Source organism: Bradyrhizobium sp. (assembly GCF_035652035.1).
Lineage (GTDB): Bacteria > Pseudomonadota > Alphaproteobacteria > Rhizobiales > Xanthobacteraceae > Bradyrhizobium.
Map to the genome: position 1 here is coordinate 55,299 of NZ_DASREO010000112.1, position 57,671 is coordinate 112,969.

Sequence of the window (57,671 nt, forward strand, 5' to 3'; positions counted from 1 at the left end):
TGATGCGGCGAACGCGAGGGGTCTCCTGCGTATGACCGGGCTCGAGGTCGTAGACGTCGGTGTGCTCGGTGACGGTGGCAGCGCCGGCCACCAGCTCCGCGATCACGCCGCGCACCTTTTCAAGCGTGCCGGTGTCCAGCACCTCGGGCACGACAATGACGCCGTCGCGCTTGTAGGCCTCGACCAAGCTCTCAGGAATCATTCGCCTCGCTCCATACTATTAGTCATGTTAGCGCTAACATGGGATGATGGTAGCGCTGTCATGCTATATGGGCAAGGCAAAATCGTGCATGGATGGCCATGACCCAGCAATTGCCGCCTGAGACCAGGGACAACCTCCCGGACGTTCCACCGACCTTGTCGGCGGTCGCGAAGCTTGCCGGCGTTTCCTCGATCACCGTGAGCCGGGTGGTGCGGCTACCGGCGCAGGTCGCGCCGGAGACCCGCGCGCGGGTCGAGCGCGCGATGCGCGAATTGGGATATGTGCCCAATCTCGTCGCGGGCGCGCTGGCGAGCGCGCGCACCAATTCGGTCGGCGTGCTGGTGCCGACCATCGACAATTCGATCTTCGCCGATACCGTTCAGGGATTGTCGGACAAGCTCGAGCCCGCGGGCTTTTCGGTCATCCTCGCACAGTCACGCTACGACGCCGAGCGCGAGGACCGCATGCTGGCGGCGCTTTTGTCGCGACGGCCGGAAGCGATCATCATGGTCGGATCGCCCGCGACGGAGGAGGGCGTGCGGCTGCTGCGCAACGCACGGATTCCGGTGGTTGAAACCTGGGACCTGCCGGCAACTCCGATCGATGCGGTCGCCGGCTTCGACAATTTCAAGGCAGGCGTCGCAGTCGCAAAGCACCTGATCGCGCAGGGAAGGCGGCGTCTCGCGTTCATCGGCAGCAACGATCCGCGCGGCACCCGCCGCTGGTTCGGCTTTCGCGAGGAAGCGCTGGCGCATGGGCTGGCCGAGCCGCGGCGGCTCATCCTCGATCGCAATGCGCCCGGCAGCGTGGCGGCTAACGTCGAGTTGCCGGGCGTGGACGCCGTCTTTGCCGCCAACGACGCCTATGCCATCGGCTTCATGGCAGGCTTGCGCAAAGCCGGCGTCTTGCGCCATGGCCCGGCGTCGGAGCAGCCGGTCGCGGTCATCGGCCTCGGCAATCTTGAAATGGGCCAGCTCATCTCACCGAGCCTGAGCACCATCAGCGTGCACGGGCATAGCATCGGCCGCACGGCGGCAACGCTGACGCTCGAGCGCGACGGCGAGCGTCGCATCGACCTCGGGTTCGAACTGGTGCTGCGCGACAGCGGCTGACGGTTCCCCGACCGTCACTTTGCATTCACCACCGCCCTCAGCTGATCGACGTAAGCCACCTTCGCTGAAGCCATGAAGGATTCGTTTTCCTCCAGGATCATCACCTTCGCATTCCGCCAGGCATTGAGATCACCCTCGGGAAGGTTTCGCTGCAATTCGCGATAAGGCTCGCCGCCGAAGCGGCCGAGCGTGGCGTAGTAGTAGAATTGAAGCCGGGCAAGGCAATTTGCTTCGATCATGATGCGCGACGGCAGATTGCCGAAGCTGGAGCCGACCATCTCGACATCGAGCTGCCGCGCCGGGCTCTCCGCACAGGGCACTTCCGGCTGGAAGCTGACCTTCGGCGTTTGATAGCCGAGCGGCGGGAAGAACACGTTCAGGAGATCGGCGAGCTCACGATCGGCGCCCTTCGCCGGCTGCGACATCGTATAGGTGAACTTGAACGGCGGAATGATTTCGCGCCCGGCGAGGCGATTGATCTCGTCGACGACGGCCGATACGGCGACCGCGCCGCCGACATCGTTCCAGTGCACGCCGCCTTGCGGGAAGAGGTCAAAGGGGTATTTGCCCTTCAGCCCGTGAATCAGGCTTGCGGTATCGATCACGTTGATGCCCTCGCGCTTCAGCGCGCTGACGTAATCAGGAACAAGCTGCGTGCGGGCCGCTGGCGTAGAGGGGCAGGGCAGGCGATCGACAAAATATTCCGGAAGATGCGCCGCCTTCGATGGCGTGATCACGTAGACGAAAACCGCGCCACGCGCAGAATAGAAGTTCTGGATGTCCTTCAGCTTCGGGATGGCGACTGCGGCGAGCTTCGCGCCCATGCCTTCGGTGCGCGAGCAATAATCGTCGAGATAGGTTTGCTCGATCAGGTGGCCGTTCGCGCCGCGGAAGACATTGGGTGCGGTGAGCTCGCCGAACAAATGAAAGCGGATTTCGTTGTTGATGCGGATGAGAAGTGGCCGGATCGGCATCGCATCGGTGACCCGGCTCACCACCGCCTTCTGGAATTTGCCGTCGCGGATCTCGGCCCATGAGAAATTGACTGCGGCGTCGTAGGTAACGCCGCCGAGCGTCGGTCCGATCTTGATCGCGCGCTTGGGAAAGTACTGCGCGGCGATCAGATTCCAGGCGGTACCGAGCGGCAACAGCGCCAGAAAGAGGCAGAATGCGGCGCGGATGATGGGGCGGGAGAGGCTCAAGCTGCCCATCACTGGTGGTCCGATTCTAACATTCGCATCCCTTCTCAGCGATCACCTTTGCGAATGTTAGAATCAAAAGCACCACCGGCAAATATGTTTTGCTAGTGGAGTTTTCGGATTTGACATTCGCGTTCCGAGTTTGCGGCTAGGTCCATAACGAATGTCAAATCCACTCCACTAGAACCTGAAATAGATGAAGGGCTGGAACGGCGCGGTCACCGCCCGCGCAATGGCAAGCACATAGATCACCACGAGTGCTGCGATCGTCGCCGTTCGCAGCCACGCATTGACGTCGTAGGCGCGGATCAGCGCGGGGTAAAGGCGCGTTGCCGGCAACAGCGAAATGATCGCGCCAAGCACCAGCGTAAACGGCACCTCAGCGGGAATCTCGGTGGTGTTGGTGGCGTGTGTCTGGCCGGCCAGCGCCGAGAGGAAGGTGAAGAGATGCGAGGGCGTATCGGAGCGGAAGATCGCCCAGCCGATCATCACGATAAGCAGCGTGGCGATCGTTGCCACCACCGCGCCGCATCGTTCCAGCGCCTTGCTCAGGAAGATGCGGTCGAGCGTGAGGAACAAGCCGTTATAGGCGCCCCACAGCACGAAGTTCCAGCTTGCGCCGTGCCATAGCCCGGACAGCAGGAAGCAGATCCAGAGATTGAGATAGGTGCGAGCTTCGCCTTCGCGATTTCCGCCGAGCGGCTTGTAGAGATAGTCGCGGATCCATGTTGTCAGGGATATGTGCCAGCGCCGCCAGAATTCCGTCAGCGACCTTGCGATGTAGGGCTTGTCGAAATTCTCCTTCAGGCCAAAGCCGAGCATGCGGGCGAGGCCAATCGCCATGTCGGAATAGCCGGCGAAATCGAAATAGATTTGCAAGGTGAAACTTGCGAGCGCGAGCCATGCGCGCCCCGTATCGAGACTGGCGGGGTCGGCGGCGAAGATCGTGTTGACGAAGGCGCCGAGCGGATCGGCGATCAGGAGCTTGCGGCCGATGCCGCGCGAAAAGCGCAGGAAGCCGACGCCGAAATCGCTCCATTCCACCGCTCGTGGCGAGGCGATCTGGTCGCGCATCTCGTGATATTTGAGGATGGGTCCCGCGAGCAGTTTCGGGAAGAACAGAACGAACAGGCAGTAGTCCCAAAACGTCGCCGCCGGCTTGGAGACGCCGCGATAGGTGTCGACGAGATAGGTGATCTTCTCGAACACCACGAAGGAGACGCCGATCGGCAGCGCCAGATGCAACAGCGGCAATCGGTGCGCGCCGAACGGCGATAGCGCCAGATTGAGATTGTCCGCGATGAAGTCCGCATATTTGTAGACGAAGAGGATCGCAAGGTTGCCGCCGATGCCGGCTGCCAATGCGAGTGTGCGGATGGAACGCGGGTTCGGCTCCCCTAAGCGGAACGACAGCGCGTAGTCGAACGCGGTCGAGACCAGCAGGATCAGAACGAAGACCGGTTCGCCCCAGAGATAGAACAGCGCGCTCGCGACGAGCAGCGTCCATTTCTTGGTCGGGGTTCCCCGGGCGAGCAGATAGAGCGCGTAGAAGGCGGGAAAAACCGTGAGGAACAGCGGCTCGTAAAAAAGCATCTGATGTCGTCGTTTGTTCCGTCAAAGTCGGTTGCTGCGAACATCGATGAAGCAGAATTCGTATCCCCCGTCCAGATGAGCGGTCCGCGCCTTGAGGCGGCGATGTCTGTTTCGTCCCGGTGCAGCGGTGAAACACGCCTGAAATACGATAATTCGCCGATCGACTCGAACGGCCCTCGCGCAGGGGGCGACTGATGAGGCGAAACGCCAATCAGCGGAGGCAGTCATGACAGGCCATCCAGTCAGAATCATCTGCGACCAGGTGCGTTTTCCGCCATCGAATGAAGGGAGCGATTGGCACGACGAAGTCGGCCACCACCGCTACTACGGCAGCTCAGTCTTGAATGGCGGTGAGAGACTGGCCGAAACCCGCCGCCGATCGCAGGCGCCCTCGAGCGATCTCCGCCGCCTTTGAAACGAAGGCTGTTCGGTTCCACGAAGCGCGACAAATGACAAAGGGCGCGGCGGGTGACCCCGTCGCGCCCCGTTCCTGAAACTCGCTGGTCCAGGCGCCGGCATCGCGACGCCAAGCTCGTTGCTTAGCGGGCGATCCCAGCGAGGTGACAGCGCTTGGTATAAGACACTGGATCACCTCCTTTCGTTGTTGACGGAGCCTTTAATATAAGCGGCGACTGCCGGCCTGTTAAGGCTCGGGGAACGGTGCAAGGAGGTTGAGACCGCTGATCCGGCGTGATAGGGGATCGACCGGCGCGCGGGTGTAGCTCAATGGTAGAGCAGCAGCCTTCCAAGCTGAATACGAGGGTTCGATTCCCTTCACCCGCTCCAACAGCAATTTCAATGGCTTAGCTGGAAGTTTTGAGTTTCCCGTTTGAGCGCCATTCCCACATTTTTGGCCCGTCGCGGCTGAAGCTCGTGCAAATTCGCAAGTCGTTTCCGCCTCGACTTGAAGTCGTTGTCCTCGCGGTGAACGTTTCAAAATGGGCGTAGCTCGCGGCGGCCAGAGATCAGTCTGGTTGTCCAGTGACGGACTGCATTGGCCACGCGAAGCAGCGCGCTCTTGGCCAGCCCTTTGCGCGGCTCGCATACATTGCGACTGCTTCAAGGAGCCGCTTCGAGATTTCTGAAAGCCGCTCCACAACGAAATGACGGATACCTTGGATCCACTCAAGGTCGTTCGACGAAAATGCCTTGTATTGATCTAGGTCAACCACCTCCTTTGACCGCGCCCGATAGGGTTGCCTCCAGTCATGCATGGGAGCGTTTCAATTGGTGAAGAATGGCCAAAGAAAGCACCTGACCGACGCGACCGGTGTCTTGGACAAGATGGGTCGCAAGGAATTCGAGAAGGAGCTTGCGAAGCTCCAACTGGAATTGGTCCGCCTGCAGACCTGGGTCCGAGCCAAGAGTGCGCGGGTCATGGTGGTTTTCGAGGGCCGCGACACGGCAGGCAAGGGCGGTGTGATCAGCCGCATTACCGCTCGCACCAGCCCCCGCGTCTACAGGCACGTGGCATTGCCTGCACCCTCCGACCGGGAGAAAACGCAGCTCTACATTCAGCGTTACGTCGCGCATTTTCCGGCGGCGGGTGAAATCATCCTGTTCGACCGTTCGTGGTACAACCGCGCAGGCGTCGAGCGGGTGATGGGCTTTTGCAGCGACGACGAGTACGAGCGCTTCTTGAAGCTGGCTCCTGCGGTCGAACGGGAGTTGGCCGTCAACAACGGCATCATTCTGCGCAAGTACTTTCTCGATGTCAGCCAGGACGAACAGCGGCGCCGTTTCGAGGCCCGGATCAATAACCCGGCCAAGCATTGGAAGCTGAGCCCGATGGACGTCGAATCCGTGCGGCGGTGGTGGGATTATACGGAAGCCTACCAGCGCATGATCAAGGCCACGCACACGCCGGAGGCGCCGTGGCACATCGTGCCGGCGGACGACAAGCGTCGCGCGCGGTTGAACCTCATTCGGCATCTGCTCGACAGCATTCCTTACAAGAAGGTCAAGGTAGACTTGCCGAAGATTCCAAAAGCGCAGTCGCGGCCCAAAGGTGCAACCGCAGATCTGGGCGCAGGCCAGCCGATCGGCAGCCATTACTGAAAAGGCAGGAACGGCAGGGCCGGCGTCGCCGATCGGATTTCCTCGCCGGCGATACGATCGATATCGACGGCGGGCACCACGTGGCGGCCGGCTGATTATGCCGGGCGCTCGTCAACCGCGTTGCCATGGGGCGCTTCCAGCGCCTTCAGCTCGTCGGCAGCGGTAATGATCGCATCGCGAATTTTCAGAAAATACTCGGCGTCAATTCGCGAGGCGAGCCAGTCGAGGTCACCGCGATAGCCGCGTGGCCCCTCCTTGCGGACGACGCCTTCGGAAATCAGAACGTCGAGACAGCGGCGCACATTGGAGCGCGGCAATCCGAGGTATTTGGAAAGGTCGGAAGCAGTCAATGACGGCCCGCCGAAACTGTCTGAAATCCGGATCGTCAGTGCCACTAAAAGTTCTTCGAACACCGCCCCGAGGTGCTTTCGGCCGTAGCCGCTGCGCATCGCCATGAAGCACGCGATTGTCAAGCGGCTGACGATCGCAGACTGCTTGTGGCGCTTCGCCAATGCTGCATCTGAATTGTTTGGCGTTTCCCCGGCCATTTTCGCCATCCCTGTTTTTGCTTGTCATCGTATTTAGCGGATGCATTCTTCAGCTGCAAAATGAGACTGTCTTAGCTCCGTAGCCATCGCCAATGCGTCGCCGTCTGATACGTATTTTCGAAAATGAAACGGCGTTTGCGATTGCTGTGATCTGTCTGGGGCTTTTTCCGGTCGCGATGGTGCTGGCCGTTTTCTTCTTGAAGTAATCAGCAGATCAATGATCGGCGTTGGAGAAGGCCGTCTCGAGGACATCGCCGATCGATTGCCACGTCTGGCCGTCGAATTGAACCAGTCGCATATGTCTGATCGGCCTGAAGTTGAAGGGTCCTGTGCTGATTTTGACCCCGGGTAGCAAAGCGGAGTTTTGGTAGTCCTTCAGCGTCGCAGCCTGCTTCATGACGTTCTCGCGCGACAAGTCGTTGCCGCACTGTCTGAGCACCTGCACGAGGGTCTCGGCGGCCGCATAGCCGAAGACAGCCGCGCCGTCGTCCTTGCCTCCCGCCCGACTGTATTTGTCGATAAATGCCTGCCAATTCTTTGCGTCGGCGTTCCAGGCGGGATCACTGGCATCTTTCAAGAAGGCGGCTGTAATCACCCCAACGGAATTTTCCGGGCCGGCAGGCTTTAGCGCCGTCGCAATGGAAGAGGCCATGTGGTCGAGGATGAACACAGGGTGCCAATTCAGCTTCGCGGCGTCCTGGATGACTTTCGCTGCGTTCGCCGGCAGTCCTGCAAATACGAAGATCTCGGCTCCCGATTGCTTCAAGATCGAAATATGCGTGTCCAGATGCTCGTCAGCAGCATCGTAGGCGATATCGGCTCTGATCGCGCGTGCGGTGTCTCCCAGCCCGTCTTCCAACCCCTTGAAGATCTCCCGGCCGACTTGATCGTTCTGCCAAAGAGCGACGATCCGGCGGTTAGGGTAGGTCGCTTGTATGTAGTTGGCGTAGATGCGTCCTTCTTCCCGAAATGAGGGCTGCCAACCCATCGTCCACGGAAACAACGATGGATCGAATAGATGATCGTCTCCGGACGCCACAAACAACTGAGGAATTTGTCTTTCGTTCAGATATTTGCGCACGGCCAGATTGCCCGGAGTTCCGAAGGAGCCGAACATCAGCAGGACGTTGTCGTTTTCGACAAGAGCACTGGTAAGCTTCAGGGCGGTTACTGGATCGGATTTATCGTCATAGGAGATAAAGCGGATCTTGCGGCCGTTGATTCCGCCGCGCTCGTTCAGCAGATCAAAGTATGCCGCTTCGGCTTTCCCGATCGCGCCGAAGGCCTGCAGGCTTCCGCTGTAGGGCATCAGATTGCCGATGCGAATTTCAGTGTCGGTCACGGCCTCGTCGCGGACGCGCTCGGAGATCGCGCTTAAGCTCGCAAGCGCCAGGACGACGGCAACGAGCATTCGTGTCCATGTTTGCATTCGAACAAGCTCAACGACAAACCGCATGGCGAGACTTCGATTCGTATTTGAAGGAAGTCAGCTTGACCTAAATCAAGCTCCGGAAATTGGCCCATCTGAGGGCGAAGGGGCCGCAATCCGGCTACGCGATCTGCAGCGCACTTATTGTCCGACAGGAGTTCGACCCGGCGAACAGATCGAGCTGTTCGGTGAGAGGCCCGCTGACCTCCATCGTCATTTCTTTTCCAGCGCCTCAGGATCCACTTTCTTCCACGTGTGGTCAGGTTCGAACAGGCGCATGCGCTCAGCGATGACGTCAGTCCGCCAGCCCAGGTCTTTCTGGTAGACGGTGCCGTCGTGATTGACCATGAAAGTCATGACGCCGGAATTGCCGTAATCCGCCGGGTACGCAACCAGCGCGAAGCCTCCGATCATTTTGCTGTTCACGAGGTAGCTCGCCGCGCCCCCAGGGGCGTCAGGTCCTTGCGCCTTCAGGGTTCGATAGTAGTAGCCGTGATAGGGCGCGCCTTGGCCATCGACATTGTATCCTTCGCGTGAGGCTTCCGCCGCAAGCTCACCGAGCGGGCTCGGGTCACCGTCGTCTTGCCAGAACAGCCCATCCTTCTTGCCAGGGCTGCTGACGATGCGTTGCGCATAGACGCCGACGCCGAGACCGTGATCCTTCGCAGCATATTCGTTCTGGGCATCTACGTAGGCGAGGCAGGTCTGGATCGCATCGAGTTCATTGCGACCGATGCGGCGATAGAGAATTTCGCGACGGCCGGCCTTTGTATCGAATTCCCAGCCGCGACTGGTGGCGTAGAGCGGGATCGGAAACGGAAAATCGTCGTCGCCGACGATAAGCGTCGCCGTCTTGTTTCCTTCGGCCTTGATCGAATGCTTCGCATCGTAAGCGGTGGTGAAGCGTTGCCACATCTCTCGGTCCGCAACCTCGTCGCCGGAATCGACGATCTCCCTGGCCGGAGGGCCGAGCACCTTCACGACAGCGCGGTTGCTGTTACTCTTGACGGCGTCAGCCAGCGCGGCTGCAGCCTGCTCAGGCGAAGGAAATGCCTTCTGCGCCTGCGACGCTGCGGTCGATGCAACAAGTACGATGACGGCTGACAAGCCGGTCCCGCAAAGCCTCAGCACTGCCGTGATCGATTTGCGCATCGCATGCTCCCGCTGGCGACCTCACCTCGGGGTCACTCTTCGGCCGGCCCGTTCGATTGCCGATTGACCTAGATCAAGCCGGGTCGATCCGCCTGCGGGAACGTCGGAATTGGCAAAAGTCCGCTCGACGCCGCGAGACCGGCGGAAGCGGACCGACTGTCTCAACAACGCAGGAACGGGAGGAATTAACATGCCCAGGAGCAGGATTGCCGTACTGGTTTCGGTCGCCGGCACAATGTTGCTCGCATCCGCCATACCTTCTCGAGGCGCGCCTCTAATGCCGACCTCGCCGCTGGCGAAGTCCGCGAGCGCCAACACCGACGTCGTGCAAGTTCGCTACGGCGGATGGGGCGGATGGCGCGGCGGTTGGGGTGGATGGCGTGGTGGAGGCTGGCGCGGCGGGTGGGGAGGCTGGGGCTTGGGTGCAGGAGTACTTGCAGGAGCCGCGATTGGAGCAGCGATCGCTGCGCCTTACTATTACGGCGGATATTATCCGTACGATTCCTACTATGGGGCCTATGCGGAGCCGTATCCTTCCTACTACGAGGCCTATGCGGGGCCGTATCCTTCCTACTCCTATGGATATCCGGGTTATTACGTCGGCTATTATCGTCCCTACGGCGGTTATCCGGGGTACCCGTATCGTCGCTATGGATGGTAGGGCGCGCGCTATCGGTAGGCGATGAAGCAAGAAGGTCCGACAGCGGTCCAGTCTTCATCTGTGCTGTCGTAATCGCCGGAAACGCGGTTTCCCGCTGAGTCCGGCGAAGCTTCGGCAATTGCGCGCTCAACATGAGAACCCCCGCCGTAGCGGGGGTCAGTTGTCGTGATCTCCTCTCATCATCAGGGTTCACTCGCTGGGAAACTGATGAAGCAAGGCAGTTCTGCCAGCCTCGCTAATATCTCGCGGTCACCGGTCCGCCGAACCGATAGTTAAGCCGTATCGTCACCAGGTCGACATCCTGGCCGATGCGATTGAGCGAATTGGCCAGGATCGGGTTGTTCACGGAGAAGGAGTTGTTCGCGTCGCCCATGAACAGGCGATCGTATTCGATGCCTACGGACCAATTCGGCGCGAAGCCGTATTCGAAGCCGACGCCGAGCGCGCCGCCCCATTTGGTCGCACTGGCTACGCCGAGTTCGGCGCCCGTTGCATTGGCGATAACACCGTAGTGATTTCCGACCACGGCCGCGCCGCCTTTCAAATAAAACAACGCTGCGTCCACGGCGTAGCCGAGTTGACCGGTAATCAGGCCGAAGCTGTTCACGGTGGTGCTGGTCGAGAAAGCCGGGGCGATGGTGCTGACGTGGAAGCTTTTCAGATCGGCCCAGTTGCCTTGACCCTCGAAGCCGTAGACGAACTGGCCCATCTGCCAGCGATAGCCGAGCTGTCCACCGAACACGCCGCCCGATCCGGAACTGCATCCGTCGGGCACGGTTGTGCCGGCGACATTGATGAAGCTCCAGCAGTTGCGGCTCTCGCCCCATCCGCCGTTGGCACCGATGTAGAACCCGCTCCAGTTATACATGGGGACAATGATGGGCGGCGGCGCCTTAACAGGCGCTACCGGAAGGTCGGCCGCGCCAGCAGGGGCGGCCAGGCCCAGTGCGACGATACCGGTCGCAGCGAAGAGCAGGTGCTTCATCAGAGGATCTCCTCGTCGAGTGATTGCATGCACCCGCGAGGATTACGCAGCCGGGGTCTTGCCCCCGTTACAAAATGGCAACACGCAACGGAAATGCGCGCTGATGTCGAGAGGCATTCCGTCGGCCTCACGTAAGAGGCGATCTCAATCGCTGTTCGCTTATTCGGCTGTCAGCCAATGGATAATATGTTCGGCTGAAATGAGCTGTCTTGGCAAATGAGGATTGATTGTGCCGGCAAAGACGCTCAATCCCTCATCGAGCCTGGCACGCGCGAACTGCCTTGCTTCGGCCTCGGTGGCGAAGGTCATTGTCAGGCGAGGACATCGAGGTCTGGGTAGCGTGCCGCGCTTGTGCGGTTCAAAGGTGACGTACCACGTATCCGGCATCGCAAGGTCAAACCGCAATTCAGTGCCCAAGGCGCAAATCTCGTGGTTGAGGAGACGTTGAGCCGTGCGGCGGCCTTTGACACAGATCAAAGGTGTGCAACGCGCGCGACGTCGTGAAGCCGGCGCATGCGTTAAGGGGACGCCGAAAGGAGCGGACGCGTATTGCACCTTGGGACAATTGCGGCCGAAGCGTTAGTCGTGTTGATTGGCGGCATCGCGACGTGTGTCGATCCCCGACCGATCGCGACCACCGCAACGAGCGACTCTGGTCTCACCCAGGCCGGGGTCGCTTGCGCGTATTCTATTGGACGAGTGACAACGTCAGACGCATGACCTGCGGATCCTGACTGCGGGCGGTCTGGAAACCGAATTTTCCGAGAACTTTGCGCATCGCGATATTTCCGGGCAGGACGTCGGCCACCAGTTGCTTCAGCCCCGCCGCGCGAGCCAGTCCCACCAGATGCCGCGTCAGGATCGCGCCGATGCCCTGTCCTTGATAGGCATCGACGACCATGAACGCCACTTCGGCTTCGCCGGATTTGACGACGACGTAGCGGCCGCCGCCGACAATCACGGGCCTGCCGTCTTCATCGAGTTCGGCTACGAGGGCAACGTGGTTGACGAAATCGATCTTCATGAAGAATTCTCTTTCGGCAGCGGAAAATCCACGCTTCGTCACAAAGAAACGGCGCTGCAACGACTCGATGCCGATGTGATCGATCGCCACAAGCATATCGGCCTCGTCCTCCGGCCGTAGCGCCCGGATTTCGATCGGCCGTCCGTCGCGGAGCTGCTCTCGCGCAGAATAGGTGGTTAGCCCCATCGCCGCTCTCCGTCGCCGCAACAGAAATAGCCGGACAATGCGCGCGAGATGAGCCGCGGCGGAGTTCAACCGATTGATCTGGATCAAGCCGGCAGGTGAGGGGCGCTACTACCTGCTCGGTGGAATACACGCCGTATTGGCGGAGCGGTAGATCATCGAGCTTCGAAGTCTATGGACGCTGGCGATACGCATTCGATCCTGCGTCGGAGAGAACGATCCGGCGACGAGGTGATTCAGATCGCCATTCGTCTCGGGCTGCTCGCTTTCCTGATCTACTGGTCGTACATCCTGCTGCGGCCGTTTGTTCCGATCCTCGTCTGGGCTTCTGTGCTCGCTGTCGCGCTCTATCCGGCTTACGACTGGCTGTCCGTCCACCTCGGTCACCGGCCACGGATCGCAGCCGTCACCATAACCGTCGTGATGTTGGCCGTCTTTCTCGGACCCGCGGCCTGGCTCGGCATTGGTTTGGTCGAAGGACTGCGAAGCATGTCCGATTATCTGAGTTCGGGCGAAGTGAGGATTCCTGCACCGCCCGTGAGGGTGGAGGACTGGCCTTTCATCGGACAGCCGCTCTATGAGTTCTGGACACAGGCATCACTCAATCTCGAGGCTGCGTTTCGGCAGATTGCGCCATATCTCAAGCCGCTCACCGGAGTGATATTGGCCTTTGCGGGAAGCGCCGGCACCGGGACGCTGAAATTCCTTGTGTCGGTCGCAATTGCAGGCTTCCTGCTTCCGTCTGGCCCACGCATCGTGGCGGCGATCAGAAAAATGCTGGTCAGAATTGTCCCTGATGGGAAAACGGACTTTCTCGCACTGGCGGTCGCCACGATACGCACGGTCACTCAGGGCGTGATCGGGGTTGCAGTGGTGCAATCGTTGCTCGCTGGCGCCGGCATGAAGATGGTTGGCGTTCCCCATGCCGGTGTGCTGGCGTTCGCGGTGCTTGTGCTGGGTATCGTGCAGGTCGGATCGGCGCCGATTCTGCTCCCCGTCATCATCTGGGTCTGGATGGTCAAGGAAGCTGGAACCGCTGTCTTGATCACGATCTTCCTCATCCTGGTCGGCTTGTCTGACAATGTGCTGAAGCCGCTTCTGATGGGGCGCGGTCTGTCGACGCCGGTGATCGTCATTTTCGTCGGCGTGCTCGGCGGAACGCTCGCGCACGGCATCGTTGGCCTTTTTGTTGGCCCGATCATTCTCGCGGTGGCCTGGGAACTGCTCATGGCGTGGAGCCGAAACGAACCGGTTAGTGCCGGCGGCGCCGGCGAACTCGATCCTTGACCTAAATCAAGGATAGCCCGCGCGTATGCAGGCGAAGTGTAGTGAGGCTCTTCTGGCTGACTATTGGTGTTTGGAAGGCCCGCGGCTCGAGGTAACGCAATGTCCAATCTGTTTGCTTCTGCTTTCGAATACCTCGTGGATGCCAGGCAACGCAGTGTCCTGTTCCTGGACGTGATGCGGCGGCGTGGCGAGCAATACCGCGAGCATATGTCCGAAACTGTCCCTCATGTCCTCAATTACGAGATCGAGTTGGTCGTTGACGGCCGAAATCTGGAACGGCCGGTGAACTATGGCCTGGTGAGGGTCAAGCCGCCGGCTGGCGTTGAGGTCGATCCGACGCGCCGTCCGTTTGTCGTGATCGACCCACGCGCCGGCCACGGACCCGGCATCGGCGGCTTCAAGGCCGACAGCGAGATCGGTGTCGCGATGAAGGCCGGCCACCCCTGCTACTTCATCGGCTTCATGCCGGAACCGATGCCAGGCCAGACCATCGAGGACATCGCGCGCGCGGAAGGCATCTTTCTCGAGAAAGTCATCGCGCTGCATCCGGATGCGGACGGCAAGCCCTGCGTGATCGGCAATTGTCAGGCAGGCTGGGCGGTGATGATCCTCGCATCGCTGCGGCCGGAATTGTTTGGGCCGATGATCATTGCAGGTGCGCCGCTTTCTTATTGGGCGGGCGTCCGCGGCAAGAACCCGATGCGCTATTCGGGCGGATTGATGGGCGGGAGCTGGCTGACGGCGCTCACGAGCGATCTCGGCGCCGGCAAGTTCGACGGCGCCTGGCTGGTCCAGAATTTCGAAAACATGAATCCTTCGAATACGCTCTGGACCAAGCAGTATAACGTCTATTCCAAGGTCGATACCGAGGCCGATCGCTATCTTGAGTTCGAGCGATGGTGGGGCGGGCACGTCAACCTGAATGCCGAGGAGATCCAGTTCATCGTCGACGAGCTTTTCGTCGGCAACAATCTCGCCGCTGGACGGATCAAGATGTCGGACGGTCAACCCGTAGACCTCCGCAATATTCGTTCTCCGATCGTGGTGTTTTGCTCGAAGGGCGACAACATCACGCCTCCGCAACAAGCCTTGGGCTGGATTCTCGACCTCTACCGCGACGTCGATGAGATCAGGTATTACGGACAGACCATCGTCTACACCGTTCACGAGACGGTCGGTCATCTCGGCATCTTCGTCTCGGGTGGCGTTGCCAAGAAGGAGCACAGCGAGTTCTCGAGCAATATCGATTTGATCGATGTGCTACCCCCGGGTCTCTACGAAGCCACTTTTGAAGCCAAGTCGAGCGATACTGCGCGTGCAGACCTCGCTTCGGGGAACTGGGTCATGCGCTGCGAGCAGCGCACGCTGGACGATCTTCGGGCGATGGGCGGGAACTCGATCGAGGACGAGCGCAGGTTTGCCGCGGCCAAGCGCGTTTCCGAGATCAATCTCGCCAACTATCGAAAATTCGTTCAGCCGTGGGTTCGCGCGTTCGCAAGGCCAGCGATCGCCCAATGGATGCGAAACCTGCATCCTTTACGGGTCGGATATGAGGCCTTTGGCCGCGACACGCCGGCGATGAAATCGTTGGCCGCGCAGGCAAAAGCTGCTCGCGAAAACAGAAAACCCGCCGTTGCGGACAATCCATTCCTCAAGGTGCAGGAAACGATGTCCAACGCCATCATCAACGGGCTCGACAAATGGCGCGACGCCCAGGAATCCCTGAGTGAATCGCTTTTCCTTGCGATCTACGGATCACCGGCGCTACAGGCCGCGGTCGGCATCGATCCGAACGCAAATCCATCGCCACGGCCGGCGATGTCGGCCGAACATCGCAAGCGGCTCGATGCGCGCATTGCCGAGTTGAAATCAAAAATCGCAAGCGGCGGTCTCAGGGAGTGCGGCATTCGTGCCTTGCTTTATGTCGGAATGGCGCGAGGCATGGTCGACGAGCGCGGGCTGGAAGCGCTCCGTCGGATGCGGAGGCAGGATAGCGCGTCCCGCATGAGCATATCGGAATTCAAGACGATGGTGCGAGAGCAGTTCTTCATGTTGATGCTCGATCAGGAAGCAAGCCTCGCTGCAATTCCGGGAATGTTACCGCAGGACGCGAAACCGCGCCGCGCCGCTTTTGCCGCTATCCGCGAGGTGCTGTCGGCCGGCGGCACGATTTCCGGCGAAACCACCAAGCGTCTCGGTCGGATCGCGCAATTGTTTGACTTGGACCGGGCCGCGACGGACGGAAGCGATCATCCCGTCAGTCCCAAAGCGAAAGCATCGTGACACGTATCAGCGGATCGAGGAGTGCGGCGATGAGCGCACAAACAGCAAAAGCGGCCGAGGGGCAATCGCACACCAAATACGATCGCCTGATCGCGGCAGCAAAGACGATTCCGCCGGCCGCCACGCTGGTCGTTCATCCCTGCGACGAAAGCTCGTTGCGCGGCGTCATCGAGGCCGCCCTTGCCGGTCTCATCGTGCCGACCTTGGTCGGCCCGGCGCCGAAGATCAAGGATACCGCGAACAGGCACGGTATCGATATCGGGGGCCTGGAGATCGTCGACGCGCCGCACAGCGAGGCGGCTGCTGCCAAGGCTGTGGAACTCATCCACGAAGCCAAAGGCGAGATGCTGATGAAGGGCAGTCTTCACACCGATGAGTTGATGCGCAGCGTGACGGCCAAGACGAGCGGCCTCCGCACGGATCGACGCATTAGCCATGTCTTCGTGATGGACGTTCCGGCCTATGCCGAGACGCTGTTCATCACCGATGCCGCCATCAACATCTTTCCTGATCTGGATTGCAAGCGCGACATCATCCAGAACGCGATCGACCTCTTTATCCAGGCAGGCTTCGGGCCCCAGCCGAAGGTTGCGATCCTGTCGGCGGTCGAGACGGTGACGGCAAAGATTCCCTCTACGATCGAGGCGGCAGCGCTATGCAAGATGGCGGATCGTGGCCAGATCACCGGCGGATTGCTGGATGGCCCGCTTGCCTTCGACAACGCGATCGACAGGGAAGCCGCGAAGATCAAGGGCATCAAATCCGAGGTCGCGGGCCGGGCGCAGATCCTAGTGGTGCCGGACCTCGAGGCTGGCAACATGTTGGCGAAGAATTTGGCTTATTTCGCCAAGGCGGATAGCGCCGGCATTGTGCTTGGTGCGCGCGTTCCGATCGTTCTGACGTCCCGCGCGGATTCGCTGCGTGCACGCCTGGCCTCGTGTGCGGTCGCGACCCTCTATGCCGACGCACGACGCCGCCGTACGACGACGGTCGCGGCATGACCGCCATGGATACGATCCTCGTTGTGAATGCCGGCTCTTCAAGCGTGAAGTTTCAGGTCTTCGCGGTCGATAACGACGGTCGACTAAGTCGTCAGATCAAGGGGCAGGTGGACGGTGTGGGCTCGCGTCCACGTCTGCGCGCGAGCGGCGCTGCCGGAGACAAGCTGGCGGACCGCGCCTATCCCATCCAGAACATTCAGGACGTTCCGGCGGCGCTGCGCGTCGCCGGCGAATGGTTGCGGGACGAGCAGCAGGTGGTGCCGCTCGCCGTCGGACATCGGGTGGTGCACGGCGGCCCTGACTACGACCGCTCGGTGCTTGTCGATCACAACGTAGTGAGCCGGCTCGATCGCTATTCGATGCTCGCGCCGCTGCACCAGCCCCACAATCTGGCGCCGATCCGATCGCTGCTCGCGAACTTTCCCAGCCTGCCCCAGGTTGCCTGCTTCGACACCGCGTTTCATCGCGATCACGATGATGTGGCAGATTACTATGCAATCCCCCGTCGACTGCATGCTGAAGGCGTGCGGCGATATGGCTTTCACGGGCTGTCTTATGAGTACATTGCCAAGACATTGCCCAAGGTCGCACCGGAGATCGCGAGCGGCCGGGTCATTGTGGCCCATCTCGGTAGTGGTGCGTCGATGTGCGCGCTACGAGGCGGCCGCAGCGTCGAAAGCACGATGGGATTTACCGCGCTCGACGGTCTGCCGATGGGCACGCGACCCGGCCAGATCGACCCCGGCGTGTTGTTGTATCTCGCCTCGACCAAGGGCATGTCGGCCTCCGAAGTACAGGACTTTCTCTATCGAGAATGCGGGCTGAAAGGCCTGTCAGGCATCAGCAACGACATGCGGGAACTGCAAAGCAGCGGTGAGCCAGAGGCGGCGTTTGCGGTCGAGTATTTTGTCTATCGTGCGGCGTTGAACGCCGGGATGCTCGCCGCGGCCTTGCAGGGCGTCGATGCATTCGTTTTCACGGCGGGGATTGGCGAGAACTCGGTCAGCATTCGTGCGCGCATTGCCGAACGTCTCGGCTGGCTCGGCGTTGACCTCGATCCGCTCGAAAACGGCCGCCACGCTTTCCAGATTTCGCGCGCCGGCACGACGCCGGTCTATGTCATTCCGACCGATGAAGAACTGATGATCGCGCAGCATACGCTGTCGTTGCTGTGGAGCCGCTATTCATCCGCCAAGACCAGAGAGCAAGTATCATGAATATCCCGGCATTTCCCGAGACCAGGGTCGCGCTCAAAGGGCGCAAAGGTTTGATCGTCGGCATCGCCAACGATCAATCGATCGCCTGGGGCTGCGCGAAAGCATTCCGCGCGCTGGGCGCGGACCTTGCGGTCACCTATCTGAACGAACGCGCGAAGAAATACGTCGAGCCGCTTGCCAAAGACCTGGATGCCGCGATCGTCATGCCGCTCGACGTGAACATCGAGGGGCAGACCGAACAGGTATTCGAGCGCATCAAGAAGGAATGGGGTCAGCTCGATTTCCTTCTCCACTCGATTGCCTTTTCGCCGAAGGAAGCATTGCACGGCCGTGTCATCGACGTCGACCGCGAAGGATTTTTGAAGACCATGGACGTGTCCTGCTGGTCGTTCATGCATATGGCCCATCTGGCCGAACCGCTGATGAAGCGCGGTGGCACGATGTTCACGATGACCTATTACGGCAGCCAGATGGTGGTGCAGAATTATAACGTCATGGGCGTCGCGAAGGCTGCGCTGGAGGCCGCCGTCCGTTACATCGCAGCTGAAGTTGGACCGAAGGGTATCCGCGTCCATGCGATTTCGCCCGGGCCGCTGGCGACGCGTGCGGCATCGGGAATTCCCGAATTCGACGAACTGATGGACAAGGCCCAATCCAAGGCGCCGTCGCGCAGCCTGGTGAGCATCGAGGACGTTGGCGCCGCGACGGCATTCCTCGCGCTCGATGGCGCAAGGCTCATCACCGGCAGCGTCATGTATATTGACGGCGGATACCACATCATCGATTGACGGCGCTCAGCGCCGGTGCAGCGCAATCAGTTCCGCGACGCAGGCCGGGCGTTGGCCGCCCTCGATTTCGATCGTTATGCGGTAACTGACCCGAAGGCCATCCGGCGGAACATCCTCGGCTTCCACGATCCTTGTGCGCCCTCGCAGGCGCGAACCGGCCGGAACGGGGGCGAGATAGCGAATGCGATCCGCGCCATAGTTCAGCGTGTTCTTGAGACCCTTGAGCCCCATGACCGAGCGGATGAACATCGGCGCGAGGCTCAGTGACAGCAGTCCATGCGCGATCGTCTTGCCGCCAGGCAATTCGGCTTTGGCGCGTTCCTGGTCGACATGGATCCATTGCTCGTCGCAAGTCGCCTCCGCGAACTTGTCGATGCGGTCCTGGGTAATTTCGATCCATTCGCTGACGCCGACCTCGGCGCCGATCGCCGACTTGATGTCATCGAAACCATCGAATATCCGCATGATCAGCCGCTCCGGAAATGGCGTCAGATTTTCATCGGCGGAACGTGGCCCGGAATCGAAAGCTCAGCCTCCGTCACCGCCATGACTTCCGCGACAGTGACGCCCGGTGCTGTTTCGAGCAGCTTGATCCGGCCATGCTCGAACCCCAGGACGGCCATGTCCGTAACGACCAAATCGACCGGACGGGTCGACGTCAGCGGCAGCGTACACTTGCGGACGATCTTCGATTTTCCTTTTGCCGCGTGCTGCATGGCGATGATGACACGCTTGGCGCCCGAGACGAGATCCATCGCGCCGCCCATTCCCGGCACCATTTTGCCTGGAATCATCCAGTTGGCGAGGTGTCCGTCGGCGTCGACCTGCAAACCGCCCAGCACCGTGATGTCGACATGGCCGCCGCGGATCAGCCCGAACGACATCGAACTGTCGAAGGTGGAAGCTCCGGGGAGTGCACTGATCGGTCGGCCACCGGCATCGGTCAGAAAAGGATGCGCCATCCCTTGCTCGGGGATTGGACCTGTGCCGATCAGGCCGTTCTCTGACTGAAAGAAGACGTTGATCCCTGTTGGCACAAAATTGGCGACCAGCGTCGGAATCCCGATGCCGAGGTTGACGAGATTGCCGGGACGGAGCTCGAGGGCGACGCGTCGCGCAATAATGGTTTGCGGATCCATGGCTTCAACCGTTGGCGATGAGGTAATCGACAAGTGGAGCGGGGGTGACCACGTGATCAGGCGCGATCACGCCGACCGGCACGATATGGTCGACCGTGACGATGACGGTGTCAGCCGCCATCGCCATGACCGGATTGAAATTTCGGGCGGTGAGCGCGTAGGAGAGATTGCCCAGATAGTCGGCGAGGAAAGCGTGCACCAGGGCGAACTGCGCACGCAGCGCCGTCTCGAGCAGGTACGGCTTGTTGTCGATCTTGATCTGCTGTTTGCCCTCATCGACAATTGTGCCGACGCCGGTGGGTGTCAGCACGCCGCCCAAGCCACATCCGCCGGCGCGCATGCGCTCCGCCAGTGTGCCTTGCGGCACCAGGTTGACGGCGACTTTCCTGGCCATCATCTGTTCCTGTACTTTCGGATTCAGCCCGATGTGGCTGGCTGTAAGAGTCGCAACCAGTGAGGCATCAAACAGCTTTCCGACGCCACGGCCGGGGACGGCAGCATCATTGGCAATGATGCTGAGTTCAGCCTTCTTCTGCCGCACGAGTTCGTCCAGCAATCTCTCCGGAGTGCCGACGCCCATGAAGCCGCCGACCATGACCGTCGCGCCATTGGGGATCATCGCGACGGCTTCTTCCGCAGAGACGGATTTCATGATCAGGCCCTCGACTGCTCACGCGACGGCGGTTCGCGTTCGCACTTAGCCTGAGACGGCGAAACGGAAAGAGCTTGATTTGCATCAAGGGATGAGAAAGATCAGACCGGCCAGCGCTTACAGGTCCAGTTCTGCGAGCTTTGGCCGGTCCAGCAATACGATCTGGCGTTGGGTTTGTCCCAGGAAACCGAGAATGCCCTTCTCGTGCAGAATGGACAGCGCGCGGGAAACCGTTTCGAGCGTGAGGCCGAGATAGTCCGCGATGTCGCGTCGGCACATCGGCAGCGCCATGACCCCTGCGGCTGTCAGCCGCGTGTCCATTTCCAGCAGGAACGCAGCGACCCGTTCGAGGGAAGTTTTGCGCCCGAGCAGCAGCATGTGGTCTTCGGCGTGCCGCAGATTGGTTGCGGTCATATTGAGCAGATCACGTGCGACGGTGGTGTCGCTTTCTGCAACCTGCGCCAGGCTGACGCGCTTCACCAGCCGTACCGTCGTGTCGACGATCGCTTCCGCAGTGAATCGATGGACGCCGCCGTTCTCGAGGCCGAAGATATCGCCGGCCAGATGAAACGCGCCGATTTGACGCCGTCCGTCTGTGAGAAGCTTGTAGCTGCGGACCGCCCCGTCGATGACCTGGTAGACATATTTGGCTGGTTCGCCCTCGCCAAAAACCTCTGCGCCGCGACGGTATTTGAACTCGCTTGAATTGATCTCTGTCTGCGACAGGCTGCCGAGTTCACCGAGAAATCGAGGTCGATTAACAGGACCTGCGTTGAGGTTTACAAACATTGTCGCCCGCCTTTTTTACGCAAACCCACACGTATTCGTCAGCCTTCCTTACCTAATCGCCGTATTCCCGCGGCAGTCCCTCAACCCACCTCTCTGTACGCCAGGGGATGTGCGCCAATCCATTGCCTCAAGGGACATTGTCCTCATGGACAATGCCGTTATGCAACCTATGATTGTGAGGGTTGCCAATTTTTCCTCCGGAGCCACGCCCCTCGCCAGCCCGCATGTTTGCGCCGACACACGCGCGTGCTATTTTTTTCAGGGAAATCCAGTCCGTGTGTGCTGGTCATGGTTTTGCGGATCTGTGGACTGATCGTTGGGCTGATTGCGTTGCTGGCGCCGGCGGATTCGTCGGCCGGAGAGCAGCGGCCAAGGTCGATCCTTGTGCTCGACCAGTCCGATATGCGCGGCGATTTCTATCATCAGGTGTTCACCGCCCTGCAGAGTGAAGCGGCATCTGATCCGCAATCGCGAATTTCGATCTATGCCGAAGATCTCGATCTCGAGCACTTTAGCGGCGGAGAATATGAAGCCAACCTTCGTCAGTTGCTGAAAGCAAAATACCGGGACAGGCCTGTCGGAGTCCTGATCGCGGTGGGCACGGAAGCGTTGTGTTTCGTCCTGCGCTGGCGCAGCGAATTGTGGCCGGGGATTCCGGTGGTGTTCACCATGGTCGACCAGCCCGACCTCAAGCGCCTCAACCCGCCGTCTGACGTGACGGGAAACATTATCGACCTGAGGCTGGCGGATGCGATCAAGGCGGCGCGTGCGGTCGTGCCGGATCTCGCAAGCGTCTATATCGTTGGCGATGCATGGGACAGTCAGGCCGTCTACCACAACTGGAAAGAGGAGGCTGCGTCGGTTCCTGACGATCTGCACGTCGTTCAACTCATGGGCCTCGCCATGGCCGATTTGCGCCAGTGCGTTTCGCAACTGCCGGAGCGCAGTGCGATCATCTACACCTCGATCCATTCTGACGGCGCGGGGGTCTTTTTCAGGTCTGCCCCCGCGGTATCGCTTGTTGCGGAAAAGGCCAACCGGCCGATCGTGGTGGCGGCCGACACACTTCTTTCGCCTGGCGGGATCGGTGGGTATGTGATGGTCCCTCGCAAAATTGGGACCGAAGCCGGACGCCTGGCGCTGCGGATTCTCAATGGAGAGCGGGCCGAGGATATTCCTCCGACGGCTATTGAGGCCGCGAGGCCGATCTTCAACTGGCGGCAGATGGAACGCTGGGGTGTCGCCGCGTCGGACCTTCCGCCAGACAGCGAGATACGATTCCGCCAACCGTCGCTTTGGGAGAGGTACTGGTGGCAGAGCCTTGCTGTCACCGCCGTGATCTTGATTCAAGCTGCCCTGATTTCGATTCTCCTGCACGAACGCAGAAAACGCAATGATGCGGAATTCGAATCCCGCTCACGCTTGTCGGAGCTCGCGCATGTCGGCCGGCAGGCCACAGCAGGCGAGCTGTCGTCGTCGCTCGCTCACGAACTCAATCAGCCGCTCGGCGCGATCCTCACCAACGCCGAGACCGCCGAGCTGATCCTGAAGTCGCGATCACCCGATATACTTGAACTCAAGGAGATCCTCGCGGATATCAGACGTGACGATTTACGGGCAAGCGAGATCATTCACCGCATGCGGAGCTTCCTCAGGCGAGCGCCGTTCGAACTCAGGGATGTCGATCTCAATGACGTCATTCGCGAAGCGTTCGAGTTCCTTGCCGTGCAGGCGGCCTCGCGAAACGTTGCGCTTTATTTCAAGGAATCTCCCGAGGCGTTGCCGATCAGAGGCGACGCCGTCCAGCTGCAGCAGGTCATCTTGAACCTGGTTGTCAACAGCATGGAGGCGATGGCGGACATGCCCTATGGCCGGGCTGTGATCGGTCGGGCCGAACTGAATGGTGGCACCTCGGCGATCGTTTCGATTTCCGATTCCGGTCCGGGCGTTCCTTCGGAAAAATTGATTGAAATTTTTGATCCTTTCTTCACCACGAAAAACCTCGGGTTGGGAATTGGACTTTCCATCGCGCGCACCATTGTTCAGGCTCACAAGGGGCGGATCTGGGCGGAAAACCTCGCCGAAGGGGGAGCGGTTTTTCGATTATCCGTGCCGTTGGCGCTGCACTAGGAGGGGTGGGATTGCCTGGCACCGTTCATGTTGTCGACGATGACGCTTCGTTCCGAATGGCCGTCGAACGGCGCCTGAAGAAGGCCGGATATTCCGTTGCGACATATCCGTCCGCGCAGCAACTGCTGGATCACTTGCCCGACGAAAGCCAGCCGGGCTGCATTCTGCTCGATGTGCGGATTCCCGATTTGAGCGGCCCGGATCTGCAAGATCGATTGAGCAAGCTGGGCTCGACGTTGCCGATCGTGTTCCTTACAGGCTATGCCGATGTGCGAACGAGCGTCCGGGCGATCAAGGCGGGTGCCGAGGATTTCCTCACCAAGCCGGTATCTTCAGAGCAGTTGCTTCAAGCGATCGAGCGGGCGATGGCCCATCACGAGGTCTGGCGAGAGCAGAAGCACAAGCTGGACTCGCTACGTGAACACCTCGCCACCTTGACGCCGCGGGAGCGTCAGGTGTTCGACCTGCTGGTTCAAGGCAAGACCAACAAGCAGATCGGCCGGGAATTGGGTGCGACTGAGCGGACTATCAAGGCCCACCGTCATCAGGCCATGGAGAAGATGAAGGTACAGACGTTTGCGGAACTCGTCTCGATCGCCGAGCGGCTTGGCATACTGGGTACGATGGTGGACCGGCCAGAGTCGAATTAGCGTCGCTCTCCTCGTGGTTGTTCTGCAAGGCAACCAGACATTCCCGGTTGGATACCGTCGATAATTTCCGACATTCCGGTCATGTTTGGAGGAACCTACCGGGCAGCATCGGGTTTGTAGTTCCCAATGGCCGGCTGAACTGTCCGCCGGCGGGCGGAACAGGACCAGCGCTTGCCCAGACGAAAACTGGTTTATGTCGTTGACGACGACCCCGCAATGCTGCGGGGCGTTAAGCGTCTGCTGCGCGAGTACGGCTATGACAGCGTGCTGTTCTCGACCGCCGGCGCCTTTCAGAACCACGAGGATTTTGGTGACGGGGTTTGCGTGATCCTGGACGTCGATCTGAACGACGCGTCCGGAATCGATGTCAGGCACCGTCTGGCCGCCGCCGGGATTTCGCTGCCCGTGATTTTTATCACCGGCAAGGATAGCCACGCCACCCGAATGGCGGCCCATGCGTCCGGATGTCTGGCCTATCTCACCAAGCCATTTTCCGCGAAATCGTTGATCGAGCCGATCGAGCGTGCCGCTGTAGGTCTCGCGTAGCTCGAATCACTCGTCAGTCGCTTGCTCGAACGTCTGGGTCGGTGCTCCCTGATGGACGGGCGCAAACTGTTCGAGCGGCAGCGTGGTGGTAACGCTCAACACGCTGGAATCAACCACTTCCAACTGCAAGTGCTTTCCGCTTTCCATCTCGCGAACCAGCGCGGGATCTGCGACATCAGCGGCGATACAGGTGTTGGTCAGGCACCACACATAGGGAATCCGGTGCGGCTTGCCTTGATCGACAGTAAGCTTGACGCCGGCCTGCAAATACATTCCTACGGGGAGAAAGAACTGTAATCGAGCCTTGCCTCCGCCCTCGATCAGGTCGGCGCGGACAGCGGATTGGCCGGTTTCAAAATTACCAGAGATCGTGGTGCGGCAGACTTGTTTAGTGCCGGGTGTCTTGAAACAGAATTTTCGCCAGTCGCCATATTTGATCTCGCGCACCTGGCTGCGTTGTCCGCGCGGCGCGATTTCGGGTTTCGGCTCGTCGGCGGCAGGAGGTGCGGCAGGTTGAGCGCCCGCGGCGTTCGATATCAGCATAAGCAGCGATGCCACACCGAGTGAGAGCAGGCGAGGGCAGTATCTTGTGATCTGTTGGCGGATCATCGCTGGCCTCCTTCGCGCGGGCTATCGGTGCTTGTCGAGGAATTGGGCCACCAGTGGCGACCACTGCGGAATGGTATCCGGCGAGTCGATGAAGAAGTGTCCTTCGCTGCCAAAAGGCGGCATCAGATGATATTCGGCGTTGCCGCCGGCAGCGGTATAGGCGTCATGCATTCGTTTCGACAAAGCCGGTCCGAAGAACGTGTCGTTCTCGATGTAAAACCACAACATCGGCACCCGCGCTGTACGCCCGAACTCGCCCGTCGCCTCGACCAGTTGATCCGGAGCGCAATTGTTGTTCGGCTTGCCGCCGACCCGGCCGCCGCGCCCCGCAGCAAACGTGATGATGGCTTTCACTGAAGCAGGATTCCGGCTCGACAGGGCGATCGCTGCCCAGCCGCCTGCGGACTGGCCGATCACGATCGCGCCGTCGGGCTTGGCCAGTTTCTGCTCCGTCATGTAGTCGATGATCCAGCTATCCAGTAGCGCAACCGCCATCCCGGCGTCGTGGAAATTCGGATGATCGCAGTTTCCGATGTTTGAGTAGAACACGCCGTAAAGCCCGTGCTCCGATGCATCGAGGGCGGCTGCGCCATAACCGGAGCCCATCGGGGCAACCACGAGATAGCCGCGCTGCGCGAACCACAGCGCCGCGTCGCGAAACTCGACCAGCGGAAAGAAGCTGCGCTGTTGCGCGTCCAGCGACACGCCGTGATTCATCACGACGAGTGGAAACAGGCCCGGGCGGGTCGGGCGCGCGACATAAGCGATCGTCGGCTGGATGAGGGGGAGAGCCCAGATTTCCTCTTGCACCGGCGACAGCGTTCGATTGTCTGCGCTGCGGCAAATATCGGGTGCGGCGAGCGCGGCCAAGATCGGGAATGCCAGGAGAAGTCCAACGGACCGATGCATGCCAGTCCTCCGATCAGAGCGACTGTCTCCGCAAACCCGTTCCGGGAAAAAACTGCGTTGATCTGGATCAAGCTGTCGCATCCCCTGCTGGTGCGCGCCTACAGCCTGATCGTCCCTGTGACGTTGCCGTTGCTCGTGCTGCTGTTTTGCGCGCGAGAGCGCCCCGTATCGGACGCAAGCCTCTCGGCTTGATTTAGATCAAGCCTCGTTTCTCCTCCGCCGCCAACGCTGGCCGCCACCACAAAGGTCAGCTTGGGAGATCGTCATGGCACAGCAGGCGCAGGAACGCTGGTGTGCGGCACCGCCGCCTTTGACGACACGCAGGTCAAGGGACTTCTGGCGATGCGTTACGGCATCCAGGTCACAAGACATCACGCAATTCCGTGCTGATCCAGTCCAAGATCAACAGTACGTGCAGCGAGTCGCTCACCTCATCCGCGAGCCGGCGTCGTTTCGACCCGCTGCGGAATGAGGCGGGAGTGGCTGTGAAAAACGTCTTCACGTCGCTCCTGCTCATTTCTGTCGTGGCGCTGGCTTTGCTGCTTGCCGTCTTCTGAGGGGAAATACCCATGCTCGTTCGTCGAGCCAACTGGATCGCGGGCGTCGCTCTCGCCGCCGTCATCGGCCTGGCGGCGCCTTCGCATGCGATAACCGGGACTGTTCGTGTCACGGTCGCCAAGGCAGGTCTTGTCGTAGGGGCTGGAGGCGGGAAGGGAGTTCTGACCTATCGCCACCGCAACTATCCGTTCACCGTGCAGGGCTTGAGTATCGGTCTCACGGCTGGCGCCTCGCTTAACAAGCTGGTCGGTCGCGCCGACTACATCAACGATCTCGGCGATTTTTCCGGAACGTATAGCGTGATCGGTGTGGGTGCCGCGCTGGCCGGCGGGGCAGCCGGCGTGCAGCTCAGGAACGCGAAGGGTGTCATCATTACGTTGCAGGGATTCAAAGCCGGACTCGAAGCGTCAGCCAATATCACGAAAGTCGTCATCACCCTCGACCAGTCCCGTTCGACCCCGGACTGATATTCATTTCACATTGGAGAAGCACCCATGACCAACTACCGAACTCGATTGCTTGGAGCTGCCCTTTTTGTACTGTCCGCATGCGGCGTCGTGTCGCCGTCAAAGGCCGAGACCGGACAGGTTCGCGTGGTCTTCACCAAGGGCGGATTCATTGTCGGCGTCGGTGGCGGCCAGGGCGTGCTGCATTTCCGCGGCCATCGCTATCCGTTCACGGTCTCCGGGGCGAGCGTAGGCTTTACGATCGGCGCCTCGACCACACAGTTTGTCGGAACAGCCAGGAATCTGCGCACCGCGGCTGATATCCAGGGCCATTACAGCGTGATCGGCGCGGGCGGTGCGCTGGCGGGTGGCGCCGGTGGCGTGGCGTTGCAGAATGAGAAAGGCGTTGTCCTGGAACTGGCCGGCGGCAAAGTCGGGCTTGAGGTATCGGCAGCCGTCGGCGGAGTCTCGGTTGTGTTGCAGTGAGCACGACCTGAGCGCGCGGGCTGTTGTTCCTATCGTGCCGGAGGAACTTCAGCCCGCGCAGGCGCCTGACGGCCGCGCGCGATGTCATCAGCGATTGCGACGACGAACATCTTCATCAAGTCAGGAGAGTCTCAGGCTTGGCTGGGGGCAGCATCAATCGCCCCAAGCAAGGACGATGCTGATATCGCCGGGCATGCCGCCTGGAAAATCGATGATCTGGTATCTGATGCGGTAGCCGCGGGGCTGCAGATGATCGGACCAGAGCTGATAAATCTCCAGCGGAATACCCGTGAGCGTCTTTTGCCAGCCCGGTTCCATCTGGTTGATGGCCCGGCCGCGATCCGTGCACAGGGAATTCGGGAAACGATAGACCTGCACCTCGCTCAAGCCGTTGCGGACCGCACGCTGGATGACCGTCGAGGCGAGTTTGATCTTTTCCTCTTCGGAGAGGCCCGAAGGTTTACTGAGCTTCTCGATCAGCGCGCGCTGCGCCTCCTCGGCTGCGGTGATGTGCCGGAGTTGCTCTTCGGCTTTTTCTGCCTCCTTGATGGAGGCTTGTTTCTGGATCTCCTGGGCGGTCGGAATCAGGTCGTCGATCTTACCGGACATGGTAGCCCCTTCCTCGAGCTTCCTCACCATTGCCTTTGATCACGCTACGGCCCCCTTTGGACTCGTCGCCTTGATCCAGATCAAGCGTCGGCGGCCATGGAGTCGCACTATCGGCATACCGGGGAAATTCGACGGCGGGAGACGATCATTGACCGACCAGCTGCATCCGATGACGCCTCACCATTTGCCATTCTATCTCGCCCGGCCTGGCGAGACGGACGTCCTGATGATCGTGATGGGGATTTTTCTCGTCCTGGCCGTGCTCGGCGTAGGCAATCTCTATTTGCGGCTTCATTCGTTGCCGGAGCAAATGGCTCACAAGTCGCAGAAGCTGCAATTCGAGCTCGTCGCGGTGCTCGGGCTGATCTCGCTTTTCACCCACATGCATATCTTCTGGATCGCAGGCCTGCTGCTTGCGCTGGTGGATCTGCCTGATTTCAGCACGCCACTGACGCGGATTGCAGGTTCCGTCGAGAAGATCGCCGAAAACGAGAGTCCTCCCACAGAGCCGCCTGTCGAGGAGACGGTTGCTGATCAACCGGCTCAAGCCGTGATCCGGACTGCCCCCGCGGCGGCGGTGAAGCAGCCGAATGTTCCCGCGAAGGAGGTCGGTCGCCATGTTTGAGCTTATGCTGTGCTCGCTCTTCACCTTGGTGCCGGATTATCTCTATCGCCGTTATGCGCAGGGCAAACGGTTCGGCAAAGAGATCACACTTTTCTCCGTGTGGTACGAGCTTCGCTGGGGCATCGTTGGCTGCGTGATGCTCACAGTTCTTCTGATTACCATGATCTTCTATTTCCACCCCTCGACGACATCGGCTGCGCTGTTCTTCAGGACTGTGCCGATCGTGCCGGAGGTGCCGGGGCGCGTTGCCGAAGTCAAGGTGGACTTCTCCGCGCCGGTCAAGAAAGGCACGGTGCTGTTTACGCTCGACAGCTCGAAGCAGCAGGCCGCCCTTGCAACTGCCAAGAGCAAGGTCGCCGAGATAGATGCCCAACTCGTCGCTGCGAAGGTCGATGTGGTCAAGGCCGAGGCTCAGCTTCAGCAGGCCAACAGTGACTACAAGCAGGCCAAGGACGAGCTGGACGTCAAGGTCGAGCTGCAGCGGCGTAGTCCGGGCATCGTGCCGCAGCGCGACATCGAGAAGCTGCAGGTTCTTGCCGACGGCCGGCGGGCCGCCGTCGATGCGGCCGTCGCAGCGAAGACATCCGAAGAAACCCAGGTGTCGACGCTTCTTCCGGCAGCAAGGGCAAGCGCGGAAGCGGCCCTGGATCAGGCTCAGGTCGATCTGGACAAAACGATTATCCGCGCCGGCGTCGACGGACGGGTCGAGCAATTTTTCCTGCGACCAGGCGATATCGTCAATCCGCTGATGCGGCCAGCCGGCGTTCTGATCCCGGACGGCTCTGGCCAGCGCGGACTACAGGCCGGTTTCGGGCAGATCGAGGCGCAAGTGCTCAAGCCGGGAATGGTGGCCGAGGCGGCATGCACGTCGCTGCCGTGGACGATCATCCCGATGGTGATCACTAGCGTGCAGGACTACATCGCCGCCGGCCAGTTCCGCGGTGGGGAACAGCTCATCGATGCGAGCGCGGCGAAGCCGGGCACGATTCTCGCGTTTCTCGAACCGCTCGACAAGAACGGGCTGGCCGATGTGACCGCCGGCTCGAGCTGTATCGTCAACGCCTACACCAGTAATCACGAAGAGATCGCATCAAAGGACACTTCGGCCCTCAGAGGCTTTGCACTCCACGCGATCGATACCGTTGGTCTTGTTCATGCCCTGCTGTTGCGGATTCAGGCGCTGGTACTGCCGATCAAGACATTGGTCCTGAGTGGGCACTGATGCACGGACATCCGTCAGACGGACTTTGCTCCAAGCGTCATTCTTGAGGGAGCGTAGCCATGTCGCGTTGCAGGACGACGGTTCTAGCTTTGGCATTGCTGGTCGCGACAGCCTGCGGGGCGGGCGCACAGCAATCCGCAACGCCGGCCGAGCCTGATCAGACACTTTTGAAGCCCGAACAACTCGAAGCGCTTGTCGCACCCATCGCGCTCTATCCGGATGCGCTGCTTGCCAATATGTTGGCGGCTTCGACCTATCCACTCGAAGTCGTGGAGGCCGATCGCTGGGTCAAGGAGAACAAAAACCTCAAGGGTGACGCGCTCAAGGCCGAGATCGACAAGAAGTCCTGGGACGACAGCGTCAAGGCGCTCACGGCGACTCCCACGGTGCTTGACACAATGAGCGACAAGCTCGACTGGACCAAAAGTCTCGGCGACGCGATGCTGGCGCAGCAGGCCGACCTGATGGATGCAATCCAGCGGCTGCGCGAAAAGGCGAGAGCCAACGACAAGCTGTCGTCGAACAAGCAGCAGACCGTCACGGTCAAGCAGCAAGAAGGCAAGCAGGTGATCGTGATCCAGCAAACCGATCCGAACGCCGTCTATGTTCCCTATTACCAGCCAGAAGTGGTGTTTGGAGCCTGGCCGTATGCGGCCTATCCGCCATATTACTTCGGCTACCCATCCTACATCGGAGCGGGCATGGTCGCAGCCGGCATCGCCTTCGGCACCGCCTGGGCCATCGGCCGCTGGGGCAACTACTGGGGCGGCAGTTTCAACTGGGGCAATCGCAACGTCTATGTCAATCACCGGACGACCAACGTCTGGCAACACAATTCCGCGCACCGCCAGGGTGTTCGCTATAACAACGCGAACGTCGCGAACCGCTTCGGCAACAACACTAATCGCGCCGGCGTCAGCGACCGGATGGATTTCCGTGGCAAGGGCGGACAGCAGGTGCTCAATCCCGGCAACAACCGTGCCGGTGTCGGCGACCGCGCCAGCAACATCGGCGATCGCGGCCAGGTCGCCGATCGCGCCGGCGATCGCGGTGATCGTGCAGGCGACCGCGCCGGAAACCGCGGTGACCGAGGCGGTGGCAACCGCGCCGGCACGGCAGATCGCGGCGGTAACCGTGGCAACGCTGGTAACCGGGCGAATGCTGGAAATCGCGCCGCTGCTTCAAACCGCGCCCGAGGCGGCGGCCTCAATGTGTCGTCGGGCGGCGCAGCCAGGGCTGCTTCCGCGCGCGGCAGGCAAAGTTTTGCCAGCATGGGAGGTGGTGGAGGTGGCGTCCGCGGCGGTGGAGGCGGCGGCGTCCGCGGCGGAGGCGGCGGAGGATTCCGCGGTGGTGGAGGTGGTCGCGGCGGCGGTGGCCGACGATCCGATCTGGTGCTGAAGCACGACATCGTTCTCCTCGGCCGTCTCGATAATGGCCTTGGCTACTATCGCTTCAGCTATCTCGGAAGCACCAAGGCCTATGTCGGCGTGATCGCGCAGGAAGTGCAAGCCCTGATGCCGGACGCGGTCACCCGCGGCAGCGACGGCTATCTGCGGGTCCACTACGAGAGGCTCGGTATCAAATTCCGCACCTATCGCGACTGGCTTGCGGCCGGCGCACAGATACCCACGCGACCAGGGATTTGAACATGACAGTCCCGGACGGCCGGGGCGATTGGCAACGTTGATCTAGATCAATCTTGCCGGAAGTGGCCTTGCCGACATCGTCAGGTCTGGCGCAGATCAGGCGAGGTTCGAGAACATGCCGGTGGAGTTCGCATCGGCCTCAGTTGGCGAGTCCACAAGTGGACCTGATTTTGTCATGATCGACGAAGTCAGTCCGTTGCTTTCGGCCATGCGCGATCGTGAGCGCCTGCTTCCGTGCCCGATGAGCGTGGATCTCGCTCGCAACAGCCGTGATGATGAGAGGGCAGAGGTTGCAGCTAATAACCCCGGCCGGGCGCTGCGGACAGTCGGGACCTATGTCTTGCTTCGCGCCCTGATGCGCGCAACGGAGCGTTCGAGTACGGGGGCTCAGCTATTGGCGTTGAAAAGGAAATCCTGGGACCCGCGATTGCAGGAAACGATACGCGTCTGCGAAGCCTACCGCACGACCGACAAGGTTGCCGATCAGCCGACGCCTCAGCACCGGATCGACGTGATCGCATAGGTATCGATCGATGGCGCGGTGAGGAAGTGTAAAGGTAAGGAGCAACCTCATCATGCTCTAGTTGCCGTTCGAGTAGAGTTGCGCGACCTCCTGCGCCGAAAGTGCCCGATTATAGAGGCGTACATCGCCGATAGCTCCCTGAAAACCGCCATTGGTGACGCCGTTGGTTTGGTAGGCGTCGTATCCGATCAGCACGTCGGTGCCGCTGCCGGTATTGATGCTGCCCGGTCCCATGGCGTTGACGGTCGTCATCTGGGCGCCGTCGACATAGACTCTGATATCCGAGGTGGTGCCCGCGTCGGGCATGGTGATGACGACATGGTGCCACTGGTCGTCGTAGATCGCCGCATCATAGGTGACTGCCGCATGGCAGGGAAAATCGACCGTAATGCCGTGATAGTTGTTGGAACGGCCGAACCTGTCGTTGGTGGCGACGACGAAGTACCCCGGGCTCGCACACTTTCTGCGGGCATCGCCATACGCCAGAACCGTCGACGTATTCTTCCCCGGCAGCGGCGAAGTCTGCGTCGTCTTCAGCCATAATGAAATCGTGCGCGCGGACCTGCCGGAAATCCCGGCAAAGGACGTCTTGACGTAATTGGTCCCGTCGAACGTCAGCGCTGCGCCGGCCTTTCCAGCGCGAGGCGAGGCGGTCGCAGTCATTCGGACCAGCATGCCGGTGTTGTTGTTGCCGCTCAGATCCTGCGCGGTGTTGGTCGTCATGTTGGTATTTGCGCCGTCGAGGGGCCAATGAGCGACAAGGCCGGTGCGTAACGTCATGTCGCCTGACGGGACGATGGCTGTTGCTTGCGGCGTTGCAACCGCGACCTTGCTTTTCAGGCTGTCGATCCGGGCTCTCGCAAGATCGGCGAAGGTGCAAGTGGGAAAGCGCAGAAGATGATCCTGATAGGCCTCGAGCGTTCCGATCGCTTCCGCGCTTTTCCAGTGCGCCTCGGCGTTGGCGCACGCGTCAGTCGGAGCAGGAGATGACGACGGCGACGACGTGACCTGCAATTTTCCGTTCAGGTAGAACTCGCCAAAGAACGATATCGATAATTCCGGAACCTGGGTGCCTTTGGTTGTCTGGTAGACACTGGCGCCGATGCGATGAAACACGGTGGCGATGTCGTCCTTGTCCTCGACGTGCTGAAGGAACGCGGTCGTGTACGGGCTGTTGCGATCACTGCCGTCCTGCGCCGTCCGGCCAGCCTGAGTCGAATAGGAAATGATGGTGCCGTCCGGGCTCTCCATCTTGGCAAGGCCGCGGCCGATGCTGACACCGCGCGTCGTGCCGATCGAACGCTTCAGCTCATCGGCAAGCGGATTGTCGCGGCAGGAATCGAGCACGAGGATGCGCAGGTTCTTGGCCTGCTGCAGGTCGCCGAGGATGTCGTCGACCCGCGCCATGCGCCGCAGGTCCGCTTCATCGCGCAGTTCGGCATCGACCGGAATCAGGTAATTGACGCCGGCAAATTGCATGGCGTGGCCGCTGTAATAGAACGCGGCCACATCAGCCGTGCGCGCCGCGCGGGCAAAACTGATGGCGGCGTTCTGCATGCCGGCCTGATCGAGATCGGTGCCGAGGATCACCTGGAAACCGGTGCGCTTGAGGGCGGCGGCGACATCCTGCGCATCATGCGTCGGATTTGGCAGATGTGGCACGTGCGCGTAGGCGCCGTTGCCGATCACAAGGGCCACGCGAGTGTCGGCGCACACCGGGGCAGCCGCGCTGAACAGCAGAGCCACAACGACAAGGAGCAAAGTGCAGTGGCGCATACCCCTCCCGACAAGGCCGTGACGCAGCCACTATCGCATGTCCGTGCAGATTTGGAACGTGAGAAGGATCACATAGGGGGCTGGCGGCGCAGATAGTTCAGGGGCGGCAAGCTCGCTCGCCTCCGCATGCTGCTCGATAGTCTGGATCTGATGACGCAGACGCTCGCGCCTCGTTTGTTTGGACTGCTGGATACCCCGCTTTCGTGGACCATGACGAAAAACGGCGACTGTCCGTCACCTCTGGGGCAGCGCCGGTCAGCCCGGAGGGCGAACAAGAATTCTGAGGAGGCGGTCGACTGTTGGAGCTGCCGACAGTGATCGTTTACTCACTTCACGCGCCGTTGCGCACGCGGCTTCGATCTATCCGCAGGTCGGCAACTTTCGAACGACATGCGGCGATCCGACGATCTTTAGTTTCAATTTGGCTCACGAAAACGTGCCTAAACGTGACCATGCATGTGCGCATATCTCGTTGTTATTGCTGCATTCCTTTGCCGCATTCAGGCCACATCCGCTTTCTCTAAGGCCATCGGCTGAATGCACGGCGGGCCTCGTTGTCGAGGCCGCCTGCGAAGTGGTCCTCCCTGGATCACGAGGCCCTTGATCGCGAAACGCGATCGCTTTCCCCTCAACAATACGAAGGAAGACAGTATGCGTAGATTCGTTGCCGCGAGTGCATTGGTTTTTGCATTTGCAACGAGTGCGGAAGCGCGAACCCAGCATCACCACTATCGGCACTATGCTCATCACCATTATCGGCACTACGCCGACCACCACTACCGGCAACAGGCCGAGGGCTACGGGGACTCGGGCTTCGGCTCCGGGTTTGGGGACCAGAGCTATGAGCGATCGAGCTATCGGCGCTCCACCTACGAGCGCTCAAGCTATCGGCACGCGGTTTCAGGAGGGCGGCCGGCCGCCTGGTGCGGATGGTACATGCGCCAACTGGTTGGCGCCGATCCGGGCCCTCAATACAACCTCGCGCGATCGTGGGCGCACTATGGCAGCAACGCCGGCGGCCCGTCGGTCGGCACGATCGTGGTCTGGAGCCATCACGTCGGCAAGATTGTCGGTCGCGAGAACGGACAGTGGATCGTGGAGAGCGGCAATGACGGTCACGCCGTTCGTACCCGGCCACGATCGCTCGCCGGAGCCATTGCCTTCCGCAACGCTTATGCATCTTTCTAGCTAGAAGCATCATTCCTGGTGCCGCCTATTTGACGTTCCTGCACCACAAGCGGCAAATTCGATCCAGGAACGTCAAATAGAAAGCGGCACTAGAATCATAAATTTGCTAGTGCCCATGACTTCCGAAGTTCGTGAAAATGGTTGCTGAGACGGGACACGAACTTCCGAAAGTGGGCACTAGAAGACAAAGCCCCGCTTCATCGCATAGATGGAGCGGGGTTTTTGCGCGGGCTGCAGCACTACCGCTCGACGAAGGCGCGCCGCATCTGGTCGGCGATCGGCTTGAGGAGATAGCTCATCATCGTCCGGCTGCCTGTCTGCATGAAGACTTCTGCCGGCATGCCCGGGACGAGCTGAAGACCCGCCAGCCGGCGCCGCTCGTCTTCGGGGAGTGAGACCCTGACGGTGAAGTAGGGCGTATTGGTTTGCTGATCGCGGCTGGTATCGGGCGAAACGTAAGATACGGTGCCGCCGACTTGCGGCGTGACACGCTGATTGAAGGCTGAGAAGCGGACAAATGCGCTCTGGCCCATCCGTACCTGATCGATGTCGTTGGGTGGCAATCGCGCCTCGATCTGCAGGTCATCCAGATCAGGGACGATCTCCATGATCGTGTCTCCGGCGCGAATGACCCCGCCGATGCTGTGAACGGAAAGCTGTTGAATGACGCCGGACGCCGGCGCGCGGATTTCGATCCTGTCCAGAACGTCGCGGGCCGCGGTGCTGCGTTCGACGAACTCGGCTTCCTTCGCCTGGCTTTCACCCAATTCCTTGACGACGTCGGAGCGGAAATCATGTTCGAGCTTCAAAATCTGAAGCTGCGCTTCGCCGGTCTTGGACCTCGTCTCCGCGATCGATGACGTCAGTTGGCCGCGCTCGCCTTCGATCCGCGCGCTCTCTCGCTGCAGGGCGGTTAGTCGTGCCAGCGGCACCAGGTGCTTGTCATAGAGGTCCTGCACTCCGGTCAGCTCGCCGGCAATCAGGTCCAACTGCTTGGTTTTGGCCTCGACCTGGGCATCGAGGCCCGCGATCTGCTCGCCCAATTGGGAAATGCGGCTTTGAAAAACGTCGATCTGGCTTCTGCGTGCATTGCTGCGCGCCGTGAACAGGGACTGCTCGGATGTCAACAAAGCCTTGATGACGTCTTCGCCCGCCCGGTCTGCCAATTCACCGGGGACCGCAATTTGCCGCAGCCCGTCGCGTTCAGCCACGAGGCGTGCGATCCGTGCCCGCGTCTCATCGAGCTGCTTGCTGATCACCTGAAGGCTGGCTTGTGCCTGCGTCGCGTCGAGGCGCACGAGCAGATCACCGCGGCTCACCCGCTGGCCGTTTTGGACAGCGATCTCCGCGACGACCCCGCCGGTCGGATGCTGCACGGTTTTGACGTTGGATTGAACGACGAGATTTCCCGGCACGACAACGGCCCCCGCCAGCGGCACGAGCGCAGCCCAGCCGCCGGCCAGCAGACCGACGATAAGCAAGACGCGAAGACCCGTCCGCAATTCCCGTTCGAGGGAGCGGTCTGTTCGAAATGCCAGATTGGCGTCTTTGGAGACGGCGCTCTCCGCAGCGCCTTCGCTATTGAGGAGAAAGGAAATGGACGCGCTCAGGCCGTCCTGGCAAACGGCAACCAGCCGGTTCGCCATAAGTGACCGTTCTCCACCACTGGCGGGCGGAAGTTGCATCGGAGGGCTGTCGATCTGCATCGATTGAAATGTGTTCTTCAATTGGAGCCGGTCCGGCTCGAGATCGATCATCGAGGGAGCATCGGACGCGATCTCCGGTCCGTCCCGGCGCGATTGAGGAGCGGAAGCGGCGTCAGGCTTGGGATCCTTCGCGTGTGTTGATCTGGCGAGGGACGCAAGCCCGAATTGCTCAAGGCAAGCATCGATCACCCGTCCCATCTTTCCTTTCTGCCGGCCTTTCGGCCGGGCGGACTTTCGATGGACGGTCGAAGATGCGCCGCGCCTGGGTTCGGAAGGAGCCTCCGCTTGGTCGTGCTCGAGGGCTTGCCGGAGACGCTGTAACTCCATAATCAACGCAGCACCTTGCGGCCCCACGCCGCGATCATTCCCGATATTGGCCCAACGATCGGACATCGTGTCGTCGAGCTGTGCTGCGGTGTTCTCGCTCAACATGGCTTAAACGCTCTCAGTTGCCTGCCGGCGCGATGTCAGCGGGTTCGATGAAGGTGACGTTGCTGGGGCAGGAGCTTTGGCCGAAGCGTTACGTACGCGCGCAAAAATCTCCTCGCGCGGCCCAAACGCGATCGCCTTGCCCTCGTAAAGGACCATGGCCATGTTCAGCGCGGCGAGCGCACTGGGGCGATGGGAAATGACGATCACGATGCATCCGTTCTGTCGCATTCGCTCGATTGCGCGACTTAAGGCATTCTCGCCATCGGCATCGAGGTTGGCATTGGGTTCATCGAGCACGATCAGGAATGGGTCGCCGAATACCGCGCGCGCCAGTCCGATCCGTTGACGCTGGCCCGCGGAGAGCGACATGCCGCCCTGGCCGATCCGGGTCGAATAACCATCGGGCAATCGCAGGATGATCTCGTGCACGCCTGCGATCTGCGCCGCCTTCAGAATGGCCTGCGAGTTGGCATCCGTATCGAAGCGGCAGATGTTTTCGGCGACCGTGCCGTCAAACAAGGCCACGTCCTGCGGCAGATAGCCGATATATTGGCCGAGATGCTCGCCCCACTGGTCGAGCGCGGCGCCGTCGATCCGGACTACACCATGCTGCGCCGGCCAGATTCCCACCAATGCCCGGGAAAGCGACGTCTTGCCTGAAGCGCTGGCACCCAGCAATGCCAGGCCCATGCCGGCCTGGAGCGAAAATGAAACATTCGAGACGATGGCCTTTGTGGTCCCGGGCGCGCAGACGACAAGGTCCTTGACCGAAAGCTCCCGACGGGGACGCGGCAGAACGACAGGCGGCGCGGGCGGAGCCGCCGTTGCCTTGCAGATCTCGCGCAGGCGGGCGATGCCCTGGCGCGCGGCAACGAGCTGCTTCCAAGATCCCAACGCGATTTCGACGGGTGCAAGCGCACGGCCCATCATGATCGAGGAGGCAATCATGACGCCGCCCGATGCGCGGTCGGCTACGACAAGATAGGCGCCGATCCCAAGCATCCCGGACTGAAGCACATAGCGCAGCACCTTTGCGCCAGATCCGAGGTTGGAATTGACGTCGGTGACGCGGATGTTCTCTTGCAAATAGCGCTCATTGGCCGACATCCAGCGTTCCGACAGTCGTTTCGACATGCCGAGCGCCCGGATCACCTCGGCGTTGCGTTGCGTCGCGTCCGCCAATACCTGCCGTTGCGCACTGGAGTCCATCGCGGCCTTGGCCGCGCCGCGCGAAATACGCTCCGACAGCAATGTCATCGCGATGATTGCGGCTGTGCCCAGCAGGGCCGTCAGTCCGATTGCCGGATGAAACAGAAACAAAGCCGTGAGGAAGAGCGGAATCCAGGGCATGTCGAGAAAGGCCGTGGGTCCCATGCCGGACAAGAAACTGCGGACCTGATCAAGATCGCGCAGAGGCTGCTGCATCAGCATGGGCTTCGCGCCACGCAGCGGCAAGGTCGCGAGCGCGGTATGAATGGATGGCTGCAGGCTCGCATCAAACAGTGTACCCACCCTGCACAGCATTCGCGCGCGCAGCGCGTCGAAATATCCCTGCACGAGATAGGCGAACAGCACGATGAGCGAGAGGCCGAGCAGCGTCGCCAGATTGCGGCTCGGAATGACCCGGTCGTACACTTGCAGCATATAAAGTGATCCTGACAGCATCAGGACGTTGATCACACCGCTGAATATGGCGATGCCGATCATGCGTCGCGCGCTGTCGCGCAGTCCAAGCGCGACAGGATCGTCGGACGAAGGCGCGGAAAGAAGGCTGGAAAAGCTCCGATTGAGAGTAGCCTCCTGTGTCCCCGCTTGAGCGGAACTCATGACTGCGTCTCTCCCCTGTTATGCGCAGCAGGACCTGATTGAAGATCGATGCTGACCATTTTTCGGCGAGAATGCGACACGCGCGCATAAACGTTGTGATGATCGTGGCAAGTTAAGTCGCGCGATCCGCTTTCGCTGGTACACCAGATCGGTGAAGCCGCGACGAAATCCCGCCTCGCGATTATCATGCGATTATTGTCCGTGATTTTCCGGTGGTTTTGACGAAGGCCACGCTATTACCTTACTTCTCTCCCGCTTGGCCCCGTTGTCGGCTGAAAGCCGCCACGAAGCGCGGCGCAAATCCAAACGACGTTCAATGTGGCGTTCGCTCGAACGAAGCCGCTCTATTTTGCGACTTCGATTAAAGCGCGTCACAGCATCGCCAGGGGTGGCAGCCGCGATCAACAGAAGCAGCGGCGACAATCAGTGTAGTGAGCAACTGAGGACAGTGGGAGAAAGTCAATGGCTTTAACGGCAACGGACCTGTTTAACGACGCAACGACGCGCGAGATCGGCGGCATTGGCCCGGACCAGGTCAGCGCGATCGTCTCGGATCTTGTCGGGGTGCAGCAGGATCTCAGCGCGGCAGATCCCCAGATCAACAATCTGACCGATCTGCACACGCACGTCATCATCAACCAGCTCAACGAAGAGATCGCGAGCGTCGAACTTGCAAACTCGCCGACCGGAACGTCCATCCTGGGGACGAATCTCGGGCAATATGTCGGGCGCGCCATCAACGATATCCATCGAGACATTATTGATATCGCGCAGGGCGACGCCGGCGTGCAGGCGATCTTCAACCCAACGCCGCTGCCGGGCACCAACACGCCGGCCGCACCTTTCCTCGACAACGCTGCCCAGACCACGTTCCTCACGCAGTTCATTCAGGACAGCAACCATCTCGGACAGATGGCGACCACCATCGAGAATAACGGCTTCAAGGGCGATATTGCGGGACTCGTCACGCAGATACAGACCTTCGAGAGCAACGCGAACGCTTTCGATCAGTCGCAGGGCGGGCTGTATTCGGCGCGGTTCTGGAACGAACTGCGATCGGATGGAACGGCCGGCACAGCGGCAAATGCCCTGATCGACGGCCTGCAAACCCACAATGCGGGCGAGGTCAACGCAGCGGTGCAGCAGCTTTCCACAAACGCGTCCGACGTTGGCGGCAACAACCTCCAGGCGGACGGAAACACCTACGCCAATGTGATCTCGGCCGCGCAAGCCACCGCGGTCACGCCGAATCCGGACCCGACAACGCCTCCAACGACGACTCCACCGGCAACGACACCTCCGGCCGGGACACCGGATCCGGGAACGCCGTCGGCGGGAGATGGCGGCAACCATCTGGTGAGTGATTTGATTGCGCTGCTTCAGGGTGGCGGCCAATCCAGCGCTCAGGCCGTGATCGCCGATCTCCAGGCGGTGGCTCAAGCGGCTGGCGGCCACAATACCGGCCTCACCGCGTTGCTCGGCGATCTGCAAACGGCGGCCGCAAACCCGGCGGCGCAGCCCGGAGCGAACGCGGCGAACGCCGCGCCGGCTGCGGGCGCCGACACGGGATCGTCGTCCGGCGCCGACCTCGGCAACCACAACTTCGGAGCCGATGCGCATCATTTCCATCACATGTGGGGATGACGTTTTCACGATCGCCGGCGTCTCGTCGCGATGACGAGACGCTGGGATTCGGTCGATGTGAACAAACAAGATCGCGGCGGGGGCCGCCAGTCAGAAGGGATCTTTTGTTCGCCGGCACGGCGGATCGCAGTTGGGGATGTTCAATTGGTTGGCAGGCTTCTCTTCTTGCAGCGTGGTCGGTGGAGCACACCGCAAGTCGGCGCGACGTGGCGAAGTGCAGTGATGCGCGACGCGCACAATGCCGACTTGCAACGCAAGAAATATGTGGTGCGAAGAGGCAGCGAGCTCCCCGAGAATGGAGCTCGCGAATGAGAGACCGCAAGACCGACTACGGCACGATCATCCTGCATTGGTTGCTCGTCGGCGCTTTTGGCGCCGCGTTTCTCAGCGGGCTGCGCATTGCCACCGAAATGCCGGGCCACCGGTGGATCAATCTGTTCGACGTCTTGCTGCCGCAGGAAAGCGTGTGGATGCTGCACATGCAGGCAGCGTCGATACTTGTGGGGGTCGCACTGGCCTATATCGTCTACATGATCAGGTCCGGTCTGGTCCGTCGCATCAGGCCTGACGGCATACGCTTGCGGGGATTGTTCGGCCGTCGCGAAGCCCGATTGGGTGCGGCCAATGTTTGTCTGTGCTGGGTATTCTTCGTGGCAATGCTGCTCCTGATGGCAAGCGGCGGGGCGCTCTATTTCGGCATTGCGGCCGGATATGATGCGGCTGCACTGCACTGGTATTCGATGTGGGTGATACTGGCGTTTGTCGGGCTCCATATCTTGACGCATTTCAAGATCGGTGGATCGTCGCAATTGCTTCGAATTCTTCGGCCGGCTGCATTGCCACCCCCACCAAAAGAGCTCGACGCAGTAGAGTTGCTGACGATGTTGGCCGAACGATCGGCTGAACCGCCGAGCAGCATTGCACCGGGCGTGGATGTCGCGAACCGGCAGCGGCCCCCGGCCGACCTGTCAACTCGCGCCGTGCGGAAGCATGGAGACGCGCCGTCTCCGATCGCGCGAGGGGCGGCGCGCGCCGAAAGGAACGGTTCGAGGCGTCGGCATCCCACTTTCCATGCCAATCCGCTCGTGGTTGCCCTGGCCGTCGCAATAACCGGCACGTCGTTCATGCTGGCCGCCGATCGGCTGGCCGTCGACCGTCTGGAAATCCGCAAGATCGACCATGCGGACGCGCCTGTCCTGGACGGAGACACTTCAGATCGGGCCTGGCGCAAGGCCGTGCCCTTTTTCGTGACGACCAGCGAGGGAGGAAATTTCGAGGGCAGGGGGGAAACGCGGGTCGAAATTCGCGCGGTGCACGATGAGAATTGGGCCTACTTTCTTTTCATATGGGAAGATCCGACGCGCTCGCTCAAGCAGTTTCCGCTCGTCAAGCGGGCCGAAGGCTGGCGCGTTCTTCATGATGGTCTCGAGAACGGAGACGAACACGAATTCCACGAAGACAAGTTTTCGGTTCTCCTGACTGCGGCGGATGCGACGCTGGCAGGTGATCGAACTTTTCACGCAGGTACCCATCCGGTTGCGGGCGCGCCGGAGACCATGACCGGCCGCGGGTTGCACTTCTCGACGGCAGGTTACGCTGACGTTTGGGAGTGGAAGGCGACAAGCGGTTCGACCGGCTGGATGGACGACGCTCACTTTGGGCCGCCTCTGGAGCCGACGCCAATGCAAGTGCGCCATATCATTCCGTACAGGGGCGGTTTCTCGCCCGATCCAGGCACTGCCAACTACGCCGACAATTTTGCCATCGAAGAAGATTTTCCCGACGGTCGCCGGCTCGTCGCACCGCTCAGATTGCCCAGGGACGTCGCGGCGACGACCGCAGCCATGGGGCATATCGACTTCGATCAAAATCACGGCGACGAGGATGGCAGCCGCTGGTTCATGACCGAGTCCGAATCCACGCCATATTCGGCGGCCGACGATGCCCAAATTCCGGTGGGCGCGACCATCCCAGGGGTCATCATTTCAGGTGAATTTTCCGGTGATCGCGCCGACATCAGATGCGCGGCGCGATGGGCATCCGGGCGTTGGGCGCTCGAAGTCGCTCGACGTCTCGATACCGGCAGTGAATACGACGTTCCGATCAGAAGCGGCATTTTCATGCGGGTTGCCGCTTTCGATCACAGTCAGATCCGGCATACCCGGCATGTGAGGCCGATCCGGCTAGAGGTGGAGTGATGAAAAGAACCTGTCAGGTAACCCTGAATCAAAAGTCGTTCCCGGCCAAATGCGGCGACGTTTTGCTCGACGCCGCGCTCGCCAACGGCGTCGACCTGCCTCACGATTGTCGCAGCGGGATCTGTGGCGCCTGTCGTGTGCGCCTTGTCAACGGACGGGTCTTCGGCGGTCGGAACGAAGATGACGAGATGATTCACGCCTGTCAGGCGCGGCTCATCTCCGACATCGAGATCGAAACCGAACGCGCTCCCGATCAGGTTTCCACTTCCGGCCGCGTCGCCGCGATTACTCGCCTGTCGCCGGACGTGTTCGGCGTCGATATCGAGTTGCCAGGGCCGTTTGCCTATCTTCCCGGTCAATTCTGCAAGGTGCAATTCTTCGGATTCCCGGCCCGGAATTACAGCCCGACCTATCCGTTGGAGGGGCGGCCAAGGAAGCACTTGATGCACTTCCACATCCGCAAGTTTGCCGATGGTCTCGTATCCTCCGAACTCGGCCGGGCGATCCGCGTCGGACACCGGGTAAGGGTGTCGGGACCGTTCGGTCATGCCTTTCTCAGGCCCCAGCACAGCGGCGGTATCGTACTTGCGTCGAGCGGCACAGGTTTTGCGCCAATGTGGTCCGTTGCGGTCGCGGCGATCATGGAACGCCCCACGCGCGAGCTGATTTTCGTGGTTGCTGCGCGCAAGCTCAAGTCGCTCTACATGCATGCAGCGCTGTGCCGCCTTGCACTGTTTCCCAACGTCACCATCATTCCGACCGTGTCGGAGCCCCAGAACGTCTCGGCCGCCATTCGAACCGGACGCCCAACCGACCATCTGCCGAACTTGTCGCCGGAGGACCTGGTTTATGTTTCGGGCGCTCCTGCCATGACGGCGCAGATAGCAAAGATTGCGAAGGCGGCTGGCGCCAGATGCTTCACCGATCCCTTCGTACCCAACGAAACAGCCCAAGGGCAAAACACGCTGGTACGCTCACTCGGCCGGTTGGCTCGATCGCCCGGAAGGGCGTTTTCGGAGATTGCAGGACGATTGGCCGGATGATGCCAAATCACGATCCTTGTAAGGCCTTTCGGGAAGGGCGGCCGTCCGCGCAGCGGCAATTGGTACTAGCCAAAGAAAATGCGATATGATTGAACCCGGACGCCGGCAGGTCGCCGGCGTATGGATTCACGTCACATTTTCAGGAATTGAGAAATGGCCGATACAGACCTTGATGCCGTCATCCGTGCAATCGGAAAGACGCAGCACAAGGCGCTGATGGCGGAGGCGAAGAAGCGGCAGGCCCGCTTGATCGGTTTGGCCGCCAAGGCCAAGACCAAGGAGGGCAAGGCGCGCCTGAAGCAGACCGCGAAGGACATGCTGCTGCTCGCCGGCGCGGCGGCGCGGCGGTTGCAGATCACAGCCGAAAATGCCGCGGACAGTTACGCGCGCGCGATGAGGAATGCGCTCGAAGAGCTGAAGGCGGCGGAAGCCAAGGCGGCAACGGTGAAGAAAAAGCCGGCCGAAAAGAAGACCTGAACCCTTAAGAGCCGATAAAGGCACCGCGCCGTGGCGTATCAACCGCACCCGAAAGTCATCATCACCTGCGCGATCACGGGCAATATCACCCGCCCCGAGCAGTCGCCTTATTTGCCGATCACGCCAGAGCAGATCGCCGGCAGCGCGCTGGAAGCCGCCGAGGCGGGGGCTTCGATCGCGCACATCCATGTTCGCGATCCCGGGACCGGCCGTCCCTCGATGTCGATCGACCTTTACCGCGACGTGATGGACCGCATTCGCGCGAAAAATCCCAAACTGATCATCAACCTGACGACAGGTCCCGGCGGGCGGTTTGTGCCGTCAGACGAAGACCCGAAGGTTGCTGGCCCCGGTACGACGCTGATGGTGCCGGAAAAGCGCGTCGAGCACGTCGAAATCCTCAAACCCGAAATCTGTACGCTCGATCTCAACACCATGAACTCCGGCGGGCAGGTCGTGATCAACACGCCGCCGAACGTCCGCAAGATGGCGGCGCGGATGCGCGCGGCGCGCGTGCTGCCTGAGCTCGAGTTGTTCGATTCCGGCGACATTCACCTCGCCCGCGACCTGATCGCGGACGGCACCTTGCAGGGCCCGCCGCTGTGCACGCTGGTGCTCGGCGTCAAATACGGCTTCGATCCGTCGCCGGAGACCATGCTTTACGCGCGCAACCTGTTGCCGGAAGGCGCGATCTGGGCCGGCTTCGGCATCGGCCGCTCTGAATTCCCGATGGTTGCGCAGTCCTGGCTGCTCGGCGGCCATGTGCGGGTCGGCATGGAAGACAATCTCTATCTGTCCAAGGGCGTGCTGGCGAAGAGCAACGCCGAACTCGTCGCACACGCGGCGCAAATCCTGAAAGACCTCGGCGCCACTGTGGCAACTGCCACCGAGGCGCGGGCGATGCTCAAGCTCGCCTGAAAAAGAACCGGGCGGCACGTCTCCGCACCGCCCGGTATTTTCAATCGACCGCCAGATTGAAACGGTTAGCCGTCGTGGTCGTGATCGTCATGATCGTGATCGTTCCGGTCTCCACGGTGGTCGAAGTTGAACATGTCCATGAGATCGCCGATCGCCGGCATATTGCGCGGCACGTAGCGATTGTCGTCCTCGTCCATGACCGGGTTCGGCAGATTGTCGCGGCTGCGCGCGCTTAAGGGTTTCAGATCGAAGTTGTGCTCGATGAATTTCGTGATCGAGACGTGGTCGTAATAAGTGTGGACCACGCGGCCGCCGCGGGAAAACGGCGAGATCACGAGCAGCGGCACGCGCGGGCCGTCGCCGAAGAAGTCGACCGGCTGGATGAAGCCCGAATCGTAGAAGCCACCGCTTTCATCCCAGGTGACGATAACAGCGGTTTCCGCAAATTGCTCCGGGTTCGACTTGACGTGATCGACGATGTTGTCGAGCAGTGCCTCGAACAGGATCAGCTTGGACGATTGCGGATGGCCGTCGACAAAGCCGCTCGGCTTGACGAAGGAAACCGAAGGCAGCTTGCCCTGTTGGGCGGCGGTAAAGAAGTCGGTGATGTCAGCCGTATGGGCCTTGATCTGGGCGGGATTGCCGTAGATCGAAGCGGCATACTGCATCGGGTTGCAGATCGGGCAGAACGCGTTGGGCTGGCCGGCCACCGCTTCGTTGAAGCCGCCGCCGTAATAGACCCACGAAATGTTCTTCGCATTCAGCGCATCGCCGATCGTCGGCAGGTTCTGCGGCGGAATGAAGAAGAAGTCGCTGCCATCCGCCGCCTGCTTCGGCGACAACGGGTTCGCCGGTGTGCCGTTGGGATGATAGCCGGGGAAGAAGTTGTTGACCGCATAGAAGGTGTTGGGCGCGCAAACCGTCGGCGATGTCTTGTATGGCAAGGTCGCCAGGTAGTTGGTGATCGCCGGAATGCCGGGCTGGGTCGGGTCCGAGCAGTTGACATATTCGCCAAGCGAGGCGCTGGGATCATTCTTATAGACGTTGTTGGTGCCCGACACCGGATCCGGATTGGCCACCAGCGACACTGTGACTTGCGGCGGCAGGCCGAGGATTGCGCCTGGAACGGTTGGTGGCGGAGCCGGATTGAAGCTCGCGGCATTCAACACGCCATTCTGCGCGAACGCCTGATTAAAGAAATAAACATCACCGGTGCCGAGCATGATGTGGTTGGCCCCGGTGCCGCCCATCACTGCCTGATGATAGTTGTCGGCAATGGCATATTCTTCGGCGAGCTTCTTCAGCGTCGGCGCATCGCCCTGGTTCATGTTGAAGAAGGCCATCGACGTGCCCATGCCTTCTTCGGCCTGCCCGGCAAACGTGGTGATCACGTAAGGCAGAAGATCGGCCAGACAGCCGCTCGGATTGTCAGGCGTGGCATGTCGAATGCTGCAGTCCGATTGCTGCCACATCTGATAGAAGCGGTGAATGGTGTCTTCTGTGTAGGCGTCGTACGGAAGGCCGTGGCCGTGCGCATCCTTTGCGGTCTGCTGGAACGGCCCGTTCGGCAGGTTGTTGGCATTGAGAATGCGCGTGTCAGGATTGCGTACGCCGCCGGTCTCAGGCTTGAAGGTCAAGCCGGTCGCTGCGCCGGTCGTCAACAGCACGGCATCTTCGCCCTCGAGGCTAGGTTCGGCCGCATGAGCGACCGCAACCGTCGCGAACGGAGGCGGATTGCTATCGCTGGCCTGCAACGGTACGCCGTGTAGATCTGGCGGAGGCAAAGTGCTGAAGGGCGTCTTGCTGCCATCGGGCGCGCTGACGAAATAATTCGGCTGTGGTGTTGCTGTGAACTGCGCCGCTTTTGAGAAATTTGGACCCGGCGTGCCGTCCGCGTTGACGATGCCCGCCGACAACAGGTTGTGGATGCGCTGGCCGTTGCGGGGACGGAAGGTGCCGAAGGCGTGGTCGAAGCTGGAGTTTTCCGCCAGCACAACGATGACATGCTTGATCGGCGTCGTGGTGCGAACGCGATCGGCGGAATTGTCCGGATCGAAGGCGACCGCGGTTGTCGTGATGACGCCGAGCGCTGCGACGGCTGCGCCTGCCAGCAGCCCGACTTTCCGGCTGCGCAGCGCGTGTCTCGTTTGATGCATTTAGGTTCTCCCCAGTATGAAAACTGGCGGGGAACCTAGCCAGGCGTTATGACACTTTCTTCGAAACGGTGTGACAGTTCGCTTATGTCAACGAACATATTCAATGTCGGCAACATCGCTGGCACCGAGGCGTGGGCAATGCTCGGGCTTTCCTGATCGAGATCGTCTCTCATCCAAAGTCATTCAATAACGGAACGCCTGCTGGCAAGTTGACCAAATAGGTTGTCCGGCCCCGGACTTGCGTTCGTCTCGCGCAGCCGCGCGCCGGACAGTTCCTTGATCTCGCCGGGCGTGAGACCGAATTGCCGGCGGAAAGCGCGGATCAACGAAGACTCGCTGCTGAATTGCAGATCGGAAGCAAGGTCTATCACGCGAATCCCGGTCGGCGCCGCATGAATCAGACGTCTCAAGGCACGGTTGAGCCGCTGTTGCTGAACGTAGCGTTGCAGTCCGCCGTCAGATTCGAACAGCCGATAAAGGCTCGCGCGCGAAATATGGAAGCGGCGGCAAAGATGATCGGCCGTGAGCTGGCCGGTCTCGAGGTTCGCCTCGATATAACGCTTGATCATTGCCAGATGAAGATGTCGTTCGGCTCTCCCGGCATTGTCCTTCACCTCCGATGCAGCGCCAAAGGCGGCGGCGACGACTTCGGTCATCGCCTGGATCGTTGCAGTCAGGTTGGTGGTTTCGTGCGCGTTTGGGCGCCACAGCGTGGCAAACTGATCGGCGAGAAGGCGCGCGCGCTGTTCTCTTCCGGATGTGAACGACGCCGTCATCGAATCCGGGTGCGCCAATAGCGGGCCGAGCGTCGCGCGTGGCAACACGAGCGCCATCACCCGCACCTGCAGGTCGTCGGATTGCCCAAGCCAGGTTCGGCTCGGCTCCGCCATGTCGACCAGCCAGATATCGCCGGGACGCATCGTTAGCTCGCGGCGTCCTGCGCTGAACTGCATCCGTCCCTGCATGCAGAAGGCGATCTGGTAATGATCGATGCCGCCGCGGGCAATGTGCGCAGGCGTGCGGTTGTATTCCAGTCTCGTCCCGAAGGAGTCGGTCAGCAGGGCCTTGTCGGTTGCCAGAGTGGCGGTCGAGAAGTGAAAATTATCGCTGGCAGTACGCGGAGTGACGTCGCTGAGATCGGAGATCACCTCGCGCAATGGCTCCAGCCCAAAACTGCGCGCATCGCGCCGGAAGTCGTCCGCCTGCATTCCAACTCACATCGGCTGCCTTCTCCACATTATGAGTCCGCAACGCGAGATTGCAAGGACACGATCGCCTTTCTGATTGGACCTCGCGGTCAACGCCAGGACATGCGCCAAGTCGTATGTTCGTCATCATGGGTCGACTTGAGTAGCGGAAGCGCAACACAAAAGAATTTTCGACCAAAAGACATCAAAAACAGGCGGGTGGAACCCGCAATTGAGACGCTGGGTACAGTGGCCCCGCCGTCGCCTTGTTAGCCATCGCGCCGCAGTCTTTTCGTTCCGGCCAATTTCCGCCGCCACGAGTGCCTTGCTACGGCGTGATAGATCTTAAGGTCCCTCCGATGCGCGTGCCGCTTCATTCGCCGCTTTCCGGCAGTTCATTCGTCGGACGCGGCGATCAAAGTATCCGCGGCCGGCTGTTGTCGAGCGTTTCGGGCCTCGCTCGCCCAGCCGCATCCGCAACGCTCGCGCTTGGCGTTTCGCTCGTCACCTCGGCTCATGCGCAGACAGTGGTGACGCCGGTTCAAAACACCACCTACAATCTCAATCCGGCAAATAACCCGATCACGTTCGGAGCCGGGACCAGCATCAATGTCAGTGGCAATCCTGCGGTTGCAGGCGCGGCCGGCACCGCGTGGAACGTCACTGCGCAGAGTGGGACGCTGTTCAACGGCACCACGGGAATCAGCCTTCAGGGCGCCGGCAGCACCGTGAACAACAGCGGACAAATCGGAGGCGTCAACACCAACACGAATGGTGTCTATCTCGAGAACGGCGGCAGCGTCACCAACCAGACCGGCGGAGCGATCAGCGGGGGGAGCATTGGCGCTTCGGTTAATGGCGCCCCCGGCACGGTGATCAATTCAGGTACCATTGATGGGACAGGGCGGGCCGGTAAGGGTGTCTATCTCCAAATGAGCGGCAGCGTCACCAATCTCGCGGGCGGAACCATCACCGGCAACGCGGTTGGGGTCGCGACCTGCAACGGGCGTAATATCGGGCCTGCAATTTGTCCCGTCGTGGGTAGCGTCACCAACGCCGGCGTCATCACCGCCAAAAACGCTGGGTCGTATGGCATCGAGATGTTTGGCGGCGGCAGCCTCACCAATTTGGCGGGCGGGACGGTCACGGGCGGGCGCGTCGGGATCTTGTTCGGTAATGATAATCCCTCGCGGTTGATCAACGGCGGCACCATCACGGGCGGCGAGCAGGGCGCTTACTTTTCCGGCGGCACCATTGGTGTAACGAATTTGGCCGGCGGGAAGATCGCCGGCAACGCTTACGGCATCATGGTCAGATATAACAGTACCATCACCGTGACCAACGCTGGCACGATCGCGGGCGGCAATGGCAACATCTTCAACGATCAAGGTATCTTTCTCTTAACTAGCGGCGGCAGCATCAGCAATCTGGCCGGTGGCACGATCAGCGGCGGTCACGCCGGCATCGACGCGATCAATGGCCCCAGCACCATCGTCAATGCCGGTACCATCACCAGCGCGCATGGGTATGGTGTGCTGGTAGGCAGTGGCAGCGTCACCAATCTGGCCGGCGCAATGATCAGCGGCGGTCTTTATGGTGTCGTCTTTGCCGGCTCCGGCACAGTCACCAATGCCGGCACGATCACGGGCGGGCCAGGCGGCGCATCGGTAAAATTCTTTGGAAGAGGCGCCAATACGCTGACGTTGCAAACCGGCTCGGTGCTCAACGGCGATGCGGTAGGCAGTACGGCCGTGGGCGCAACGAACGCGCTGATCCTTCAGGGCAGCGGCAGCGCCAACAACAATTTTCTTAACTTCAACACGCTCGACGTGCAGGCGAACGGAATCTGGGCCCTGAATGGACAATCCCAGGTCGGGGCGGCCACGGTCACGAGCGGCACGCTGGTGGTGGGCGATGCCAACAATCCCGGCGCGCAGCTCACCGGTTCTGTAACGGTGAATGCGGGCGGTGTGCTCGCAGGTCAGGGCACCGTGATCGGCAACGTCACCGCCGCAAGCGGCGGCACGATTGCGCCTGGCGCGAGCACACCCTTCACCACGTTGCAGGTGAACGGCAATGCGACGTTTTCACCGGGCTCCTTCTTCAACGTCAACGTCAATCCGGCCGGGCAATCGGACAAGCTCACGGTAAGCGGCACCGCGACGCTGAGTGGTGGCACCGTTGAGGTCTTGACCCGAACCGGCAGCAACATCACGCCCGGGACCCGCTACACCATCGTGACGGCCGGTAGTCTCGGCAACACCAGCTTTGCCGGCGTGACCACCGCAGTGCCGTTTGCGTTTCTCACGCCGATGCTGACCACCGACGCCAACGAGGTGTTTTTGACGCTCTCGCGCAATTCAACTTCATTTCTCTCGCTCGCGCAGACACCAAACCAGAGCAGCGTGGCCACCGCGCTCAACGCGGCTTCCTCCACCAATCCGTTAAAGCTGGCGGTGCTCAACCAGACGGTGGCGGGCGCGCGCCAAGCCTTCGATGCTCTTTCAGGTGAAATTTACGGCAGCTTGCAGAATACGCTCGTCGACGAATCGCAGTTTGTTCGCAGCGCCATGCTCGGGCGCTTGCGGCAATCCTCGTATGCGAGTGCGCCGGGCGAGCTTGGTGCGCTCGGGTTCGGTGGGCCGGAATTGGCTTATGCGATGGGCTCAGTGGATGGCGCCTTTCCGACCAAGGCGCCGCCGGCAAGGGCCGCGGGAACGCCGCGCGATTTGGCGTTCTGGACCCAGACCTTGGGCGGCTTCGGCCATGCCGACGGCGACGGCAACGCCGCGACGTTGAACAGCAGGTTCGAGGGCTTCCTGTCCGGCGTAGATGCGCTGTTCGGCACCGTCCGCGCCGGCTTTACCGCCGGCTATTTGCATTCCGACGTCAACGTCGATGCGCGCAGCAGTTCTGCCGGCATCGACAGCGCTCAGCTTGGCCTTTATGCCGGGAGCAAAGTCGGACCGCTGAGCGTGCGCACCGGCGCGGCCTACACCTTCGATACCATCGACGCCCGTCGTACGGTCGCCTTCCCCGGTTTGTTCGAGCCGGTGAGCGCCAGTTCCAGCGCCAATGTCGGCCAGGTGTTCGGCGAAGTCGGGTATGGTGTTGCGTTCGGCAGCATCGCGCTCGAGCCGTTTGCCGGCTTGGCTTACGTGAATGTTCATACCGGCGCATTCGCGGAGAACGGCGGCATCGCGGCTCTCTCGGGCTTGAGCAATGATGAGAGCGTCGGCTATTCGTCGCTGGGCTTGCGCGCCGCGACCATCGTGCCGCTTGCGAATGGCACCTTCCTGGTGCCGCGCCTTTCGGCGCAGTGGCAATATGCGTTTGGCGATGTGACGCCGCAGGCGGCATTGGCGTTCCAGAGCACGGGGACGGGCTTCTCGGTTTCCGGCGTGCCGATCGCACGCAATGCGGCGCTGGTCGACACCGGGCTTGATTGGCGTATCACCTCGAAAATGAAGGTCGGTCTGTCGTATCAGGGCGAGTTGGCCGAGCACGTCCAAACTCACACTTTCAAGGGCGGATTCACCTGGAATTTTTGATCTTAGGATACCCGCGGGTGTGCCAGGCCGCGTATGGGCTGGCGCGATGATGTGATACATCGAAGCGCATGTCCTCAGTTCCGTTAGAAAATGCCGCGCCCTGTAGCTGCCTCAGCGGCTTGCGCGGCGATCGCTGTTGCGCGCTCGATTGGAGTATCTCGCAGGCGTCGGCGCTGGAAACGCCTGAGGTCGAGCGGGCGCAGGCTGCACTCCAAGCCGGACGTGTTGCGGAAGCGGAGCGGTTTCTGATCGATTTTCTCAATCGGTCTCCGCGCCATGTCGGTGCGCTCACCCTGCTTGCTCAACTGTGTAATATCCAGAATCGGATAATCGCGGCAGAAGCATTGTTGACGCGGGTCGTGCGGATCGACCCGAGCAATCTGGGCGCGACCCAGGCGCTGGCTCTGCTGCTGTTGGGCAAAGGCGCGCTCGCGGAGGCTGAGGTTCATGCGCGAAACGCCGTGCGCCTTTCGCCGGTGGATGCGCAATCGCACAACCTGATGGCGATGATCATGACCGAGGCGCAGCGGCCTCAGGTCGGCGAGCATCATTACCGCCGCGTGATGGAGCTGATCGGCGAACCGAACGCAATCCTTTACGCCAATCTTGCCTGGAATCTCAAAAACCAGGGGCGGATGGCGGAAGCGCGTCAACTCTATGAGCAGTCCGTGCGGCTCGACCCCAATATCTTTCAGACGATTTACGGCTGGGCGCGCATGGAGGAGACGGACCGCAATTTCGCACGCGCCAGCGAATTGCTGGATGCGGCCGAGCGCATTTCACCGGGTAACCGAACCGTGCAGCTCGCGCGCGCCGTGCTTCATGGCCGCAGCAAGGATTATGCGAGTGCCGTTGCGACCCTCGATGAGATCGAGCGGCGGCATGGGGAGGGCGGCCTGGGACCGGCCGAATGGACCGAGAAAGGGCAATTGCTCGACAAGATGGGCCGGTACGCGGAAGCGTTCGCCGCCTTTGAGGCTGGCAAGCGCACGTTGCGCGAGATGAGCGGCCAGCGCTATCTCGCCGCCGAAGCGCAGGATATGGTCGCGCGTCTTCGGGGGTTCTTCACGGCGCCGCGCCTGAATATCCTGCCGCGCGCGGGCGTGCGCACGGATGTCCCGCAGCCGGTCTTCATCGTTGGCTTTCCCCGATCGGGCACGACCATGGTCGAGCAAACGCTCTCCGCACATCCGCGCATTTCAGCCGGCGACGAGCTGCCGACCATCCATGAACTCACCGCGGTCATTCCGTGCATGCTCAACAGCCCGCTGGCCTATCCAGAGGCGCTTGCCGACCTGTGGCTCGGAGATCAGATCGAGGGCCTCGACAATCTGCGGGATTATTATCTGCAGCGTGCGCGCCAGCTCGGCGCGTTGCGCAAGGGGGCGAGCTGGTTCACCGACAAGATGCCGCTGAACGAGACTCACCTTGGCCTGATCGGCTTGATATTTCCGCAGGCGCCGGTCATCCATTTGTTGCGTCATCCGCTCGATGTCGTGCTTTCGGTGTTCTCCAACCATCTCACCCACGGCTTTTACTGCGCGAACGATCTCGAAACGATCGCGCATCACTACGTCCTGGTGATGGGCCTTGTCGAACACTACCGCCGCGAGATGTCGCTTCGCTATCTGCCGATCCGGTACGAGGACATCGTCGCGGATCAGGAGACGCATGTGCGCAAGATGTTGAGTTTCGTTGGCGCGCCATTCGAGAGGCGTTGCCTCAATTTTCACGAAAACCGACGCTACGCCCGCACCGCCAGCTACGCACAGGTCACGGAAAAATTGTACGATCGTTCGCGCTATCGCTACCGCGCCTATCTCGAGCAGCTCAAGCCGGTCATTCCTATTCTGGAACCTTCGATCTTCGCCTTGGGCTACACGGTCGATTGAGTGCCCCATCAATAGAGATGGAATGGAAAGCGGCCGGCCGGCAGCCGACGTTTGAGGGTGAAATGCGCTAGCGGCGCTACCGGTTGATTTGCCTGCATGTCCAGTTCGTCTGCGGAAAATATTTCGCTCTCCCCGTCGGGCAAATCATCTCTATAAGCCCGCGCCATCCCGCCTCACTCAAGGGGCGTTTCGCGATCGTCACGAACGTAGAGTGCGGGATGCGGTGGACATTTGTGGTGCGATGAGACGAACGCATCACGGGTGGACGGCGAAGTCGTAGCGTTCTGATACCCCGACGCTGGTATCAAGCGAGCGATGATGCTGCGCATCACGCTGGTGACGGAGACAATAAAGCCCGGTCTCCGGGGAGACTACGAAGGAAACCGTAAAACCATCGCACAGGGAATGCCGGAATGTGCGGCGTACCTGTGGTGACTTACTCGTGTGCTTTCTACTCTTTGCGCACGAGGCTACGGGTGCATCGCGCACCCGGCATTCCCTGCGCCCTTTTAGACGAGGGCATCAGCAAAACTCGGACGCGAGCGGCGCCGCGAGAAAGGCGCGCTTGCCTGGAGACGAAACGTTGGCACAAGGGACGCGCCAAATGATTGGTTCAGCCCTTCAACCTTTCGGCGCGGCTGTCCGTCATGCTCGTTGCGCCGTTTCGGGCCGGCCTTGTGTTCACACCCGTGCGTACCGTCAGCGTCATCGCTGCCGCATCGACGATGCGAGCGATCAGCGCCTCGACATCATCGAGGTCGCATTTGCCTTCGGAAAGCTTGGTCAGCCGTTCGGTGTCGCGAATGGTCTGATGCGCCATCGCGAGCGCGAAGTGCAGGCCCCAGTAAAGATCGGCCTCGTCGCAGTCCGGCAGCGACCGGCGCATCGCCGCGGCAAATTTCCGCAAGTGGTCGATTTCGCGATTCTTGATGCGGCGGATCGGCGGCACCGATTCAACGGACGCGCGGATCATGAAATGCGCGGCCGTCGATTGCTCGTTGCCCGCGCCGAGGCAGCCGCGCAGGGTCGGGCCAACCAGCGCGCGCAGGATTGCCCTGACGTCGGCCCGCCCGTTGCCGGCCATCTCGGCGTCCTTCAGCTCCGCGAGCCGCTTGCGGTTGGTCGCAAGGCCGCGGGTGACGAAGAGTTCGGCGATCAGTTCGTCCTTGGAACCGAAATGATAGTTCACCGCCGCAAGATTGACGCCGGCCGCGGCGACAATGTCGCGCAGCGTGACCTCGCCGAAGCCGCGTTCGGCATAAAGCCGTTCGGCGGCATCCAGGATCAGGGCGCGGGTCCGGTCAGACGCCATTTGCGGGCTGGGGTTGCAATTCAAACATTTGTATGAAACTATGGTTTGAAGGTTTGGATGTCAATGCAAAATGGGCCGCTCCGACATCTTCGGCATCCGGTCCATGCATTGCCGGGCTTCTTGGAAATGGACTTGCAGACAGCCGGTGGCGGGCAGAAAGTCGCCGCCATCAAATTCACTTAAAACGACGAGGAAACGCCCATGGACTTCACGATGTCGGAACGCCAGCGCGAATGGCTCAGCCGTGTGCAGTCATTCATGAAGAACCACGTCCGCCCCGCGGTGCCGATCTACAAGCAACAGGATGCCGAGGGCGGCCGCTGGAAGGTGATCCCGATCCTCGAGGAGTTGAAGAAGAAGGCGCGCGCGGAGGGGCTGTGGAACATGTTCCTGCCGCCGTCATCGCATGAGGACGACGAGTTCCGCGGCGCGGGATTGAGCAATCTCGAATACGCGCTGCTCTCCGAAGAGATGGGTCACATCAGCTGGGCTTCGGAAGTCTTCAACTGCTCGGCGCCCGATACCGGCAACATGGAAGTCCTGATCCGCTACGCCAACAAGGAGCAGAAGCGCAAATGGCTGCGGCCGCTGATGGATGGCGAGATCCGCTCCGCCTTCCTGATGACGGAACCCGCGGTGGCTTCTTCCGATGCCACCAACATCGAGACGCGTATCGAGCGTGACGGCGATCATTACGTCATCAACGGCCGCAAATGGTGGTCGTCCGGCGTCGGCGATCCCCGCTGCAAGATCGCGATCCTGATGGGCAAGACCGATCCGAAGGCGCCGCGCCATCAGCAGCAATCGCAGATCCTGGTGCCGCTCGACACGCCAGGCATCAAGGTCGAGAAGATGCTTCCCGTGTTCGGCTTCGACGACGCGCCGCACGGCCACGCGCAAGTGCTGCTGGAGAACGTGCGCGTGCCGGCCAGCAACCTTCTGCTCGGCGAAGGCCGCGGCTTCGAGATCGCGCAGGGCCGCCTCGGCCCGGGGCGCATCCATCACTGCATGCGCACCATCGGCAAGGCCGAGGAGGCGCTAGAGAAGATGGTGAAGCGGCTGTCGTCGCGCACGGCCTTCGGCAAGAAGATCATCGAGCATTCGGTCTGGGAGCAGCGCATCGGCGAAGCTCGCACCAACATCGAGATGAACCGTCTGCTCTGCCTGAAGGCGGCCGACATGATGGACAAGGTCGGCAACAAGACCGCGCAGCTCGAAATCGCCATGATCAAGGTTGCGGCGCCGAACATGGCGCTGAAGATCATCGACCAGGCGATCCAGGCCTTTGGCGGCGCCGGCGTTTCGGACGAGGCGGGGCTGGCCAAGGACTATGCCGGCATCCGCACGCTGCGGCTCGCCGACGGTCCCGACGAGGTCCATAACCGCGCCATTGCCAGGCTCGAGCTTCGGAAATATGCCAACGCTCCGGCGAATTAAACGAGCGCCCACAGGCCGCACTTTTGGTATCGTCATTCCGGGATGGTGCGTTAGCACCAGACCCGGAATCTCGAGATTCCGGGTTCGATGCTCGCGCATCGCCCCGGAATGACGGAAGAAACAGTCGGGGAAACCACCGTGGCCGAAGGCGTTAGAAACGACGAGGAATTTTCCGGAACCAAACCGGTCGAGGAGCGGCACCGGATCGACGAGATCAGCCTCGATGGGTGGATGCGTGAGCACGTCGAGGGTTATCAGGGCCCGCTGACCGTTCTGCAATTCAAGGGCGGGCAGTCGAACCCGACCTATCGGCTCGATACGCCCTCGCGTTCCTATGTGATGCGGCGCAAGCCGTTCGGAAAGCTGCTGCCGTCGGCGCATGCGGTCGACCGCGAGTTCCGCGTGATTTCCGCGCTCGGCAAACAGGGCTTTCCGGTTGCGAAAGCTTACGCGCTTTGCACCGACGACGCCGTGATTGGCGCGGCCTTTTACGTCATGTCGATGGAAGAGGGGCGGGTGTTCTGGGATCCGGCATTGCCGAGCCAGTCACCCGAGGCGCGGCATGCGATCTTCAAGGACAAGATCGAGACGCTGGCAAAGCTCCACACCTACGATCCGCAAGCAATCGGCCTTGGCGAATTCGGCAAGCCAGGCAATTATTTCGCG

51 protein-coding genes, 1 tRNA gene and 1 pseudogene (2 of these 53 cut by a window edge) are annotated in these 57,671 nt (G+C 60.9%); 31 read left to right on the top strand and 22 right to left on the bottom strand.

All coding sequences use genetic code 11. The features are described from left to right. On the bottom strand, nt 1-202 hold the beginning of the coding sequence (locus VFB05_RS31295; protein WP_325019911.1) for a phytanoyl-CoA dioxygenase family protein. 671 nt of this gene lie to the left of the window's left edge; only the first 202 of its 873 coding nucleotides appear in the window; its start codon is at nt 200-202; its stop codon lies off the left edge, out of view. Nucleotides 203-300: 98 nt separating this feature from the next. Between VFB05_RS31295 and VFB05_RS31300 the strand changes: the two genes are divergently transcribed. Beyond that, a complete protein-coding gene (locus tag VFB05_RS31300; RefSeq protein WP_325019913.1) occupies nt 301-1,314 on the top strand; it encodes a LacI family DNA-binding transcriptional regulator in 1,014 nt (337 codons plus the stop codon). 14 nt (nt 1,315-1,328) lie between these two features. On the opposite strand, the gene VFB05_RS31305 is transcribed toward VFB05_RS31300, so the two are convergent. Both VFB05_RS31305 and VFB05_RS31310 read right to left on the bottom strand, forming a co-directional pair. After that, entirely contained in the window at nt 1,329-2,525 is a 1,197-nt protein-coding gene (locus VFB05_RS31305; protein ID WP_325019915.1) for an alginate O-acetyltransferase AlgX-related protein, read from the bottom strand. A 168-nt stretch (nt 2,526-2,693) separates the two neighbouring features. Then, nucleotides 2,694-4,106, bottom strand: a complete 1,413-nt coding sequence (locus tag VFB05_RS31310; RefSeq protein ID WP_325019918.1) for an MBOAT family O-acyltransferase — start codon at nt 4,104-4,106, stop codon at nt 2,694-2,696. A gap of 712 nt (nt 4,107-4,818) precedes the next feature. Here VFB05_RS31310 and VFB05_RS31315 point away from each other — a divergent pair. Together VFB05_RS31315 and ppk2 are read left to right on the top strand one after the other, a co-directional pair. Then, nucleotides 4,819-4,892, top strand: a tRNA-Gly gene (locus tag VFB05_RS31315). 444 nt (nt 4,893-5,336) lie between these two features. After that, nucleotides 5,337-6,164 carry a polyphosphate kinase 2 gene (gene ppk2, locus VFB05_RS31320; protein WP_414643345.1) on the top strand — a complete coding sequence of 276 codons (828 nt, stop codon included), beginning with the start codon at nt 5,337-5,339 and terminating at the stop codon, nt 6,162-6,164. A gap of 95 nt (nt 6,165-6,259) precedes the next feature. Here the strand turns inward: ppk2 and VFB05_RS31325 are convergent, their stop codons facing one another. The 3 genes from VFB05_RS31325 to VFB05_RS31335 form a co-directional block, all read right to left on the bottom strand. Further along, complete coding sequence (locus VFB05_RS31325) at nt 6,260-6,712, bottom strand: helix-turn-helix domain-containing protein (RefSeq protein ID WP_325019920.1); 453 nt, start codon at nt 6,710-6,712, stop codon at nt 6,260-6,262. Nucleotides 6,713-6,926: 214 nt separating this feature from the next. Beyond that, on the bottom strand, nt 6,927-8,141 hold the full coding sequence (locus VFB05_RS31330) for an ABC transporter substrate-binding protein (RefSeq protein ID WP_325020066.1): 1,215 nt from the start codon (nt 8,139-8,141) through the stop codon (nt 6,927-6,929). A gap of 213 nt (nt 8,142-8,354) precedes the next feature. After that, nucleotides 8,355-9,293, bottom strand: coding sequence for a DUF2950 domain-containing protein (locus VFB05_RS31335; protein WP_325019922.1), 939 nt, complete (start codon nt 9,291-9,293; stop codon nt 8,355-8,357). A 190-nt stretch (nt 9,294-9,483) separates the two neighbouring features. Between VFB05_RS31335 and VFB05_RS31340 the strand changes: the two genes are divergently transcribed. Next, nucleotides 9,484-9,954: a hypothetical protein gene (locus VFB05_RS31340; RefSeq protein ID WP_325019924.1), complete on the top strand. Its 471-nt coding sequence runs from the start codon at nt 9,484-9,486 to the stop codon at nt 9,952-9,954. Nucleotides 9,955-10,189: 235 nt separating this feature from the next. On the opposite strand, the gene VFB05_RS31345 is transcribed toward VFB05_RS31340, so the two are convergent. The 3 genes from VFB05_RS31345 to VFB05_RS31355 all read right to left on the bottom strand — a co-directional run bounded on the left by VFB05_RS31345 (nt 10,190) and on the right by VFB05_RS31355 (nt 12,149). After that, nucleotides 10,190-10,939 (bottom strand): outer membrane protein, encoded by a 750-nt coding sequence (locus tag VFB05_RS31345; protein ID WP_325019926.1) that lies wholly within the window; start codon nt 10,937-10,939, stop codon nt 10,190-10,192. Between the two features lie 159 nt (nt 10,940-11,098). Further along, the gene (locus VFB05_RS31350) at nt 11,099-11,356 is read right to left on the bottom strand and encodes a hypothetical protein (RefSeq protein WP_414643344.1); all 258 of its coding nucleotides are present in this window, start codon (nt 11,354-11,356) and stop codon (nt 11,099-11,101) included. Between the two features lie 271 nt (nt 11,357-11,627). Further along, nucleotides 11,628-12,149: a GNAT family N-acetyltransferase gene (locus VFB05_RS31355; protein WP_325019928.1), complete on the bottom strand. Its 522-nt coding sequence runs from the start codon at nt 12,147-12,149 to the stop codon at nt 11,628-11,630. A 171-nt stretch (nt 12,150-12,320) separates the two neighbouring features. Between VFB05_RS31355 and VFB05_RS31360 the strand changes: the two genes are divergently transcribed. From VFB05_RS31360 to fabI, 5 genes are all read left to right on the top strand, one after another. Continuing rightward, nucleotides 12,321-13,433, top strand: a complete 1,113-nt coding sequence (locus VFB05_RS31360; RefSeq protein ID WP_325019930.1) for an AI-2E family transporter — start codon at nt 12,321-12,323, stop codon at nt 13,431-13,433. Between the two features lie 99 nt (nt 13,434-13,532). Further along, on the top strand, nt 13,533-15,716 hold the full coding sequence (locus VFB05_RS31365) for a DUF3141 domain-containing protein (RefSeq protein WP_325019933.1): 2,184 nt from the start codon (nt 13,533-13,535) through the stop codon (nt 15,714-15,716). A gap of 29 nt (nt 15,717-15,745) precedes the next feature. Continuing rightward, complete coding sequence (locus VFB05_RS31370) at nt 15,746-16,717, top strand: phosphate acetyltransferase (RefSeq protein ID WP_325019935.1); 972 nt, start codon at nt 15,746-15,748, stop codon at nt 16,715-16,717. A 5-nt stretch (nt 16,718-16,722) separates the two neighbouring features. Further along, nucleotides 16,723-17,934, top strand: coding sequence for an acetate/propionate family kinase (locus tag VFB05_RS31375; RefSeq protein WP_325020070.1), 1,212 nt, complete (start codon nt 16,723-16,725; stop codon nt 17,932-17,934). Further along, nucleotides 17,931-18,722: an enoyl-ACP reductase FabI gene (gene fabI / locus VFB05_RS31380; protein ID WP_325019937.1), complete on the top strand. Its 792-nt coding sequence runs from the start codon at nt 17,931-17,933 to the stop codon at nt 18,720-18,722. Before VFB05_RS31375 ends, fabI begins: the two co-directional genes overlap by 4 nt. A gap of 6 nt (nt 18,723-18,728) precedes the next feature. On the opposite strand, the gene VFB05_RS31385 is transcribed toward fabI, so the two are convergent. From VFB05_RS31385 to VFB05_RS31400, 4 genes are all read right to left on the bottom strand, one after another. Continuing rightward, nucleotides 18,729-19,187 (bottom strand): MaoC family dehydratase, encoded by a 459-nt coding sequence (locus VFB05_RS31385; protein WP_325019939.1) that lies wholly within the window; start codon nt 19,185-19,187, stop codon nt 18,729-18,731. Nucleotides 19,188-19,210: 23 nt separating this feature from the next. Beyond that, nucleotides 19,211-19,861 carry a 3-oxoacid CoA-transferase subunit B gene (locus VFB05_RS31390; RefSeq protein ID WP_325019941.1) on the bottom strand — a complete coding sequence of 217 codons (651 nt, stop codon included), beginning with the start codon at nt 19,859-19,861 and terminating at the stop codon, nt 19,211-19,213. Between the two features lie 4 nt (nt 19,862-19,865). Then, complete coding sequence (locus tag VFB05_RS31395) at nt 19,866-20,513, bottom strand: 3-oxoacid CoA-transferase subunit A (RefSeq protein ID WP_325019943.1); 648 nt, start codon at nt 20,511-20,513, stop codon at nt 19,866-19,868. Nucleotides 20,514-20,630: 117 nt separating this feature from the next. Continuing rightward, nucleotides 20,631-21,302, bottom strand: a complete 672-nt coding sequence (locus VFB05_RS31400) for a helix-turn-helix domain-containing protein (RefSeq protein WP_325019946.1) — start codon at nt 21,300-21,302, stop codon at nt 20,631-20,633. 402 nt (nt 21,303-21,704) lie between these two features. On the opposite strand from VFB05_RS31400, the gene VFB05_RS31405 reads away from it, so the two are divergent. The 3 genes from VFB05_RS31405 to VFB05_RS31415 all read left to right on the top strand — a co-directional run bounded on the left by VFB05_RS31405 (nt 21,705) and on the right by VFB05_RS31415 (nt 24,628). Then, entirely contained in the window at nt 21,705-23,432 is a 1,728-nt protein-coding gene (locus VFB05_RS31405; RefSeq protein ID WP_325019948.1) for a sensor histidine kinase, read from the top strand. 11 nt (nt 23,433-23,443) lie between these two features. Next, nucleotides 23,444-24,082, top strand: coding sequence for a response regulator transcription factor (locus tag VFB05_RS31410; protein ID WP_325019951.1), 639 nt, complete (start codon nt 23,444-23,446; stop codon nt 24,080-24,082). A gap of 171 nt (nt 24,083-24,253) precedes the next feature. After that, on the top strand, nt 24,254-24,628 hold the full coding sequence (locus VFB05_RS31415; RefSeq protein ID WP_325019953.1) for a response regulator transcription factor: 375 nt from the start codon (nt 24,254-24,256) through the stop codon (nt 24,626-24,628). Nucleotides 24,629-24,634: 6 nt separating this feature from the next. On the opposite strand, the gene VFB05_RS31420 is transcribed toward VFB05_RS31415, so the two are convergent. Continuing rightward, nucleotides 24,635-25,237, bottom strand: coding sequence for an invasion associated locus B family protein (locus VFB05_RS31420; RefSeq protein ID WP_325019955.1), 603 nt, complete (start codon nt 25,235-25,237; stop codon nt 24,635-24,637). Between the two features lie 21 nt (nt 25,238-25,258). Next, nucleotides 25,259-26,146: a dienelactone hydrolase gene (locus tag VFB05_RS31425; protein ID WP_325019957.1), complete on the bottom strand. Its 888-nt coding sequence runs from the start codon at nt 26,144-26,146 to the stop codon at nt 25,259-25,261. 57 nt (nt 26,147-26,203) lie between these two features. Here VFB05_RS31425 and VFB05_RS31430 point away from each other — a divergent pair, with 57 nt between their 5' ends. The 4 genes from VFB05_RS31430 to VFB05_RS31445 all read left to right on the top strand — a co-directional run bounded on the left by VFB05_RS31430 (nt 26,204) and on the right by VFB05_RS31445 (nt 27,636). Continuing rightward, complete coding sequence (locus VFB05_RS31430; RefSeq protein ID WP_325019959.1) at nt 26,204-26,338, top strand: hypothetical protein; 135 nt, start codon at nt 26,204-26,206, stop codon at nt 26,336-26,338. Between the two features lie 60 nt (nt 26,339-26,398). Further along, entirely contained in the window at nt 26,399-26,536 is a 138-nt protein-coding gene (locus VFB05_RS31435) for a hypothetical protein (protein WP_325019961.1), read from the top strand. A gap of 179 nt (nt 26,537-26,715) precedes the next feature. Continuing rightward, nucleotides 26,716-27,171, top strand: a complete 456-nt coding sequence (locus VFB05_RS31440) for a hypothetical protein (protein WP_325019963.1) — start codon at nt 26,716-26,718, stop codon at nt 27,169-27,171. A gap of 27 nt (nt 27,172-27,198) precedes the next feature. Further along, nucleotides 27,199-27,636: a hypothetical protein gene (locus tag VFB05_RS31445; RefSeq protein WP_325019966.1), complete on the top strand. Its 438-nt coding sequence runs from the start codon at nt 27,199-27,201 to the stop codon at nt 27,634-27,636. A 153-nt stretch (nt 27,637-27,789) separates the two neighbouring features. Here VFB05_RS31445 and VFB05_RS31450 read toward each other — a convergent pair whose 3' ends face one another. After that, on the bottom strand, nt 27,790-28,245 hold the full coding sequence (locus VFB05_RS31450) for a hypothetical protein (RefSeq protein WP_325019968.1): 456 nt from the start codon (nt 28,243-28,245) through the stop codon (nt 27,790-27,792). A gap of 148 nt (nt 28,246-28,393) precedes the next feature. Between VFB05_RS31450 and VFB05_RS31455 the strand changes: the two genes are divergently transcribed. From VFB05_RS31455 to VFB05_RS31470, 4 genes are all read left to right on the top strand, one after another. Then, the gene (locus VFB05_RS31455) at nt 28,394-28,870 is read left to right on the top strand and encodes a hypothetical protein (protein ID WP_325019970.1); all 477 of its coding nucleotides are present in this window, start codon (nt 28,394-28,396) and stop codon (nt 28,868-28,870) included. Then, nucleotides 28,863-30,092: an HlyD family secretion protein gene (locus tag VFB05_RS31460; protein ID WP_325019972.1), complete on the top strand. Its 1,230-nt coding sequence runs from the start codon at nt 28,863-28,865 to the stop codon at nt 30,090-30,092. The genes VFB05_RS31455 and VFB05_RS31460 overlap by 8 nt, the downstream gene beginning before the upstream one ends. 59 nt (nt 30,093-30,151) lie before the next feature. Next, nucleotides 30,152-31,738 carry a DUF3300 domain-containing protein gene (locus VFB05_RS31465; RefSeq protein WP_325019974.1) on the top strand — a complete coding sequence of 529 codons (1,587 nt, stop codon included), beginning with the start codon at nt 30,152-30,154 and terminating at the stop codon, nt 31,736-31,738. A gap of 175 nt (nt 31,739-31,913) precedes the next feature. After that, nucleotides 31,914-32,261, top strand: coding sequence for a hypothetical protein (locus VFB05_RS31470; protein WP_325019976.1), 348 nt, complete (start codon nt 31,914-31,916; stop codon nt 32,259-32,261). 57 nt (nt 32,262-32,318) lie between these two features. Here VFB05_RS31470 and VFB05_RS31475 read toward each other — a convergent pair whose 3' ends face one another. Then, on the bottom strand, nt 32,319-33,959 hold the full coding sequence (locus tag VFB05_RS31475) for a caspase family protein (RefSeq protein ID WP_325019978.1): 1,641 nt from the start codon (nt 33,957-33,959) through the stop codon (nt 32,319-32,321). A 729-nt stretch (nt 33,960-34,688) separates the two neighbouring features. Between VFB05_RS31475 and VFB05_RS31480 the strand changes: the two genes are divergently transcribed. Further along, nucleotides 34,689-35,225 carry a hypothetical protein gene (locus VFB05_RS31480; protein ID WP_325019980.1) on the top strand — a complete coding sequence of 179 codons (537 nt, stop codon included), beginning with the start codon at nt 34,689-34,691 and terminating at the stop codon, nt 35,223-35,225. A 239-nt stretch (nt 35,226-35,464) separates the two neighbouring features. On the opposite strand, the gene VFB05_RS31485 is transcribed toward VFB05_RS31480, so the two are convergent. Both VFB05_RS31485 and VFB05_RS31490 read right to left on the bottom strand, forming a co-directional pair. After that, nucleotides 35,465-37,363, bottom strand: coding sequence for an HlyD family type I secretion periplasmic adaptor subunit (locus VFB05_RS31485; protein ID WP_325019982.1), 1,899 nt, complete (start codon nt 37,361-37,363; stop codon nt 35,465-35,467). Between the two features lie 3 nt (nt 37,364-37,366). After that, nucleotides 37,367-39,070, bottom strand: coding sequence for a type I secretion system permease/ATPase (locus tag VFB05_RS31490; protein ID WP_325020072.1), 1,704 nt, complete (start codon nt 39,068-39,070; stop codon nt 37,367-37,369). Nucleotides 39,071-39,652: 582 nt separating this feature from the next. Between VFB05_RS31490 and VFB05_RS31495 the strand changes: the two genes are divergently transcribed. The 5 genes from VFB05_RS31495 to VFB05_RS31515 all read left to right on the top strand — a co-directional run bounded on the left by VFB05_RS31495 (nt 39,653) and on the right by VFB05_RS31515 (nt 45,470). Further along, complete coding sequence (locus tag VFB05_RS31495; RefSeq protein ID WP_325019984.1) at nt 39,653-40,834, top strand: hypothetical protein; 1,182 nt, start codon at nt 39,653-39,655, stop codon at nt 40,832-40,834. 104 nt (nt 40,835-40,938) lie between these two features. Then, nucleotides 40,939-43,032: an ethylbenzene dehydrogenase-related protein gene (locus tag VFB05_RS31500; protein WP_325019986.1), complete on the top strand. Its 2,094-nt coding sequence runs from the start codon at nt 40,939-40,941 to the stop codon at nt 43,030-43,032. After that, entirely contained in the window at nt 43,032-44,075 is a 1,044-nt protein-coding gene (locus VFB05_RS31505) for a 2Fe-2S iron-sulfur cluster binding domain-containing protein (protein WP_325019988.1), read from the top strand. Before VFB05_RS31500 ends, VFB05_RS31505 begins: the two co-directional genes overlap by 1 nt. Before the next feature lie 153 nt (nt 44,076-44,228). Next, entirely contained in the window at nt 44,229-44,552 is a 324-nt protein-coding gene (locus VFB05_RS31510; RefSeq protein WP_325019990.1) for a hypothetical protein, read from the top strand. Nucleotides 44,553-44,582: 30 nt separating this feature from the next. Next, entirely contained in the window at nt 44,583-45,470 is an 888-nt protein-coding gene (locus VFB05_RS31515) for a 3-keto-5-aminohexanoate cleavage protein (RefSeq protein WP_325019992.1), read from the top strand. Nucleotides 45,471-45,535: 65 nt separating this feature from the next. On the opposite strand, the gene VFB05_RS31520 is transcribed toward VFB05_RS31515, so the two are convergent. Next, the gene (locus VFB05_RS31520) at nt 45,536-47,626 is read right to left on the bottom strand and encodes an alkaline phosphatase family protein (RefSeq protein WP_325019994.1); all 2,091 of its coding nucleotides are present in this window, start codon (nt 47,624-47,626) and stop codon (nt 45,536-45,538) included. 179 nt (nt 47,627-47,805) lie between these two features. Further along, the gene (locus VFB05_RS31525) at nt 47,806-48,834 is read right to left on the bottom strand and encodes a helix-turn-helix domain-containing protein (protein WP_325019996.1); all 1,029 of its coding nucleotides are present in this window, start codon (nt 48,832-48,834) and stop codon (nt 47,806-47,808) included. 338 nt (nt 48,835-49,172) lie between these two features. On the opposite strand from VFB05_RS31525, the gene VFB05_RS31530 reads away from it, so the two are divergent. From VFB05_RS31530 to VFB05_RS31540, 3 genes and pseudogenes are all read left to right on the top strand, one after another. Continuing rightward, nucleotides 49,173-52,364: an autotransporter outer membrane beta-barrel domain-containing protein gene (locus tag VFB05_RS31530; RefSeq protein ID WP_325019998.1), complete on the top strand. Its 3,192-nt coding sequence runs from the start codon at nt 49,173-49,175 to the stop codon at nt 52,362-52,364. A gap of 68 nt (nt 52,365-52,432) precedes the next feature. Then, a pseudogene (locus VFB05_RS31535) lies at nt 52,433-52,684 on the top strand (hypothetical protein); the annotation flags it as partial. Nucleotides 52,685-52,876: 192 nt separating this feature from the next. Further along, the gene (locus VFB05_RS31540; RefSeq protein ID WP_325020074.1) at nt 52,877-54,256 is read left to right on the top strand and encodes a sulfotransferase family protein; all 1,380 of its coding nucleotides are present in this window, start codon (nt 52,877-52,879) and stop codon (nt 54,254-54,256) included. A 613-nt stretch (nt 54,257-54,869) separates the two neighbouring features. Here the strand turns inward: VFB05_RS31540 and VFB05_RS31545 are convergent. Then, a complete protein-coding gene (locus tag VFB05_RS31545) occupies nt 54,870-55,568 on the bottom strand; it encodes a TetR/AcrR family transcriptional regulator (RefSeq protein ID WP_325020000.1) in 699 nt (232 codons plus the stop codon). Nucleotides 55,569-55,769: 201 nt separating this feature from the next. Between VFB05_RS31545 and VFB05_RS31550 the strand changes: the two genes are divergently transcribed. Together VFB05_RS31550 and VFB05_RS31555 are read left to right on the top strand one after the other, a co-directional pair. Continuing rightward, nucleotides 55,770-57,005: an acyl-CoA dehydrogenase family protein gene (locus tag VFB05_RS31550; protein ID WP_325020002.1), complete on the top strand. Its 1,236-nt coding sequence runs from the start codon at nt 55,770-55,772 to the stop codon at nt 57,003-57,005. 138 nt (nt 57,006-57,143) lie between these two features. Next, nucleotides 57,144-57,671, top strand: the 5' portion of a protein-coding gene (locus VFB05_RS31555) for a phosphotransferase family protein (RefSeq protein WP_325020004.1). The gene runs 531 nt beyond the window's last position; only the first 528 of its 1,059 coding nucleotides appear in the window; it begins with the start codon at nt 57,144-57,146; its stop codon lies off the right edge, out of view.

Bases quoted from the DNA above. Each gene is read 5' to 3' on its own strand.
- VFB05_RS31300 (WP_325019913.1), top strand. From the start codon at position 301: ATGACCCAGCAATTGCCGCCTGAGACCAGGGACAACCTCCCGGACGTT.
- VFB05_RS31305 (WP_325019915.1), bottom strand. From the start codon at position 2,525: ATGGGCAGCTTGAGCCTCTCCCGCCCCATCATCCGCGCCGCATTCTGC.
- VFB05_RS31310 (WP_325019918.1), bottom strand. From the start codon at position 4,106: ATGCTTTTTTACGAGCCGCTGTTCCTCACGGTTTTTCCCGCCTTCTAC.
- VFB05_RS31325 (WP_325019920.1), bottom strand. From the start codon at position 6,712: ATGGCCGGGGAAACGCCAAACAATTCAGATGCAGCATTGGCGAAGCGC.
- VFB05_RS31330 (WP_325020066.1), bottom strand. From the start codon at position 8,141: ATGCAAACATGGACACGAATGCTCGTTGCCGTCGTCCTGGCGCTTGCG.
- VFB05_RS31335 (WP_325019922.1), bottom strand. From the start codon at position 9,293: ATGCGCAAATCGATCACGGCAGTGCTGAGGCTTTGCGGGACCGGCTTG.
- VFB05_RS31340 (WP_325019924.1), top strand. From the start codon at position 9,484: ATGCCCAGGAGCAGGATTGCCGTACTGGTTTCGGTCGCCGGCACAATG.
- VFB05_RS31345 (WP_325019926.1), bottom strand. From the start codon at position 10,939: ATGAAGCACCTGCTCTTCGCTGCGACCGGTATCGTCGCACTGGGCCTG.
- VFB05_RS31355 (WP_325019928.1), bottom strand. From the start codon at position 12,149: ATGGGGCTAACCACCTATTCTGCGCGAGAGCAGCTCCGCGACGGACGG.
- VFB05_RS31360 (WP_325019930.1), top strand. From the start codon at position 12,321: ATGGACGCTGGCGATACGCATTCGATCCTGCGTCGGAGAGAACGATCC.
- VFB05_RS31365 (WP_325019933.1), top strand. From the start codon at position 13,533: ATGTCCAATCTGTTTGCTTCTGCTTTCGAATACCTCGTGGATGCCAGG.
- VFB05_RS31370 (WP_325019935.1), top strand. From the start codon at position 15,746: ATGAGCGCACAAACAGCAAAAGCGGCCGAGGGGCAATCGCACACCAAA.
- VFB05_RS31375 (WP_325020070.1), top strand. From the start codon at position 16,723: ATGGATACGATCCTCGTTGTGAATGCCGGCTCTTCAAGCGTGAAGTTT.
- fabI (WP_325019937.1), top strand. From the start codon at position 17,931: ATGAATATCCCGGCATTTCCCGAGACCAGGGTCGCGCTCAAAGGGCGC.
- VFB05_RS31385 (WP_325019939.1), bottom strand. From the start codon at position 19,187: ATGCGGATATTCGATGGTTTCGATGACATCAAGTCGGCGATCGGCGCC.
- VFB05_RS31390 (WP_325019941.1), bottom strand. From the start codon at position 19,861: ATGGATCCGCAAACCATTATTGCGCGACGCGTCGCCCTCGAGCTCCGT.
- VFB05_RS31395 (WP_325019943.1), bottom strand. From the start codon at position 20,513: ATGAAATCCGTCTCTGCGGAAGAAGCCGTCGCGATGATCCCCAATGGC.
- VFB05_RS31400 (WP_325019946.1), bottom strand. From the start codon at position 21,302: ATGTTTGTAAACCTCAACGCAGGTCCTGTTAATCGACCTCGATTTCTC.
- VFB05_RS31405 (WP_325019948.1), top strand. From the start codon at position 21,705: ATGCGCGGCGATTTCTATCATCAGGTGTTCACCGCCCTGCAGAGTGAA.
- VFB05_RS31420 (WP_325019955.1), bottom strand. From the start codon at position 25,237: ATGATCCGCCAACAGATCACAAGATACTGCCCTCGCCTGCTCTCACTC.
- VFB05_RS31425 (WP_325019957.1), bottom strand. From the start codon at position 26,146: ATGCATCGGTCCGTTGGACTTCTCCTGGCATTCCCGATCTTGGCCGCG.
- VFB05_RS31440 (WP_325019963.1), top strand. From the start codon at position 26,716: ATGCTCGTTCGTCGAGCCAACTGGATCGCGGGCGTCGCTCTCGCCGCC.
- VFB05_RS31445 (WP_325019966.1), top strand. From the start codon at position 27,199: ATGACCAACTACCGAACTCGATTGCTTGGAGCTGCCCTTTTTGTACTG.
- VFB05_RS31450 (WP_325019968.1), bottom strand. From the start codon at position 28,245: ATGTCCGGTAAGATCGACGACCTGATTCCGACCGCCCAGGAGATCCAG.
- VFB05_RS31460 (WP_325019972.1), top strand. From the start codon at position 28,863: ATGTTTGAGCTTATGCTGTGCTCGCTCTTCACCTTGGTGCCGGATTAT.
- VFB05_RS31465 (WP_325019974.1), top strand. From the start codon at position 30,152: ATGTCGCGTTGCAGGACGACGGTTCTAGCTTTGGCATTGCTGGTCGCG.
- VFB05_RS31470 (WP_325019976.1), top strand. From the start codon at position 31,914: ATGATCGACGAAGTCAGTCCGTTGCTTTCGGCCATGCGCGATCGTGAG.
- VFB05_RS31480 (WP_325019980.1), top strand. From the start codon at position 34,689: ATGCGTAGATTCGTTGCCGCGAGTGCATTGGTTTTTGCATTTGCAACG.
- VFB05_RS31485 (WP_325019982.1), bottom strand. From the start codon at position 37,363: ATGTTGAGCGAGAACACCGCAGCACAGCTCGACGACACGATGTCCGAT.
- VFB05_RS31490 (WP_325020072.1), bottom strand. From the start codon at position 39,070: ATGATCGGCATCGCCATATTCAGCGGTGTGATCAACGTCCTGATGCTG.
- VFB05_RS31495 (WP_325019984.1), top strand. From the start codon at position 39,653: ATGGCTTTAACGGCAACGGACCTGTTTAACGACGCAACGACGCGCGAG.
- VFB05_RS31505 (WP_325019988.1), top strand. From the start codon at position 43,032: ATGAAAAGAACCTGTCAGGTAACCCTGAATCAAAAGTCGTTCCCGGCC.
- VFB05_RS31510 (WP_325019990.1), top strand. From the start codon at position 44,229: ATGGCCGATACAGACCTTGATGCCGTCATCCGTGCAATCGGAAAGACG.
- VFB05_RS31520 (WP_325019994.1), bottom strand. From the start codon at position 47,626: ATGCATCAAACGAGACACGCGCTGCGCAGCCGGAAAGTCGGGCTGCTG.
- VFB05_RS31525 (WP_325019996.1), bottom strand. From the start codon at position 48,834: ATGCAGGCGGACGACTTCCGGCGCGATGCGCGCAGTTTTGGGCTGGAG.
- VFB05_RS31530 (WP_325019998.1), top strand. From the start codon at position 49,173: ATGCGCGTGCCGCTTCATTCGCCGCTTTCCGGCAGTTCATTCGTCGGA.
- VFB05_RS31540 (WP_325020074.1), top strand. From the start codon at position 52,877: ATGACCGAGGCGCAGCGGCCTCAGGTCGGCGAGCATCATTACCGCCGC.
- VFB05_RS31545 (WP_325020000.1), bottom strand. From the start codon at position 55,568: ATGGCGTCTGACCGGACCCGCGCCCTGATCCTGGATGCCGCCGAACGG.
- VFB05_RS31550 (WP_325020002.1), top strand. From the start codon at position 55,770: ATGGACTTCACGATGTCGGAACGCCAGCGCGAATGGCTCAGCCGTGTG.